Below are 56,335 nucleotides of genomic sequence, written 5' to 3' on the forward strand. Positions count from 1 at the left end.
CCCTTCTGCGACGGACGGTTGAGATCGCGCTCCGGCCGGCGCGCCGCGCACGGCGCGTTGCTGACCACTCTTCAAGTTTCCCACCGGGCACTGACAATCGATGGGTGCGCGAGGGCGCGGCCTATGAGCACACCGGGCCGGGGGTACGTAAGCTGTGCCACGTCAACAGGACCGGGCAGCGGGGATGAACATGGCGATGATGCGGCTCCGGCGCGAGGACCCGCGTGTCGTCGGCTCGTTCCGGCTCCACCGGCGCCTCGGCGCGGGTGGCATGGGTGTCGTCTACCTCGGCTCCGACCGGCGCGGCCAGCGGGTCGCGCTGAAGGTGATCCGGCCGGACCTCGCCGAGGACCAGGAGTTCCGCTCGCGCTTCGCCCGCGAGGTGTCGGCGGCCCGGCGCATCCGCGGCGGCTGCACGGCCCGGCTGGTGGCGGCCGATCTGGAGGCCGACCGCCCCTGGTTCGCGACGCAGTACGTGCCGGGCCCCTCGCTCCACGACAAGGTCGCCGAGGAGGGCCCGCTGGCCGCGGCCGAGGCCGCCGCGATCGGCGCCGCGCTCTCCGAGGGACTGGTGGCGGTCCACGAGGCCGGTGTGGTGCACCGGGACCTCAAGCCGTCCAACATCCTGCTCTCCCCCAAGGGCCCCCGGATCATCGACTTCGGCATCGCCTGGGCGACCGGCGCCTCCACGCTGACCCACGTCGGCACCGCGGTGGGCTCGCCCGGCTTCCTCGCGCCCGAGCAGGTGCGCGGCGCGGCGGTCACGCCCGCCACGGACGTCTTCTCGCTGGGCGCGACACTGGCGTACGCGGCGATGGGCGACTCGCCCTTCGGGCACGGCAGTTCGGAGGTCATGCTCTACCGCGTCGTGCACGAGGAGCCGCAGCTGCACGGGGTGCCGGACGCGCTGGCGCCGCTGGTGCGGGCCTGTCTGGCCAAGGACCCGGAGGAGCGCCCGAGCACGCTCCAGCTGTCGATGCGGCTCAAGGAGATCGCGGCGCGGGAGGCGCAGGGCGGCGGCCTCGACGCGCGCCCGCCCGCCCAGCGCGACCGCTCCGAGGCGGACCGCCCCACCGGGCGGCTCCCCGAGCGCACCGAGCGGTACGAGCACGACGAGCGCACCCAGCGCTACACGGACACCGGCCGGGGCACCGGCGCGGGCCAGCGGGAGCGGGCTCCGCGCCCGGCGGGGCCGCGCACCGGCGGCTCGCGCCCGCCCGCGCCCCGTGGCGCCGCCCGCTCCGGCAGCCGTACCAACGGCACCAACGGGAGCCGCCCCGGCACCCGTCCGGGCGCCCGCACCGGCACGGGCCGGCTGCGCCCCGCCAACCCGCGGCTGCTGCGCCAGCGGCTGATCGTGTTCTTCGTGGTGACGCTGATCGTGGCGCTGGGGATCGCGGCGGCGCAGCAGTTGTAGCGCGTGCTACGCGGGGCGGCCCGTCGCCACCGCGTAGAAGGCGACCGCCGCCGCCGCGCCCACGTTGAGCGAGTCGACGCCGTGGGCCATCGGGATGCGGACCCACTCGTCGGCCGCGACCAGGGCCTGGGTGGAGAGCCCGTCGCCCTCCGCGCCCAGCATCAGGGCCACCTTGTCCAGCCGGTGCGGCGCCGCCTCGTCGATGGCGGAGGCCTTCTCGTCCGGGGTGAGGGCGAGCAGCCGGAAGCCCGCCTCGCGCACGGTCGCCAGGCTCTTGGGCCAGGACTCCAGGCGCGCGTACGGGACGGAGAAGACCGCGCCCATGGAGACCTTCACCGAGCGGCGGTAGAGCGGGTCGGCGCAGTCCGGCGAGAGCAGCACCGCGTCCATGCCGAGGGCGGCGGCGCTGCGGAAGATCGCGCCGATGTTGGTGTGGTCGTTGACCGCTTCCATCACGGCGACCCGGCGGCTGGTCGCGAGGATCTCCTCGGCCGTCGGCAGCGGCTTGCGCTGCATCGAGGCGAGGGCGCCGCGGTGCACGTGGTAGCCGGTGACGCGCTCGGCGAGGTCGGGGCTGACCGCGTAGACCGGCGCCGGGAGCTCGTCGATGACGTCGCGCATGACGTCGACCCACTTGGCGGAGAGCAGCATGGACCGCATCTCGTAACCGGCGTCCTTGGCGCGTCTGATGACCTTCTCGCCCTCGGCGATGAACAGGCCCTCGGCGGGCTCGCGCTTGCGGCGCAGTTCGACGTCGGTCAGGCCCGTGTAGTCGCGCAGGCGCGGGTCGTCGGGGTCGTCGATGGTGATGAGATCAGCCACAGGGTGATACTGCCTTGTCCTGGGTGGAGTGCCAACGGCCCGGACCGAGATCCGTTACCGCGGGTTACGTCGTCGGGAGCGCGGGACCCACGGCGACCACGTCACCGATCACGATGACCGCCGGCGGCCGTACGTCCTGCGTGGTCACAGTCTCCCCCACCGTGGCGAGGGTCGCGTCGACCCGGCGCTGGGCGGCGGTGGTGCCCTCCTGGACTAGGGCCACGGGGGTGTCGGGGTTCTTGCCGTGGGCGATCAGCGTCCGGGCGATCGCGCCGATCTTGTCGACGCCCATCAGGATCACCAGCGTGCCGGTGAGCCGGGCGAGCGCTTCCCAGTCGACGAGCGAGCGCGCGTCGTCGGGCGCCACATGGCCGCTGACCACGGTGAACTCATGCGCCACGCCCCGGTGGGTGACCGGGATGCCGGCCGCGCCCGGCACCGAGATGGAGCTGGAGATGCCCGGGACGACCGTGCACGGGATGCCCGCGTCGGCGAGCGCCTGGAGCTCCTCCATGCCGCGGCCGAAGACGTACGGGTCGCCGCCCTTGAGCCGGACGACCGCCTTGCCCGCCTTGGCGTGCTCGATCAGCGCGTTGTTGATGGCCTCCTGGGCCATGAACCGGCCGTACGGGATCTTCGCCGCGTCGATCACCTCGACGTGCGGCGGGAGTTCGTCGAGCAGGTCGCGCGGGCCGAGCCGGTCGGCGATGACCACGTCGGCCTCGGCGAGGAGGCGGCGGCCGCGCACGGTGATCAGGTCCGGGTCGCCGGGGCCGCCGCCCACGAGGGCGACGCCGGGAGTGCGGGTGCGGTGGTGCGGGGCGACCAGGGTGCCGTCGCGCAGGCCCTCCACCACCGCGTCGCGGACGGCGGCGGTGCGGCGGGGGTCGGGGGCGCCACCGGTGAGCACGGCGACCGTGACGCCCTCGCTGCGGCCGGTGGCCGGGGTCCAGGCGGTGGCCCGGGACGCGTCGTCGGAGCGTACGCACCAGACGCGGTGGCGCTCGGCCTCGGCGGACGCCCGCTCGTTGGCGGCCGTGTCGCTGCTGGCGATCAGGGCGTACCAGGCGTCGGCGAGGTCGCCGTCCTCGTACACGCGGCGGTGCCAGGTGATCTCGCCGGTGTCCGCCATCGCCTCCACGGAGGGGGTGGCGGACGGGGAGACCAGGACGATGTCGGCGCCGGCCGCTATCAGGGCCGGCAGGCGGCGCTGGGCGACCTGGCCGCCGCCGATGACGACTACGCGGCGGCCGGTCAGGCGCAGGCCTACGGGGTACGCGGGGTGTTCTGCCATGGCGGGTGGCTCCTGGTGCGGCGTCGGCGGGCGTCGTCGGAGGACGGGGCGTCGCCCCGGACCCCATTGTCTGCGGACCGTCGCCCGGCGCGCCCCCCGTTCCGTACTGCGGAACGGGCGGGCACACCGGGTACGACAGTGGCTACTTCTCGGTAACTCCGGCCGAGTCGAAGGTCGCGACCTCGTGCATCGCACGCGCCGCGCTCTGCACCAGCGGCAGGGCGAGCAGCGCGCCGGTGCCCTCGCCCAGGCGCAGGTCCAGGTCGACCAGCGGGCGCAGGCCCAGCTTGTTCAGGGCCGCGACATGGCCGGGCTCCGCGCTGCGGTGGCCCGCGATGCACGCCGCCAGGGCCTCCGGAGCGATGGCCCGCGCGACCAGGGCGGCCGCGCCCGCGCTCACACCGTCCAGGATCACCGGCGTACGCAGCGAGGCGCCGCCGAGGATGAAGCCGACCATCGCCGCGTGCTCCAGGCCGCCGATCCCGGCGAGGACGCCGATCGGGTCGGCCGGGTCCGGGCTGTGCAGCTCCAGGGCGCGGCGGACCACGTCGACCTTGCGGGCGTGCGTCTCGTCGTTGATGCCGGTGCCGCGGCCGGTGACCTCGGCCGGGTCGACGCCCGTGTAGAGGGAGATCAGGGCGGCCGACACCGTGGTGTTGGCGATGCCCATCTCGCCCGTCAGGAGCGCCTTGTTGCCCGCCGCCACCAGGTCGCGGGCGGTCTCGATGCCCACCTCGACGGCGGCGACGACCTCCTCGCGGGTCATGGCGGGCCCGGTGGTCATGTCGCCGGTGCCGGGGCGCACCTTGCGGGGCAGCAGGCCCGGGGTGGCCGGGAGTTCGCCGGCCACGCCGACGTCGATGACGCAGACCTCGGCGCCGACCTGGTTGGCGAACGCGTTGCAGACCGCGCCGCCGCCCAGGAAGTTGGCCACCATCTGGCCGGTGACCTCCTGCGGCCAGGGGGTGACGCCCTGGGCGTGCACGCCGTGGTCGCCCGCGAAGATCGCCACGGCGGCGGGCTCCGGGATCGGCGGCGGGCACTTGCGCGACAGACCGCTGAGCTGTGCGGAGATGATCTCCAGCATGCCGAGCGCGCCGGCCGGCTTGGTCATCCGCTTCTGCCGCTCCCACGCCTCGCCGAGCGCCTTGGCGTCCAGCGGGCGGATGTTGGCGACGGTCTCCTGGAGCAGGTCGTGCGGCTCCTCGCCGGGCAGGGCACGGCGGCCGTACGTCTCCTCATGGACCACCCAGGACAGCGGGCGCCGCTTGGACCAGCCCGCCTGCATCAGCTCGGGCTCCTCCGGGAACTCGTCCACGTACCCCACGCAGAGGTAGGCGACGACCTCCAGGTGCTCGGGCAGACCGAGCGCGCGGACCATCTCGCGCTCGTCGAAGAAGGAGACCCAGCCGACGCCGAGGCCCTCGGCGCGGGCGGCGAGCCAGAGGTTCTCGACCGCGAGCGCCGAGGAGTACGGGGCCATTTGCGGCTGGGTGTAGCGGCCCAGGGTGTGGCGGCCGCCGCGCGTCGGGTCGGCGGTGACCACGATGTTCACCGGGGTGTCGAGGATGGCCTCGATCTTCAGTTCCTTGAACTGCTTGGCCCGGCCCTTGGGCAGCGACTTCGCGTACGCGTCGCGCTGGCGCTGGGCGAGCTCGTGCATGGTGCGGCGGGTCTCGGCGGACCGGATGACCACGAAGTCCCAGGGCTGCGAGTGGCCCACGCTGGGGGCGGTGTGCGCGGCCTCCAGGACGCGCAGCAGCACCTCGTGCGGGATGGGGTCGCCGCGGAAGCCGTTGCGGATGTCGCGCCGCTCGCGCATCACACGCAGCACGGCCTCGCGCTCGGCGTCGGCGTAGCCGGGGGCCGGGGCGCCCGGCTCGGCGAAGGCGTCCTCGCCGTCGGCGCCCTCGGTCTCCGGGGCGGCGTCGGCCGGGAGCGGCTCGGGCTGCTCGACGGTCTCCGCGGCGGGGGCGGCGAGCTCCTCGGCCGCGTCCTCGTCGTCCTCGATGATCACGGGTACGGGCGCGGCCTGCTCGGGCGCGGCCTCGGCGGGCAGGGGCTCGGCCTCGTCCGTGACGAGCAGGGGGGCCGGTGCCTCGGGGGCGGCCGGGACCGTCTCCGGCTGCGGCTCCGGGAGGGGCTCCTCCGAGCGGGGTACGGGCACGACCGGCGTCGCGGCGGCCGGGACGGGCGCGGGCTGCGGCTCGGCCGCGTCCGGCTCGACCTGGACCTGGACCTGGGCGTGGGTCTGCTCCTGGGCCTGCTCCTGGACCTCGGCCACGGGCTCGGCGGGCGCGGGGGCCGCCACGGGCTCCGCGGCCTCCGGGGCCACGGCGGCCGCTGCCTCGACGGCCACCGGCTCGGGGGCGGGCGCCACCGGCTCGGCCACGGCGTCCTCGGCCTCTTCCACGGCCACGGGGGCCACGGCGACCGGCGCCACGGGCTCGACGGCCGCCTCGGCCACCGGCTCCGCCTGCACGCCCTCGGGCTGGGAGGGCTGGGCGGGCTGCACCGGCTGCGGCTGAGCGGCCTGCGACGTCGGCTCCGCCGACGCGGCGGCCACGACCGGCCCGGCCACCGGTTCGGCGGCGGGCGCCGCGACGGGCTCGGGTACGGGCGCGTGCTCGGCCACGGGGACGGCCACCTGCTCAACCGGCTCCACCGGCGACGGCGCCAGATGCGGCCCGGTCGGGACCGAGCCCTCCACCGGCACGAACTGCCCGACGGCGGGCGGCTGTACGGCCGGTGCCGGCATCACGGGCGAGACCGGCGACACCGGTGCCATGACCGGCGACGGCTGCTCGGCGGCGACGGCCTGGGCGGGCACCCCGGCGGGCGCGAGCTCCTCCGGGACGACCGTTTCTGCGGGGCTGACCAGGTCGTTCGGTGACTGCTGGGGCTCCGGCTGCGCCAGGGACTGCTGGGGCTGAACGGCCTGCGGCGCGGCGGCCTCGGCCCGTACGGGCTCGGGCTGCCGGACCCGCTCGGCCGGCTGCGGCGCGGGCTGCGGGGCCGGGGCCAGGACGGCCTCGTGCGGCGCCATGGGCTCCCACGGCGTCGCGCCCTGCGGCGGGAGCTCGCTCAGCTGGGGGCCGGACGGCGGCGCGGCCGCCTCCTCGCGGGGCACGTCCAGGTACTCGGGGCCGGTGGTCGGCGGGCCGGGGGTGCGCACCGGGGCCGGGTTCGCCGGGGCGCCGGCGGCCGGGCCGCGGTCGGCGAGGGACCGTACGACACCGCCGGCGGCGTCGGGCACGGGCGGGCCCATGTGCAGCGGGCGGCGCGCGGGCTGGGGCGTCGCGGGCGCGGTGCGGACGGCGCCCAGGTCCACCGAGCCGGAGTCGCGGCCGCCGGCCTCGTGGGCGCCGGGCTCGGCGGGCTGCTCCGGGGCGGGGGCGGCGTGCGCCGGGGCCGGCATCGGGGCCGCGAGCGGGGCGGGCGCGGACTGCGGGTCGATCCAGGCGCCCTGGGCCCCCGGCATCAGCAGGAGGTCGTCGTCGTCCGCGCCGAGCGCCGAACCGTCGGAGGGGTCGAGGAAGGTGTACGCGCCGGGAGCGGGGACGCCCGGCTGCTCCACCATGCCTGCGTCCTCCGGCAGCCCCTCGCCCGGGACCTGGCCGGTGTCAGTCATGCGTACCCCTCGCCCATCTGTAGTGCTTCTTCGGCCTGCGCCCGGGACCGCCCACGCACGGCGCGCCCCGCACCCGTCGACAAGAACGAGCGGGCACGCCGCGCGGTGCGAACGGCCCGCGAACACAAAGCATTCTCGCGGGAGATCGCCGACCTGGCGCCCCGTCTCGGCCACGGAACGTGTGGGGTGCGCCACGTTGCGCTTCCCCGGGATCCGACGTACCGCGACAGGGCCCCAAACCGGTTCCCCATTCCGGACATTGACGAACGTAGCGCCGAACGGCCCGGTGCGGTACAACAGTCGGCCAGCCTACCCCGGACGACACGCCGGAGAGATCACGGGGACCTTTCCCGGCGCCTTCCGGAGAGCAGGAATGCGACCGAGCGTTCGCGTTCCGACCAGGCGCTCGTGTCCAGTTCGACGGACTGGAGGAGGGCGCACTCCACGTCGTACCCGCCGGCTTCGAGGGCGGCTCCGATCGCCTCGGCCCCGTCGCGGGTGGCGGCGTGCGCGACGATCCGCTCCGGGCGGCGGTCGGCGCAGGCGGAGACGACCTCCGCTCCCCCGCCGCCGACGCGGACGACGTCGGGCTCGGGCAGCGACTCCAGTACGTGCGGGGCGCGGCCCGCCCGCACCTGGATCTGGACGCCGAAGCGGCGGGCGGCGGCCTCGGTGCGGGCGCAGGCGTCCGGGTCCGCGTCGACGGCGATGACGGCGGCCCCGAACCGGGCGGCCTCGACGGCCAGCGCGCCGCTGCCGCAGCCGATGTCCCAGACCAGGTCGCCGGTGCGCGGGCCGAGCCGGGCCAGCTGGGCGGCGCGCAGCCCGGCGGACTCACCCGGGCCGAGGCCGTCCCCGTACTCCCGCGCGGGCAGCGCCCAGCCGCGCACCTGCTGCGGGTGGCCCGGGTCGCGTCCGGCGATCCAGCCGGATCCCGGTACGGCGCCGTGTCCGGCGCCGCCGATCACGATGACCAGGTTGGGGTCGCGCCAGGCGTGGTCGGCGACCTTGTCGGAGGTGAGGACGGTGACCTGTTCGCGCTCGCTGCCGAGCTCCTCGCAGATGACGAAGGTGCGGTGGACGCCTTCGAGGAGCAGGGCCAGCTCGGCGGGCCCGGCGCCCGGCGAGGTGAGGACGGCGACCTTGGTGTGCGCCCGGCACACGTTGACGGCCCGGCGCAGGGTGCGGCGGTGGGCGACGACGATCTGGGCGTCGTCCCAGGGCATCCCGGCCCGGGCGAAGGCGGCGGCCACGGCCGAGACCGCGGGCACCACTTCGACTTCCAGGCCGTGCTCGGGGGCGCGCAGGGTGCGGACGACGCCGAAGAACCCGGGGTCCCCGTCGGCGAGCACGACCGCGCTGCCGCGGTGTCCGGCGATACGGCGGGCGGCGAGGTCGACGCTGCCCAGGCGGATCCGCTCGGCGCGCGCGGGCACCTCGGGCAGCGCCAGGTGGTGGGCGGCGCCGGCCACCAGGGTGGCGGCGGACAGCGCGGACCTGGCCGCCGGGGTGAGCGGCGAGCCGTCCCAGCCGATCACCGTGACGCGGTCGGCCATCGTCGTCGAGTCTCCTGGAGTTGTCGCAGGTCGGGGGCCCCGGTGGGCCCGGCCACGGTGAGGGTACCTGGTGCCGCGGGAGTGCGGTCGGGCGAGCGGGGAGGGACCCGGCTCAGTTCCAGTCGGCGTACGAGGCGTATCCGGCGTCCGCGAGCTGGTCGGCGACGCCGTCCAGGTCCTCGGGGAGCAGGCTCCACACGATCAGGTCGGTGCGGATGTCCGCCCAGCCGCCGTCCTCCGTCTGCGTGCGCGCTATCCAGGCGTTGCGCAGCACGCCCTCGCTGATGCAGCCGATCTTCTGCGCGACCTGCTGGGAGGCGGTGTTGTCGGCGGCGGTGCGCAGCTCGACGCGCTCGAAGCGCTGGTCCCGGAAGAGCCACTGCGCGGCGGCGAGCACGGCCTCGGTGGCGTAGCCCTCGCCGCGCGCCCAGGGGGCGATGACGTAGCCGACCTCGGTGGCCAGGGTGCGCCAGTTGGTGTTCTGCAGGTGCACGACGCCGACCAGGCGCTGGGTGAGGAACTCGGTGACGGCGAAGACGATCCCGCGCCCCGAGGTGCGCTCGGCGGGGGCGTGCAGCCGGACGAACTCCAGGGCGTCGCGGGCCGTGTAGGGGTGGGGCACGGAGGTCCAGGCGATGACGTGCTCGTCGTTCATCATCTCGATGTGCGCCGGGATGTCGTCCTCGTCGAAGGCGCGCAGCACCAGCCGGTCGGTGCTGATGGAGATGTCCGGGAACACCGGGGTCGGGGTAGTCATGTGCCGCTCCATGCCGGGGGACGGTCGTCAGGCCGTAAAGGCACAGCATGCAGCATCGGCGCGGGGATGTGCATGGCCGGGGGGGCCTGGCCGGGAGGCGGAACACGCGCCGGGGCCCCGCGCACCGTGCGGTGTGCGGGGCCCCGGGGCGGTGGCCGGAACTGACCGGCGGGGTTCAGGACTTGACGGCGCCGAAGGCCGGGACGACCGAGCCCTGGTACTTGTCCTGGATGAACTTCTTGACCTCGTCGGAGTTGAGGAGCTGGGCCAGCTTCTGGATCCGCGGGTCGGCCTCGTTGCCCTTCTTGACGGCGAGGAAGTTGGCGTACGGGTTGCCGTCCGCCTTCTCCAGGACGAGCGAGTCCTTGGCCGGGCTGAGCTTGGCCTCGATGGCGTAGTTGCCGTTGATGACCGCGGCGTCGACGTCGTTCAGGGCGCGGGGCAGCGTGGCGGCCTCGATCTCCTTGAACTTCAGGCCCTTGCTGTCCTTGATGTCGGAGAGCTTGGCGGAGGTGCCGACGCCGTCCTTGAGGGTGATCAGGCCGTTGCCCGCGAGCAGCTGGAGCGCGCGGCCCTCGTTGGTGGTGTCGTTCGGGACGGCGATCGTCTGGCCGGAGGCGATCTCCTTCACCGACTTGACCTTCTTGGAGTAGAGGCCGAGCGGCTCCAGTTCGACGTTGACGACCGGCACGATGGTCGTCTTGTTCTTCTTGTTGAAGTCGTCGAGGTAGGGCTTGTGCTGGAAGAAGTTGGCGTCGACCTGGCCCTGCTGGGTGGCGGTGTTCGGCAGGACGTAGTCCGTGAACTCCTTGACCTCCAGCTTGAGTCCGGCCTTCTCCGCCAGGTTCTTCTTGACGAAGTTCAGGATGTCGGCGTGCGGGGTCGGGGACGCCGCGACGACGAGCGCCTTGGAGGTGTCGGCCGAGGCGCCCTTGGCGCTCGACGTCTTCGGGTCGGAGGAGGTGCCGCAGGCGGTGAGGCCGAGGGCGAGCGCGGCGGTGGCGGCGGCAGCAGCGGTGATCTTGATGTTGTTACGCACGAAAAGTGCCTCTTTCTGGTGGTGCGGGTGGTCGCCCGGACAAGGAGTGCGGGCTCTGCGGAGAGAAGTTCAGGAGGTACGGCCCCGGCGGGCCAGAAGCCGTACGGCGCCGTCGCCGATCAGCTGGATCACGGTGACGATGGCGATGAGCACACCGACGGTGATGAGCATGAACTGCGTCTCGAAGCGCTGGAATCCGTAGGTGATGGCCTTGGATCCGAGGCCCTCGCCACCGACCGCGCCGGCCATCGCCGAGTAGCTGACCAGCGTGATCACGGTGGTGGTGAGTCCGGCGATCAGCGAGGGCAGCGCCTGCGGGAGCAGGACCTTGCGGACGATGGTCGGGATGGAGCCGCCCATCGACTGGACGGCCTCGACCAGACCGTGGTCGACCTCGCGGATCGCGGTCTCGACGAGCCGGGCGAAGAACGGGATGGCGCCGACGGCGAGCGGCACGATCATCGCGGTGGGGCCGATGAAGGTGCCGACCACCCAGGTGGTGAAGGGGATCAGCGCGATCAGCAGGATGATGAACGGCATCGAGCGGCCGATGTTCACGATCACGCCGATGACCTTGTTCACCGGGCGGTTCTGGAGCAGTCCGCCCTTGTCGGTGAGTACGAGCAGCACGCCAAGCGGCAGTCCGCCCGCGACGGTGACCAGGCTGGACCAGAGCACCATGTAGAGGGTGTCGATGGTTCCCTGGGACAGCAGCGGCTGCATCTCGGACCAGCTCACTTGGCACCTTCCTTGACCGGGGCGGCGACGGCCTGCGCCGGGATTTCCACCGCGGTGTCGACCGCGTCGGCTTCGACGACGTCCACCTGGAGGCCCTGCTCGCGCAGGAAGCCGACCGGGACGACGTTCTCCTCGTACCGTCCGGGCAGCTCGATGCGCATCCGGCCGATCTGCCGGCCGCCGACGGTGTCCATCGCAGCGCCGAGGATCGAGATGTCGACGTTGTACGTGCGCGCCAGCTGCGAGATGACCGGCTGGGTGGCCGACTCGCCGTGGAAGGTCACGTCGACGACCGTGCGCTCGGGGCCGGTGGCCTCGCCGGTCACCGGGAACAGCTCGGCGGCGAGCTCGGAGCCGGGGGTGGCGAGGAGCTCGCCGACGGTGCCGGACTCGACGATCCGGCCCCGCTTCATCAGCGCGGCCGAGTCGCAGACCGTCTTGACGACGTCCATCTCGTGGGTGATCAGCAGCACGGTGAGGCCGAGCTGCTGGTTGAGGTCGCGCAGCAGCTGGAGGATGGAGCGGGTGGTCTCCGGGTCGAGCGCGCTGGTCGCCTCGTCGGAGAGCAGCACCTTGGGGTCGCCGGCCAGGGCGCGGGCGATGCCGACGCGCTGCTTCTGGCCGCCGGAGAGCTGGGCGGGGTAGGCCTTGGCCTTGTCGGCGAGGCCGACCAGGTCGAGGAGTTCGAGGGCCTTGCGGGAGCGCTCCTTGCCGGAGACGCCGAGGATCTCCAGCGGCAGCTCGATGTTGGCCTGCACGGTGCGCGCGGAGAGCAGGTTGAAGTGCTGGAAGACCATGCCGATGCGGCTGCGCGCCTGGCGCAGCTCCTTGCCGGCGCGGCGGCCGCGCCCGGCGAGCGCGGTGAGGTCGACGCCGTCGACGGTCACCGTGCCGGTGGTCGGCCGCTCCAGGAGATTGACGCAGCGGATGAGGGAGGACTTGCCGGCGCCGCTCTGGCCGATGACGCCGAAGACCTCGCCCTCGCGGACATGGAGGTCTACGCCGTCCAGGGCGGTGACCTCACGGCCGCGCGACTGGTAGACCTTGGTGAGGCCCGTAGTGGTGATCACAGGATTTCCGTCACTGTCGAGTGCGCGGCGCGGTGTCCGCCGGGCACGGGGCATTCGTGTTCGGGACGCGTCACAGCCACCATCGGTGGTAACCGGGAGAGGCATGGCGTGCGCGGGCATGGCTCATGGGTCTCGCTTCGGGGCGCGAGGCTCAGGCGGGGGCCCTCAGAAGGCGCACATTCGACACATACAACGAGCACCGGGCGCGTTCATCGCCTCGGTCGCAAGGGTGCGGCTGCTCGTCGTGGTCATGCATGAAGTAAAGCAGAAGGAGCGAAGAGCGGATCAATGCTGTCCGCATTCCGGACAAGCATGGACCGCCATACGGACGCGCACGGGACGGCCCCGGGACGGCGGAAACACCCCCGCCCACCCCCCGCTCCCCCGTCTGGCCTGCGCCGATACGGAGAGCGCCGCCCACCTGCCCACAGCGGCGCCGACACCCCGGCCGGTGGCGTCCTGTGGCCAAGGCCACGGCGGGCCGATCGCCCCGGCCGGTCCCGCCCGGGGCGGGCGCATCGGGCGCTTCGGGCCGTAATACGCTCGTTCTCATGCTTGACGCCCTGACGGTCGCGGTCGCCGCCGCCGCGCTCGCCCTCGCCGCCTGGTGCGGCTTCGCCGCCTACCGGGACCAGCCCACCAAGGACTGGCACTTCATCGGCATGGCCGTGGTCACCGTGCTCGCCCTGGCCCAGCTGGTGGTCGGCATCGTGCAGCTCGGGCGGGGCGAGCGGCCCGACCAGGGCATGGCGATCTTCATCGCCTATCTGGTGGGCTCGTTCGCGGCGGTCCCGGCGGCGGGTCTGCTGTCGCTGAGCGAGCGGACCAAGTGGGGCTCAGTGACGGTCTCGGCCGGCGCGGTGGTGCTCGCGGTGCTCGAAGTGCGTCTCTACGACATCTGGGGAGGGTGACCGTGGCCGAGTCCACCACCGAGTCCACCGGGCGGAACGAGTCCGAAGGCGGAAAGCTGGGCAGCGGCCCCGGCCGCGTGCTGGTCTGGTTCTACGGGGTGTTCACCGTCGCTGCCGCCTCCCGCTCGATCGTCCAGATGATCCAGGACTTCGGCAAGGCGCCGCTGGCGTACGTGCTGTCGGCGGTGGCGGCCGTGGTGTACGGCTTCATCACGTACTCGCTGGTGCGCGGTGGCGAGCGGCTGCGGCGCACGGCGCTGGTGTGTTGCGCGGCCGAGCTGGTCTTCGTCCTGACCGTGGGCACCTGGACGCTGGCGGACAAGTCCGCGTTCCCGGACGCCACGGTCTGGTCGGACTACGGCGCGGGCTATCTCCTCATCCCGGTGATCCTCCCGGTACTCGGCATGCTGTGGCTGCGCCGCAACCGGGCAGAGGCCTGAGCGCTTTGTCGATCCCGCGCCCCTCTCGATGGGTCCGAAGGGCCCTCCTAGGGGCGCGGGGAACTGCGCGACCAGCCACAGACGGCCCGCAGCCGAATGACCGCCCCCCGCGGAGCGCTACGCGCTGGCGACGAACTCCCGAGCAGACGCGTCCTTCTCCAGGGTGACCAGGGAAAGCCCGGGACTCAGCGCCTCCGTCGCGACGGGCGCGTACCCGTGCTTGCGGTACAGCCGCAGGTTGGACTCGCTGCGATGCCCCGTGAAGAGCCGGAACCGCTTGGCCGACAGCTGCCCGGCGAAGTGCTCCTCTATGGCGCTCAGCAGCCGGCCGCCCAGCCCGTGCCCCTGCATCCGCGGGTGCACGATCAGCTTGTCGATCCGGCCGGTGCCCGACGCGTCGACGCTGCCTCTGACCGAGGCGACCACCTCGTCGCCGAGCCGCGCCACCAGCGCGTACCCGCTCCCCAGCTCGTCCCGCAGGCCGTCCAGCGTCTGGGTGAGCGGCTCGATGGAGTAGTCGCCGTAGAGCTCCGCCTCGCTCTGGTAGCAGAGGTACTGAAGCTTGAGGATCTGCTCGCAGTCACCTTCACGCGCCGCAGAAATGGTCACGCTCATGCCCATGTGTGCATGCCTTCCGCTCACCTGTCCGCCGGTTGTCTAACGCTCCATTCCCCGCACGCCAGGAGCCGCAACCTCCGCCGCGAGCATTCTGCGCAGGCATCCCAGGCAACGGGAACGCATCGGCCCCAGACTCCCCTGTGAGATATCCAACTCCCCTGCGATTTCTCGGTAAGTGAGGTCGCTGGGCGAAAGAAGCGCAGACAGCAGACGCGGGCAGTTCCCCGGCGTCCTGGCCACGGCCGTACGCAGCGCACGGCTCAGCTCCTCGCTCAGAGCCCGGCGTTCCGGGCCTGTTTCGGGGTCGGCGGCCGGTTCCGCGGCGAACGGGAGTTCGCGCCGCGCCCGTCGGCGGGCCCGTCTCACTTCCGCCCGAACGGCCCAGCGCACCCAGGGGACGGGGTCCGCCGGACGGCTTTCGAGCAGACGCACCCAGACGTCCTGTTCGAGGTCGGCGGGGTCGACTCCGGCGCCCGGCGCCTCCGCGGCGGCCTCGGCGGCCAGCAGCGGGCTCAGCTCTTTGACGAGGTCCATGCCGGGCGGGACGCGACCGCCGCGTGAGGCGGTTTCGGCGGCGGCCGCATCTCACCCGTACGTGAAGACTCGTATACGAGAGCTACCGGTTCGGGGACTGGCGCTTCGCGCGGAAGTCTGCTGCCGCAAGGAGCGCGGTGTCCGCGTTGTCGGAGAAGACCGCGTCGATACCGGTCGCGAAGTACGCCTTGAAGGCCCCGAACGCGTCCCCGTACGCGTTGGGGTCGGTGCCACGCCGGAAGTCGGCGGGCAGGAAGGTGTTCTCGTTGCGCATCGTGTACGGGTGGAGGACCAGCCCCTGCGCGTGGGCGTCCGCGACCAGGGTGGTCGGCGTGGTGAGCCGGCCCGCCGCGTCCTTGGGGACGATCAGGTCCAGGGTGGGGCCGATGCCCTGCGCGTACGAGGCGATCCACTTCAGACCCGCCGGCTTGACCAGGTCGTCGGTGGTGCGCGGGTCGCCGCTCACCACGAAGTCCCAGGGCTTGCTGCCCTTGCCGGAGAGCAGCACGACGGACGGGGTGTCGACCAGTCGGCTGAGCCGCTGGATGCTGCTGGGCTCGAAGGACTGGAGGAACTGCGGGGAGTCGGCGCGGTGGCGCCCGTACCGGCGCAGCAGCCGCGCCACCCGGTCCTCCAGGGGAAGGCCGAGCCCCCGGAAGTAGGTGGGGTGCTTGGTCTCGGTGTGCAGCCAGACGCGACGGCCCAGGCGGCGGCCCTCGCGCTCGGCCCACTGGAGGACCTCCTCGAAGGTGGGCACGTCCCACCGGCCGTCGTAGAGCGTGTTGCGCTGGCGGACGGCGGGCAGCCGCTCCTTGGCACGCAGGGTCTTCAGCTCGGCGAGGGTGAAGTCCTCGGTGAACCAGCCGGTGACGGAGACGCCATCGACCGTCTTGGTGGCCTTGCGGGCGGCGAACTCGGGGTGGTCGGCGACGTCCGTGGTGGCGGTGATGTCGTTCTCGTGACGGCAGACCAGGTGCCCGTCCTTGGTGGGGACGAGGTCCTGCTCGATGACGTGGGCGCCGAGGTCCAGGGCGTGCTGGTAGGAGCCGAGGGTGTGCTCGGGGCGGTAGCCGGAGGTGCCGCGGTGGCCGATCACGTACGGGACCGGCAGGTCCTTGTACGTTCCGTGGCGGCGCGCCTCGCCGTGCTCCGGCCGGGGCTGCGCGCTCGCGGCCGCGGCGGGCAGCCCGGCGGCCGCCGTGCCCAGCACCGCCGCGCCGAGCACCGTGCGCCGCCCGGGGCTCATCCGCTCACCCTGTGTCATGAACGCTCCTTGGAAGTATGGCTGGTTCCACATGTCCCGCACCTGTCAACGGGAGGGGTCGAGCGTAGGCGTACACCCCTTAAGGAGGGGAGCCCCCGCGGCCAATGGGGGCCGAACGCGGCGCGAACACGCGTCAACATCGCGTATCCACTCCGTGAACCCGATGTGCGATCAGACGCGGGCCGCGAGTATCGTCCTCACCTGCGCGGACCTCGGTTCCGTGCGGACCCCTAAGCCCACGACACCGGAGGAAGCGTTGTCCCGACTCGCGCTCATCAAGGCAGTGCTCGGACCGATCATGCGCCTGATGTTCCGTCCGCAGGTGGAGGGCGCCGAGAACATCCCCGGGACGGGTCCGGTCATCCTCGCGGGCAACCACCTGACGTTCATCGACTCGATGATCATGCCGGTGTGTCTGGACCGTCCGGTGTACTTCATCGGCAAGGACGAGTACGTCACGGGCAAGGGTCTCAAGGGCCGGCTGATGGCGTGGTTCTTCAGCGGCGTCGGCATGATCCCGGTCAACCGCGACGGCGGGCACGGCGGGGTCGCGGCGCTGATGACGGGACGTCAGGTCCTGGAGGAGGGCAAGGTCTTCAGCATCTACCCGGAGGGCACCCGCTCCCCCGACGGCCGGCTGTACCGCGGCCGCACGGGCATCGCGCGGCTGACCCTGATGACGGGTGCGCCGGTCGTGCCGTTCGCGATGATCGGCACGGACAAGATCCAGCCGAGCGGGGCGGGGCTGCCGCGGCCCGGCAAGGTGACGGTGCGGTTCGGCGAGCCGATGGAGTTCTCGCGGTACGAGGGCATGGACCGGGACCGGTATGTGCTGCGGGCCGTCACGGATTCGGTGATGGCGGAGGTCATGCGGCTGTCCGGGCAGGAGTACGTCGACATGTACGCCACGAAGGCGAAGGCCGCGTAGCGGCGGCTTTTGGTTTTCAGGGGCGCGGGGAACTGCGCGCTCAGCCACGCACGGCCCGCGGCCGGAGGACTGTCCTTCGACTGCGGGCCGTCTGTGGCTGGTCGCGCAGTTCCCCGCGCCCCTAGGGGGTACGGCTTACGGGTGTTCCAGGCCCTCCTCCAGACGCTGGCCTCGCAGGAGGAACCACGCCGCCACCGCCGTCGCGAACAGCACCGCGCTGCCGACCGCCGCCGCCGTCTGGAAGCCGTCCGTGAACGCGTCCCGGGCCGCGGACAGCAGGGGGTCCGCCTGTTCGGCCGGGAGCCGCGCGGCCACCTCCACCGCGCCGCCGAGCGAGTCGTGGGCCTGGGCGGCGGCGCCCGCGGGCAGGTCCGCCGGGGCCGTGAAGCCGCGGTAGATTCCCGTGACCACGGAGCCCAGGAGCGCGATGCCGAGGGCCGCGCCCAGCTCGTACGCCGTCTCGGAGACCGCCGACGCCGACCCCGCCTGCTCCTTCGGCACGCTGGAGAGGATCACGTCGGCGGTGACGGTGAAGGCGAGACCGGCTCCCAGGCCGCCCACGAACAGCGCGATGCCGAGGGCCACCACGCCCGTGTCGGCCGATATGGCCATACAGGCCGCCAGGGCCGCGCCGACCGCCGCCAGCCCCACGGCGACCGCGCTGCGCACCGAGGCCCGGCGGGCCACGTAACCGGCAGCGAGCCCCGCGCCCACCGCGCCCACGGCCGCGGGCAGTTCGATGAGACCGGCCTCCAACGGCGAGCGCTCCTGGACCAGTTGGAGGAACTGGGAGAGGAAGAACACCAGGCCGGACAGGCCCAGGATGGTCAGCAGGTCGGCCAGGACCGCGCCGGAGAAGCCCCGGTGGTGGAAGAGCCGCATGTCGAGCAGCGGTGAGTCCAGGGTGAGCTGGCGGCGTACGAACCAGAGCAGGGCCAGCACGCCCACCAGCGCGACCCCGGCGATCTCCGGGCCGAACCCGTTGACCGCCGCCTCCTTCACCGCGTACACGAGCGCGACCATGCCGACCAGCGAGAGCAGCACGCTGCCCAGGTCCCACGGGCCGGGGTTCGGGTCGCGGGACTCGGGGAGCAGCTTGATGCCGACGAGGACGAGGACGGCCATCACCGGCAGGTTGATCAGGAAGACCGAGCCCCACCAGAAGTTCTCCAGGAGGAAGCCGCCGACGACCGGCCCGACGGCCGCGCCCGCCGAGGCCGCCGCGCCCCAGATGCCGACGGCGAGGCTGCGCTCGCGCGGGTCGTGGAAGATGTTCCGGATCAGCGCCAGCGTGGACGGCATCAGGGTCGCGCCCGCGACGCCGAGCAGTGCCCGCGCCAGGATCATCATCTCGGGGCTGGAGGCGTACGCGTTGAGCACCGAGACCGCGCCGAAGGCCACCGCGCCGCAGAGCAGCAGCCGCTTGCGGCCGATCCGGTCGCCGAGGCTGCCCATGGAGACGAGCAGGCCCGCGATGACGAACGAGTAGACGTCGCCGATCCACAGCAGCTGCGGGCCGGACGGCTTCAGGTCCTCGCTGAGGAACGGGGTGGCGAGGCCGAGGACGGTCGCGTCGACCGCGACGAGGAGAACGGCCAGGACGAGCACGGCGAGGGCGAGCCAGCGGCCCGGGTGGCGCGCGTCGGGCAGGGGCTCGGCCCGCCGGTCGGTACTGGTCATTTCTCCACGCTCCGTCGCGCTCCGCCGAGCAGCAACTCGACGATCATGTACTGGAAGTCGTTGGCGGCCACCCGGCCGACCTGGACGGCCCAGGCGCAGGTGCCGATCAGGCCGTAGAGGGCCTCGGTGAGCCAGGCCGGGGTGAGGTCGATGCGGAACTCGCCCTGCTCCTGGCCGCGCCGGAAGAGCGCGGAGACGCGGGCGTCGAGCCGGGCCCAGCCCTCGTTCATCTGGTCGCCCTCGAAGAGCTGGTTCTCGGTGACCAGGAAGGCGAGCAGCCCGGCCGCGGGCTCCACCTCGGCGATGAGGCGGCGCAGTGCGTCGGGGGCTGGTCCCTCGTCCAGCCGGGCCGCGTCCAGGGCGGCTTCGAACTGCTCGATGCCGAAGTTCTCCAGCGCCCTGACCAGCGCGTCGCGGCCGGCGAAGTGGCGGTGCAGGGTGGCGCGCCCGATCCCGGCGGCACGGGCCACCTCGTCCATCGTGGCGGTCGCTTTGCGGGAGAGCAGGGCGGCTGCCGTACGCAGCACCTGGTCGCGGTCCACAGTCATGAGACAACCATAGACCGAATGATACGTTGACGTCTCATTCGAAAGTCTATCGACTCGCCACCCCTTGATCACTAGCCTGGCGAGCGACCTCTCAACGCCCTCGAAGGGAACCCGAAGTGACCGACAACCGCGTGCCGCCGCCCCTCCTCGCCGGTGAACGCGAGACGCTGCGGGCCTTTCTGGACTACCACCGCGCGACACTCGCGATGAAGTGCGAGGGCCTGACCGACGACGAGCTGCGCACCAGGTCCATGCCGCCCTCGACGCTCTCGCTGCTCGGTCTCGTACGGCATATGGCCGAGGTGGAGCGCACCTGGTTCCGCAAGATCGTCAACGCCGAGGACATCTCGCTGGTCTACTCGGACGTGGACGACTACCAGGTGGCGTACGACGCGAGCGGCGCCAGCCGGACGGACGCGTTCGAACGGTGGCAGGCGGAGGTCGAGCACTCCCGCCGCATCGAGCGCGAGGCCGAGTCGCTCGACAAAGTCGTCCACGCCGCCCGCTGGGACACGGACGTCTCGCTACGCCTGGTGATGGTGCACGTGACGCTGGAGTACGCCCGCCACAACGGCCATGCCGACTTCCTGCGCGAGGGGATCGACGGGACGGTCGGGGCGTAGCCCGGACACGATGAAGGGCCGGACCGTCCGATCGGACGGTCCGGCCCTTCATCCGAGCATGTTCGCCTCAGCGGCCCGCGCTCAGCCGCCGGCGCCGGCGCAGCAGCACGATCGGGGCCGCGCCGAGCAGGCCGAGCGCGGCCGGGGCCGCCGTCGCGACCGTGCCGATGCCCGACTGGCCGAAGGTGCTCGGCACCGGAAGGTTGTCCCAGCGGTTGACCGGCCAGGCGATGACGAGCGCGCGCCCCACGACCTTGTCGACCGGCACCGAGCCGCCGCCCGGCTGCTCCTGGTGGTAGCGGGAGTCCGCCGAGTTCTGCCGGTGGTCGCCCATGACCCAGATGCGGCCCTTGGGCACCGTGACCTTGAACTGGCTCTCCGGGTCCGTGCTGCACGGGGTGTTCCCCGCGAAGACGTACGGCTCGTTCAGGGCCTTGCCGTTGACCTTCAGCGGGCCCGTGCCCTTGCACTCGACGGTGTCCCCGCCGACCGCCACGACCCGCTTGATCAGGTCCTTCTCCTCGGCGGACGGCATCAGCCCGACGAAGCTGAGCGCCTTCTGCACGGCGTTGGGCTGCGGCGTCGGCTCGCCCTGGAGCCAGTTGCCCGGGTCGTGGAAGACGACGACCTCGCCGCGCTCGGGCTCGGAGCCGAACCACGGCGTCAGCTTGTCCACCAGGACGCGGTCACCGCGCTGGAGCGTGTTCTGCATCGAGTCCGAGGGGATCGAGAACGCCTGCACCAGGAACGTCTTGATCAGCAGCGCGAGGATCAGCGCGATACCGATGAGCAGCGGCAGCTCCTTCCAGAAGGAGCGCTGCTTCTTGGGGCCGCCGACCGGCTCGCCGACCGGGCCGCCGACCAGCTCGCCGGGCTCGCCCGTCTCGTCCGGCGCCGCCTCGGGCGCCGTCTCCTCGGGCCCCCGGGGCCGCTCGGCCTCCCCGTGTCCTTCTTGCGCGCCGACCGCCACGTCCCCCACGTCCACTCCCTCACCGCCGAAGGGACCATGGTCGCACGAAACGGGTGCCGCTGATCGACATCGGCGGGCCACTCCATCCGTACGGGGCATGCGCGGCGCGCACACCCCGTACCGGTATCTCACTTCTTGGCGGTGGCCCAGGCGTGCTGGACGGTCAGATCGGCCTTGACCTCGGCGAGTTGGACGGCGACGGCCGAGGGGGCGGTGCCGCCGCGGCCGTCGCGGGAGGCGAGGGCGCCGGGGACGTTCAGGACGGTCCGCACCTCGGGCGTCAGATGCTCGGAGATCGTGGCGAACTGCTCGTCGGTGAGCTCGTCGAGCTCGATCCCCCGCGCCTCGCAGACCTTGACGCACTCCCCCGCGACCTCGTGCGCCACCCGGAACGGCACGCCCTGCCTGACGAGCCACTCCGCGATGTCGGTGGCGAGCGAGAAGCCCGCGGGCGCCAGCTCCTCCATGCGCTCCCGGTTGACCGTGAGGGTCGCCATCATCCCGGTGAACGCGGGCAGCAGCACCTCCAGTTGGTCGCAGGAGTCGAAGACCGGCTCCTTGTCCTCCTGGAGGTCCCGGTTGTACGCGAGCGGGAGCGCCTTCAGCGTCGCCAGCAGGCCGGTCAGATTGCCGATCAGACGGCCGGACTTGCCGCGCGCCAGCTCCGCGATGTCCGGGTTCTTCTTCTGCGGCATGATCGAGGAGCCGGTGGAGAAGGCGTCGTGGAGGGTGACGAAGGAGAACTCCTTCGTGTTCCAGATGATGACCTCCTCGGCGATCCGGGAGAGGTTCACGCCGATCATCGCCGTGATGAAGGCGAACTCCGCCACGAAGTCGCGGGAGGCCGTGCCGTCGATGGAGTTGGCGGCGGAGCCGTGCTCGAAGCCGAGGTCCCGCGCCACCGCCTCCGGGTCCAGGCCGAGGCTGCTGCCCGCGAGCGCGCCCGAGCCGTACGGCGAGACCGCCGTGCGCTCGTCCCACTGCCGCAGCCGCTCGGCGTCCCGCGACAGGGACTGGACGTGGGCCAGGACGTGGTGGGCGAAGAGCACCGGCTGGGCGTGCTGGAGGTGGGTGCGGCCGGGCATCGCCACGTCGGGGTGCGCCTCGGCGAGGCCCACCAGCGCGTCCTGGAGCTCGGCGATCAGGCCGCCGATGATGCGGGCGTGGTCGCGCAGGTACATCCGGAAGAGCGTGGCGACCTGGTCGTTGCGGGACCGGCCGGCCCGCAGCTTGCCGCCGAGGTCGGGGCCGAGCCGCTCCAGCAGGCCCCGCTCCAGGGCGGTGTGGACGTCCTCGTCGGCGATGGTGCCGGTGAAGGAGCCGTCGGCGACGTCCGCCTCCAGCCGGTCAAGGCCCGCGATCATCCGCTGGAGCTCGTCGGCCGTGAGCAGGCCCGCCTTGTGCAGCACGCGCGCGTGGGCGCGGGATCCGGCGATGTCGTACGGCGCGAGCCGCCAGTCGAAGTGGACCGACGCGGACAGCTTCGCCAGCGCCTCGGCCGGACCGTCGGCGAAGCGGCCGCCCCAGAGCCGGACGTCACCGTTGTTGCTGCTCACAGCTGTTGCTCCTCACAAGGGTGGATATGCGTCCGCCTCCCCGCCGCGGAGGTACGGGGAGGCGGCACGTACAACGAATCGTCGTTATGAGAGGTCGCGCTTGGCGGCGATCTTCGAGGAGAGGCCGAAGATCTCGATGAAGCCCTGCGCCTTGGACTGGTCGAAGGTGTCGCCCGAGTCGTAGGTGGCAAGGTTGAAGTCGTACAGCGACTCCTCGGACCTGCGGCCGGTGACCACGGCGCGGCCGCCGTGCAGGGTCATCCGGATGTCGCCGGTGACGTGCTGGTTGGCCTCGTTGATGAAGCCGTCCAGGGCGCGCTTGAGCGGGGAGAACCACAGGCCGTCGTAGACCATCTCGCCCCAGCGCTGCTCGACCTGCCGCTTGTAGCGGGCGAGCTCGCGCTCGACGGTGACGTTCTCCAGCTCCTGGTGGGCGGTGATCAGCGCGATCGCGCCGGGCGCCTCGTACACCTCGCGGGACTTGATGCCCACGAGCCGGTCCTCGACCATGTCGATCCGGCCGATGCCCTGGCCGCCCGCGCGCTCGTTGAGCTGCTGGATCGCCTGGAGCACGGTGACGGGCTTGCCGTCGATGGCGACCGGGACGCCCTCCTTGAAGGAGATGACGACCTCGTCGGCCTCGCGCTGCTCGGCCGGGTTCGAGGTGTACTCGTAGATGTCCTCGATCGGCGCGTTCCAGATGTCCTCCAGGAAGCCGGTCTCGACGGCCCGCCCGAAGACGTTCTGGTCGATCGAGTACGGCGACTTCTTGGTGGTGGCGATGGGGAGGTTCTTGGCCTCGCAGAAGGCGATCGCCTTGTCCCGGGTCATCGCGTAGTCCCGGACCGGGGCGATGCACTTCAGGTCGGGGCCGAGGGCGGCGATACCGGCCTCGAACCGCACCTGGTCGTTGCCCTTGCCGGTGCAGCCGTGGGCGACCGTGGTGGCGCCGTGCTTCTTGGCGGCGGCCACCAGGTGCTTGACGATGGTCGGCCGGGAGAGGGCGGAGACCAGCGGGTAACGGTCCATGTACAGGGCGTTGGCCTTGATCGCCGGGAGGCAGTACTCGTCGGCGAACTCGTCCTTCGCGTCCGCGACCTCGGCCTCGACGGCACCGCAGGCGAGCGCGCGCTTGCGGATGACGTCCAGGTCCTCGCCGCCCTGGCCGACGTCCACGGCAACGGCGATGACCTCGGCGCCCGTCTCCTCGGCGATCCAGCCGATGGCGACGGAGGTGTCCAGACCGCCCGAGTAGGCGAGTACGACGCGCTCGGTCACGGGTTTCTCCTTACGGTGCATTCGGTGATGGGTATAACTATGCAGTGCTCCGTATGTTTTGTCAACGAGAGGTCCCATGAGGGGGGCGAGGGGCGTCGGGAGGCGGCCGGGAGCCCGGCCGGGGTAACGGTTGGGTCCCCTGAGAGGACGTCAGCGGCCGGGCCGCGTACGGTCTCGGGCATGATGCGTACCGCTCTCGCGCTGGGCGCGGCCCTGCTCGCGCTCGCGACCCCGGCCGCCGCCGCGGACTCCTGCCCGTTCCACTCGCCGAACCTGCCCAACCGGATGGCCGACACCGGCGGCGGCACCCAGCTGATCACCGCCGAGGCCCCCTCCACCGGCTCCACCACGGGCACCGTGACCTGGTGGAACAAGCGCGGCCCGCTGTGGGTGGCGGCGGGCCGGGCCGCCGCCAGGTTCGGGTCCAACGGGCTGGTCGAGGGCACCGCCCGCAAACAGAGCACCAGCACCACCCCGACCGGCCTCTACGACCTGCCGTACGCCTTCGGCACCACGGCCGCCCCCGCCGGCACCCGGTTCTCCTACCGCCGCGCCACCGACAAGTCCTGGTGGTGCGAGGACACCGCCTCTCAGGCGTACAACCGCTGGGTGGAGGGGCTGCCCGCCGACTGCCGCGCGAGCGAGTCCGAGAAGATCACCGCCTTCCCGACGCAGTACGCCCGCGCCCTGGTGGTCGGGTTCAACTACGACCAGCCGGTGCGCGGGCGGGGTGCGGGGATCTTCCTGCACGTCAACGGGAAGGGGGCGACGGCCGGTTGCGTGTCCGTCCCGGCGGACGCGATGGCCCGCATCCTGGCCTGGGCGGACCCGGCCAAGCACCCCCACATCGCGATCGGCACGGCGTCCGGGCCGACCGCGATCACCCGCTACTGAACCGCCTCCCCCTCAGCGGTCGTTCTGCGCCAGGCGCAGCAGATGGTCGGCCAGCGCCTGGCCGCCCGCCGGGTCGCGGCTGATCAGCATCAGGGTGTCGTCACCCGCGATCGTGCCGAGGATGTCGTGCAGTTCGGCCTGGTCGATGGCCGAGGCGAGGAACTGGGCGGCGCCCGGCGGCGTACGGAGCACCACCAGGTTGGCGGAGGCCTCCGCGGAGATCAGCAGCTCCGCGGAGAGCCTGCGCATCCGCTCCTCCTTGGCCGACTCGCCGAGGGGGGCCTTGGGCGTGCGGAAACCGCCTTCACTGGGCACCGCGTAGATCAGCTCGCCGCCGGTGTTGCGGATCTTCACCGCGCCCAGCTCGTCGAGGTCGCGGGAGAGCGTCGCCTGGGTGACGCTCAGCCCGTCGTCCGCGAGCAGCTTGGCGAGCTGGCTCTGGGACCGCACCGGCTGCCGGTTGAGGATGTCCACGATCCGGCGGTGGCGGGCGGTGCGGGTCTGCGGTACGGCGGGGCCGCCGAGCTCTGGGTCCTGCGCCTCGTCGGTCATCGTCGTCGTCTCATTCTGATCGTCCGTCCCCGTTGGTCACTGCGTCGAGGACGCCGGGCAGCGACTGGAGGAACGCGTCCACCTCCGCGTCACCGATGATCAGCGGCGGCATGAGCCGTACGACATCGGGGGCGGGCGCGTTGACCAGGAAGCCGGCATCCTGGGCCGCGCGCTGCACCTGGGCGGCGACGGCCTCGGTGAGCACGATACCCAGCAGCAGGCCCGCGCCACGGACATGGGAGACCAGCGGGTGCGCCAGCGCCTCGATTCCGCCCCGCAGCCGCTCGCCGAGCCGCTTCACCCGGTCCAGGGCGCCGTCGGCGGCGAGGGTGTCCAGAACGGCGAGTCCGGCCGCGCACGCCACCGGGTTCCCGCCGAAGGTCGTGCCGTGCTGACCGGGCTTGAGGAGGTCGGCGGCCCGGCCGAAGGCGACGGTGGCGCCGATGGGCAGTCCGCCGCCGAGGCCCTTGGCGAGCGTGACGAGGTCCGGCTCGACGCCCTCGTGCCGCTGGTGCTCGAACCAGCTGCCGGTCCGGCCGATGCCGGTCTGCACCTCGTCCAGGACGAGCAGCGTGCCGGTGGCCGCGGTGATCTCGCGGGCCGCCCGCAGATAGCCCTTGGGCGGGACGACCACGCCGTTCTCGCCCTGGATGGGCTCGATGACGAGCAGCGCGGTCTCCTCGGTGACCGCGGCCCGCAGCGCCTCGACGTCCCCGTACGGCACATGGGTGACGTCGCCCGGCAGCGGCCGGAAGGGCTCCTGCTTCTTGGGCTGGCCGGTGAGGGAGAGCGCGCCCATCGTCCGGCCGTGGAAGCCGCCCTCGGTCGCGACCATGTGCCCGCGCCCGGTCAGCCGACCGATCTTGAAGGCGCCCTCGTTGGCCTCGGCGCCCGAGTTGCAGAAGAAGACCCGGCCGGGCCGCCCGAAGAGCTCGATCAGCCGCTCGGCGAGCGCCACCGGGGGCTCGGCAATGTACAGGTTGGAGACGTGGCCGAGCGAGGCGATCTGGCGGGACACCGCCTCGACGACGGCCGGGTGGCCGTGGCCGAGGGCGTTGACCGCGATGCCGCCGACGAAGTCGGTGTACTCGGTGCCGTCCGCGTCCCACACCTTGGCGCCCGCGCCGCGCACCAGCGCGAGCCGCGGGGTGCCGTAGTTGTCCGCCATGACCCGCTGCCACCGCTGGGCGAGGCCGCTCATGATTCCCCCTGTCCGTCCGGCACGACCATCGTGCCGATGCCTTCGTCGGTGAAGATCTCCAGCAGGATCGAGTGCTGGACGCGGCCGTCGATCACGCGCGCGGTGGTGACGCCGTTGCGCACGGCGAACAGACAGCCCTCCATCTTGGGGACCATGCCGCTGGAGAGGTCGGGCAGCAGCTTCTCCAGCTGGCTCGCGGTGAGCCTGCTGATGACCTCGTCGCTGTGCGGCCAGTCCTCGTACAGGCCCTCGACGTCAGTGAGGACCATCAGGGTCTCGGCGCCCAGCGCAGCCGCAAGAGCCGCAGCCGCCGTATCAGCATTGACGTTGTAGACATGTCCGTCGTCCTGGGAGCGGGCGATCGAGGAGATGACCGGGATCCGGCCGTCGGCGAGCAGCGCCTCGATGGCGCCGGTGTCGATCGCGGTGATCTCACCGACCCGGCCGATGTCGACGAGCTCACCGTCGATCTCGGGCCGGTGCTGGGTGGCGGTGATGGTGTGGGCGTCCTCGCCGGTCATGCCGACGGCGAGCGGGCCGTGCTGGTTGAGCAGCCCGACGAGCTCGCGCTGGACCTGCCCGGCGAGCACCATCCGTACGACGTCCATGGCCTCCGGCGTGGTGACGCGCAGGCCCGCCTTGAACTCGCTGACCAGGCCGTGCCGGTCGAGCTGGGCGCTGATCTGGGGGCCGCCGCCGTGCACCACGACGGGCTTGAGGCCGGCGTGCCGCAGGAAGACGACGTCCTGGGCGAAGGCGGCCTTGAGGGCCTCGTCGACCATGGCGTTGCCGCCGAACTTGATGACGACGGTCTTGCCGTGGTGGCGGGTCAGCCACGGCAGCGCCTCGATGAGGATCTGCGCCTTCGGGAGCGCGGTGTGCTTACGGGTACTCATGAGCTGTACGCGCTGTTCTCGTGGACGTAGTCGGCGGTGAGGTCGTTGGCCCAGATGACGACGGGCTCGGCGGATCCGGCGGCGAGGTCGGCGGTGATCCGGACCTCCCGGTAGCGCATGTCGACGAGGTCGCGGTCCTCGCCGACCGAACCGTTCTTGCAGACCCATACGCCGTTGATGGCGACGTTGAGCCGGTCCGGGTCGAAGGCCGCCCTGGTGGTGCCGATGGCGGAGAGCACCCGGCCCCAGTTGGGGTCCTCGCCGTGGATGGCGCACTTGAGGAGGTTGTTGCGGGCGATGGAGCGGCCGACCTCGACGGCGTCGTCCTCGCTCGCCGCGTTCACCACCTCGATGCGGATGTCCTTGCTGGCGCCCTCGGCGTCGCGGATCAGCTGCTGCCCGAGGTCGTCGCAGACGGCCCGGACGGCCTCCGCGAACTCCGCGTACTCCGGGGAGACTTCGGCGGCGCCGGAGGCGAGCAGCAGCACGGTGTCGTTGGTGGACATGCAGCCGTCGGAGTCGACCCGGTCGAAGGTGGTCCGGGTGGCGGCGCGCAGGGCCTTGTCGAGGGTGGCCGCGTCCAGGTCGGCGTCGGTGGTGAGGACGACGAGCATGGTGGCGAGGCCGGGGGCGAGCATGCCCGCGCCCTTGGCCATCCCGCCGACACTCCAGCCGTCCTTGGTGACGACGGACGTCTTGTGGACGGTGTCGGTGGTCTTGATGGCGATGGCGGCCTTCTCGCCGCCGTGCGCGGAGAGCTCGGCGGCGGCCGTCTCGATGCCGGGCAGCAGCTTGTCCATCGGCAGGGTCACGCCGATCAGTCCCGTGGACGCGACGGCGACCTCGCCCGCGCTGTGGCCCTCCAGCACCTCGGCCACCTTCTCGGCGGTGGCATGGGTGTCCTGGAAGCCCTTGGGGCCCGTACAGGCGTTGGCGCCACCGGAGTTGAGGACGACGGCGGTGACCGCCCCGCCCTTGAGGACCTGCTCGGACCAGAGCACCGGCGCGGCCTTGACGCGGTTGGAGGTGAACACGCCGGCGGCGGCTCGGCGGGGCCCGGTGTTGACCACGAGGGCCAGGTCCGGGTTGCCGTTCTCCTTGATCCCGGCGGCGATGCCCGCCGCCGTGAACCCCTTGGCTGCCGTCACGCTCACGGCGCAACTCCGATCGTGGTAAGGCCCGTGGTCTCGTCCAGCCCCAGGGCGATGTTCATGCTCTGCACCGCGGCGCCCGCAGTGCCCTTGGTCAGGTTGTCGATCGCGGCGACCACCACGATCCGGTGGGCGCTCTCGTCGTAGGCGACCTGGATCTGCACGGCGTTGGAGCCGTACACGGACGCGGTCGCGGGCCACTGCCCCTCGGGGAGCAGATGGACGAACGGCTCGTCGGCGAACGCCTTCTGGTACGCCGCCCGTACGGTCTCGGCGCCCACCCCCGGCTTCGCCTTGGCGGAGCAGGTGGCGAGGATGCCGCGCGCCATCGGGGCGAGGGTCGGCGTGAAGGAGACGGTGACGGGCTCCCCGGCGGCCGCGCTGAGGTTCTGGATCATCTCGGGGGTGTGCCGGTGGCCCCCGCCGACGCCGTACGGCGACATGGACCCCATGACCTCGCTGCCCAGCAGGTGCGCCTTGGGCGCCTTGCCCGCACCGGAGGTGCCGGAGGCCGCCACGATGACGGCTTCGGGTTCGGCGATGCCGCTCTCGTACGCGGGGAAGAGCGCGAGCGAGACGGCGGTGGGGTAGCAACCGGGGACCGCGATGCGCCTGGACCCCTCCAGCGCGGCGCGGCCGCCCGGCAGTTCGGGCAGCCCGTAGGGCCAGGTCCCGGCGTGCGGCGAGCCGTAGAACCTCTCCCAGTCGCCGGCGTCCTTCAGCCGGAAGTCGGCGCCCATGTCCACGACCAGCACCTCGTCGCCGAGCTGCTCGGCGACGGCGGCGGACTGCCCGTGCGGCAGCGCCAGGAACACGACGTCGTGGTCGCGGGCGAGCACCTCGACGGTGGTCGGCTCCAGCACCCGCCCGGCCAGCGGCAGCAGGTGCGGCTGGAGCGCGCCGAGCCGCTGCCCGGCGTTGGTGTTCCCGGTCAGGGCGCCGATCTCGACGCCGGGGTGCGCGATGAGCAGCCGCAGCAGCTCCCCGCCCGCATATCCGCTCGCCCCGGCCACTGCCGCTCGTACCGCCATCGAAGCCTCCTCGTCGATGGCATGACTATACGCAGCTATGCAGTTTTATGCAAAGGTCCTCATGCCTGATACCGCGCCCGGTTCAGTACCCCGCCGGCCGCACCAGCCCGCTCTCGTACGCGAACACCGCCGCCTGGGTGCGGTCGCGGAGGGCGAGCTTCACCAGGATGCGGCTGACGTGGGTCTTCACCGTCTGCTCGGCCACGACCAGTGCGGTGGCGATCTCCGCGTTGGACAGGCCCTGGGCGATCAGGGACAGGACCTCCGTCTCGCGTTCGGTCAGGGTGGCCACGCGGTCCCTGAGCGGCGCGCGGGGAGCGCCCGCCGTGCGGGAGAACTCGGCTATCAGGCGCTTGGTGACGCCCGGCGCGAGCAGGGCGTCGCCCGCCGCCACCACCCGTACCGCATGCGCCAGTTCGGCGGCGGAGGCGTCCTTCAGGAGGAAGCCGGAGGCGCCCGCGCGCAGGGCCTCGTACACGTACTCGTCCAGGTCGAAGGTGGTCAGGATGAGGACCTTGACCGTGGCGTCGGCCGGGCCGGTGACGCGGCGGGTGGCCTCGATGCCGCCGACCCCGGGCATCCGGACGTCCATCAGGACGACGTCGGGGGCGAGTTCGGCGACCTTGGCCACGGCGTCGAGGCCGTCGACCGCCTGGCCGACCACCTCGATGCCCGGTTCGGCGTTGAGCAGCACCGTCAGGCCCTGCCGCACCATCATCTGGTCGTCGGCGATCAGGACGCGGATGGCGGTGGTCGTCATGGGGTGTCCTCGGCGGTGTTCGTGGCGGCGGTGCGGTCCGTGGGCAGGAGCGCCGTGATCTCGTAACCGCCCTCCGGGGTCGCGCCGGTGGCCAGTTCGCCTCCCAGCATCGCAGCCCGCTCCCGCATCCCGAGCAGGCCGTGGCCGGTGCCCGGCGAGGGCGGGGCGGACCTGGTGGGCCGGGAGTTGGTGACGCGGACGGTGAGCGTGGCCGGGTGGTAGCCGATCGCCACCCGCACCCGCGCCCCGGGCGCGTGCCGCATCGCGTTGCTCAGCGCCTCCTGGACGATGCGGTACGCCGAGAGCCCGACGCCCGGGGCGAGCGGGCGCGGGGTGCCCGCGGTCTCGGTGGCCACCTCCAGACCGGCGGCCCGCACATTGGCGACCAGTTCGCCGAGCCGGTCGAGGGTGGGCTGCGGGGCGTGCCGGGCGCCCTCCGGGTCCGCCGAGCGCAGCACGCCCAGGACCCGGCGCAGTTCGGTGAGCGCCTGGACGGCGTTCTCGCGGATGCCCGCCAGGTTCTCGGTGAGCTCCGGGGGCGGGTCGGCCACCAGGTGCGGGGCGACCTGGGCCTGGATGGAGATCACCGACATGTGGTGGGCGACCACGTCGTGCAGCTCGCGGGCGATGCGGCCGCGCTCCTCCAGGAGGGTGCGCCGGGCCCGTTCGTCGGCGGTGAGCACCTCCTGCTCGACCAGCCGGGAGCGGGCCACCCGGCTGGCGCGCAGCGACGCCCCGACCACCACGGCGGTCCCGAAGGCGATGGCGGCCCGGGTGACGTCCTGGTTGTGGCCGCGGTCCGAGAGGGCCAGGCCGAGCAGCCCCGACCCGACGGTGATCACCAGGGCGGTGGCCGCGACCCGGGGCCGCACCCGCAGCGACAGCAGGAGCAGCACCGCGGTGTGCAGCGCGATCCCGGAGACGCTCCACGGCCACACCCGGCCCCCGGGGACGGTGGCGGCCACCGACTCCGCCGACACGGACATCGCGGCCGTGGAGAGCCACCAGGCGGCCACCGGACGGGAGAGCGCGACGACGACGGCACCGGCCTGCGCCACCGCGCACACCGCGAAGAAGACCTTGGCCGGTCCCTCCGCGTACTTGTACTCCACCCAGTTGGCGATCCCGAGGACCAGCGCGAACAGCACCACATGGACGTGCGGCAGCCAGCCCAGCATCCCCTGGCGCGGCAGCGGGTCGCGCCGCGCCGTCAACAGCTCCTCGCACATCCCGCGCGCCCCCGCCCGTACGGCTTCCACCAGCCGTTTCCCGTCCACCCGCAAGCCCCCCTCGCCGACACCGCCCACACCAGGCACGATAGGGATCACGGCCCGTCGCCCGCGTCCGACCGGGGAGGGCATCGTCCGCGTAGCTCCCAAGTACTACGGGTACGGGCCGGGGCGCCGAACTGCCGGGGCCCGGCGGTGAGATCCTTCGTCACGAGGACGAGGAGGAGCTCCCGTGGGTGAGAACAAGCGGCTCATGCTGGCCGGTGAGTGGTACCTGCCCGACGACCCCGAGCTGGGCGCCGACACCGAGCGCCGGATCGCGCGGTGCGCCGCCTACAACGTGGCGGGCGGCGCCCCTTCCGCCGAACGGCACAAACTGCTGGCCGAGTTGCTGGGCGAGGTCGACGAGAGCGTACGGGTGCGGCCGCCGTTCCACTGCGACTTCGGCTACAACATCAGCATCGGCGCCGGTACGTTCGTGAACTTCGGGGCGGTGTTCCTGGACACCGGCCGGATCACCGTCGGCAGGGACGTCCAGATCGGGCCGAACGTCCAACTCCTCACTCCCACGCACGAGTTGGATGCCGAGCGGCGGCGCCAGGGGTGGGAGAAGGCCGAGCCGGTGACGATCGGGGACAACGTGTGGCTCGGCGGCGGGGTGATCGTCTGCCCCGGGGTGAGCATCGGCGCCAACACGGTGGTCGGCGCCGGATCGGTGGTCACCAGGGACCTGCCCGCGGGGGTACTGGCCGTGGGCAACCCGGCGCGGGTGATCCGCGAGCTCGGCTGAGCGGGTTCGGGGCTGCTCCCCCGGATCCCTAGCCCGCGGCCAGGCTCATCAGGCTCAGCTGCCAGCCGTGGGCGCCGCCGGTGAGCGTCACCGTCGACAGGGGCCGGACGTCGACGTTCCAGTACGTCGACGGCGGCGCCTTCAGGGCGTACACCAGCGCCGCCCGTACGACCGCGGGTTCGGCCACCGCGACCATCGCGCCGTCCTCGGCGGGGCGGGTGTCCAGCCAGCCCCCTATCCGGGCGATGAAGCCGAGCAGCGGCTCACCGCCGTGCGGGGCCGCACGCGGGTCCGCGAGCCAGGCGTCGACGGCCTCGGGCTCGCGGGCCGCGACCTCGGCCAGGGTGTAGCCGCGCCAGCGGCCCATGTCGCAGTCGCGCAGCGCGGGCTGGGCCATCGGCGCGTACCCGAGGGCCTCTCCGGTGGCGCGGCTGCGCGCGGTCGGCGAGCAGTAGCGCAGCTCGGCCGCGCCCAGCGGCACCAGGGCGTGCGCGGCGAGCGCGACCTCGTGCCAGCCCGCCCCGTCGAGCGGGCGGTCGTCGTCGAAGCGTTCCGCCGGCAGCGCCGAGCAGCGCGCCGCCGCGACCAGCGTCAGCCGGACAGTCATGGCCGAGATCGTGCGGCCGAACGCCCGGCTGGTCAAGAGTCCGCGGCCGCGAGCGGCCTCGTCAGGCCGCTCCCCGGGCTCCCACCTCGTCGTATGCCGTACGCAACCGTCGTACGCCCTCCTCGATCTCGGCCCGGCCCGCCACGCCCGCGAAGCACAGCCGCAGATGCGCGGCGGGGGGCTCGGCGCTGAAGTAGGGGCGGCCGGGGGCGACGGCGACGCCGGAGCGCAGGGCCGCGGCGGCGACCGCGTCCTCGGGCGTGCCGTCCGGCAGCCGCAGCCAGAGGTGGTAGCCGCCGAAGGGCAGGTGCGGCATCTCCAGGTCGGGGAGGTGGCGGGCCAGGGCGGTCGCCATGGCCTGTCTGCGGTCGCCCAGCTCCTGGGACACGGCCCGCAGATGGCGGGGCCAGGCCGGGGAGCCGACCAGCTCAAGGGCGGTCTCCTGGAGCGGGCGCGGCACGAAGAAGCTGTCGACGACCTGGATCGCGCGCAGCCGCTCCAGGACCGGGCCGCGGGCGGCGAGCGCGCCGACGCGCAGACTGGGCGAGGCGACCTTGGTGAGCGAGCGGACGTGGACGACCACGCCGTCCGGGTCGTCGGCGGCGAGCGGCGCGGGCAGCGGGCCCGCGTCCGCGTGGACGAGCAGCCGCGCGAAGTCGTCCTCGATGACGAACGCGCCGAACTCCCGTGCCACCCCGAGCACTTCGGCCCGCCGGGCCGGGGAGAGCACCGCGCCCGTCGGGTTCTGGAAGAGCGGCTGGCTGACCAGGACACGGGCCCCGGTGGCCCGGAAGGCGGCCGCGAGCAGATCGGGGCGCACCCCGTCGGTGTCGACCGGGACCGGCACCGGCCGCAGCCCCGAGGCGCGGGCCACCGCGAGCATGCCGGGGTAGGTGGGCGACTCCACCAGGACCGGCGCGCCCGGCGCCGCGAGCGCCCGCAGCGCCGTGGTGAGCGCGGACTGGCCACCGGCGCAGATCAGCACCTCGGCGGCGGTGACCGTGCCGCCGATCTCGCGGGCGAACCAGTCGCGCAGCTCGGGCAGCCCGTCGGTGGGCGGGCGCCCCCAGGCACCGGGGCGGCGGCCCGCGCGGGCGAGGGCGGCGGCCATCGCCCGCTCCGGCTGGAGGGCGGGGGCGAGGTAGCCGCCGTTGAACTCGATCACCCCGGGCGGGGGCGCGGCGAGGGTGGCCAGGACCCCGGACGCGTCGACCGCGCGCGGCACCGCGTCGGTGGCACCGTCGGCGCTGAGCGAGACCTCCTGCCAGGAGGTGTCGCCGGGGCGGGAGGCGGGGGTGCGGGGCTCGGCGCGGAAGACCCCGGCGCCGGGGCGGGTCACGACGAGGCCCTCGGAGGCGAGCCGGGCCAGGGCCCGCGAGACGGTCACCGGCGAGACCCGGTACTTCTCGACCAGCGCCCTGCTCGACGGCAGCTTTCCACCTACGGAGTAGCGGTCGAGGTCCTCTTTCAGGATGTTCGCCAGCTCGGCCACACTGCTACGCTCTTGCATGACAGCACAGGATAGCGCTACTGCCCGGACATCGATAGCGGTCGACGAGCCCCGGACCACTCCCGTGGCCGCGGAACCGGCCGCGCCCGCCGCGGCCTCGCGCCAGGGCGCGCTGCTCGCCGGGCTCGGCGTCGTCGCCTTCTCGCTGACCTTCCCGGCGACCGCCTGGGGCCTGGAGAGCTTCGGCCCGTGGTCGCTCGTCGCCGTCCGCAGCCTGCTCGCCGGACTGATCGCGGGCGCGTTCCTGCTGGCGGGCCGGGTGGCGCTGCCCGAGCGGCGGCACTGGGCCGGGCTCGCGGTGGTCGCGGCCGGGACCGTGGTCGGCTTCCCCCTCCTCACCACGCTCGCCCTCCAGACGTCGACGACCTCGCACGCGGCGGTCGTGGTGGGCCTGCTGCCGCTGACCACGGCCGCGCTCTCGGCGCTGCGGACCGGCCGCCGCCCCTCCCGCGCCTTCTGGGCCGCGGCGCTGGCCGGGGCCGGGGTGGTGGTCGCCTTCACCGTCCAGCAGAGCGGCGGCGCCCTCTCCACCGGCGACCTCTACCTCTTCGGGGCGCTGCTGATCTGCGCCGCCGGGTACACCGAGGGCGGGCGGCTGGCCCGGGAGATGCCGGGCTGGCAGGTGATCGGCTGGGCGCTGATCCTCACACTGCCGGTGGCCGTCCTCGGTTCGGCGGTGGCCCTCGCCGCCGAACCGGTCCATCTCAACGCCCACGGCGTCCTCGGGGTGCTGTGGGTGGCCGCCGGGTCGCAGTTCTTCGGGCTGTACGTCTGGTACCGGGGCATGGCCGCCATCGGCGTGCCCCGGGCCAGTCAGCTCCAGCTGGCGCAGCCGCTGCTCACGCTGGTCTGGGCGGTCCTGCTGCTCGGCGAGCACCTCTCCCCCGCCGCTCCGCTGGCCGCGGCGGGGGTGCTGGTGTGCATCGCCGTGACCCAGCGCGCGGCGGCCTGAAACCGCCCGGCCGGTGCCACTCGTGGCCCATCCGCACGGGCTCAACTCGGGCCTGCCGCCCTAGAATGGGCACATGCGAGCGAGCGTGGGCGACCGGCTGCTGGTCCATGGCAGAACCGTCGGACAGCACGACCGGAGCGCGGAAGTCATCGAGGTACTGGGCCCCGACGGGTCCCCGCCCTACCGGGTGCGTTTCGAGGACGGGCACGAGACCCTGATGTCCCCGGGGCCCGACACCGTCGTGCGGCACCCGGCCGAGGAGTAGGCGGCGCGGTCACGGCCGCACCCGTCCCCGGTAGTGGTCCGCGACCACGCGTGCCATGGCGCCGATCGGGTCCAGCGCCACGTCCTTCGCCGAGAAGAAGCAGTGGCCCCGCACGGAGGCGTACTTCCGCGCGAACGTGAGGTGCCGGGACAGCTCCGCCGGGTCCTGCCAGGCGGGCGGCTGCGCCGGGTTCCCCGCCTTGTACAGCGCCTCCCCGATGATCAGCTGGGTGCCGCTGCCCCGGGCCACCGCGTCCCACCAGGGCACGAGCTTAGCGTAGTCGGCGGCCTGGAAGCCGATGTTCCAGTACACCTGCGGGCAGATGTAGTCGATCCAGTGCTCGCGCACCCACTTGCGGGTGTCGGCGTGCAGGTCGTCGTAGGTCTGCACACCGGCCGTGGTGGGCGAGCCCAGCGGGTCGGTCGCCGCGTTGCGCCAGACCGCGAAGGGGCTGATCCCGAACTTCACGCGCCGGCGGATCTGCTTGATCCGGGCGGCCGTCTCCCGTACCAGCCGGTCGATGTTGTCGCGCCGCCAGGCCGCCCGGTCCGGGAAGCCCGCCCCGTACCGGGCGTAGGCGTCGTCGTCGTCGAACCTCTGTCCGGCCACCGGGTACGGATAGAAGTAGTCGTCCCAGTGCACCGCGTCCACGTCGTAGCGCGCGACCGCGTCCAGCATCGCGTCTTGCACGAACCGGCGGACCTCGGGCAGCCCCGGGTTGTAGTAGAGCTTTCCGCCGTACGCCACGACCCAGTCGGGGTGCACCCGCGCGGGGTGGGTGGGGACGAGCCGGGACGGGTCGGTGTGGTTGGCCACCCGGTACGGGTTGAACCAGGCGTGCAGCTCCAGACGGCGCCGGTGGGCCTCGCGGACGGCCGTGCCGAGCGGGTCCCAGCCGGGGTCGCGGCCCTGGGTGCCGCTGAGGTACTGCGTCCACGGCTCGTACGGCGAGGGCCACAGGGCGTCGGCGGTGGGGCGCACCTGGAGCGCCACCACGTTGAGTCTTCGCGCCTCGGCCCGGTCGAGGTGGGCGAGGAGCTCGGCCTCCTGCCGCTCCGGGGGCAGACCCGGTTGTGAGGGCCAGTCGAGGTTGGACACCGTGGCCAGCCACATACCGCGGAACTCCAGCGGCCGCGGCGGGTGCCAGGGGCGGGCCGGGCCGGGGGCCGCCAGGACCCCGGGCGCACCCTCCGCGGCACTGGCCGCACCCACTGTGACCAGCCCGTTCATCGCGCCCGCCGTTCCGGCCGCGAGGGTTGCCGCCAGCAGTCCCCGCCGAGTGATCCGTCCCACTTCATGACCCCCTCGTCGCTACGAATGTCCGGTGTTGCGCACAGCATGCCCGCCCCACCCCGTGATCCACACGCAGGCGCGGAGTAACGTCGTGGGGTCGGGACGGGCGCCGGAATCACACGGGGGACCCGCCGGGACTTTTTCTGTCAGAAGCGAAAGGCAGCGATGTGACGGACCCTACGGGAGATATTGCACGCGTCGGAGTGGTGGGCTGCGGCCAGATGGGGGCCGGCATCGCGGAGGTCTGCGCCCGCAGCGGCCTGGACGTGAAGGTCGCCGAGACCACCGGCGAAGCCCTGGAGATCGGCCGTACCCGGCTGCACAACTCCCTTTCGAAGGCCGCCGAGCGTGGCAAGATCACCGAGGAGGAGCGCGACGCGACGCTCGCCCGGCTGAGCTTCACCACCGACCTCGGCGAGTTCGCCGACCGCGATCTCGTCATCGAGGCCGTGGTCGAGAACGAGCAGGTCAAGACCGAGATCTTCCAGGTGCTCGACCAGGTGGTGACCCGCCCGGACGCGATCCTGGCCTCCAACACCTCCTCCATCCCGCTGGTGAAGCTGGCGGTCGCGACCTCGCGGCCCGACCAGGTCATCGGCATCCACTTCTTCAACCCGGCCCCGGTGCAGAAGCTCGTCGAGCTGATCCCGGCCCTCACCACCTCCGAGGGCACCCTCAGCCGGGCCCAGGCCATGGTGGAGAAGGTCCTCGGCAAGCACGCGATCCGCGCCCAGGACCGCTCGGGCTTCGTGGTCAACGCCCTGCTCATCCCGTATCTGCTCTCCGCGATCCGGATGTTCGAGTCGGGCATCGCCAGCCGCGAGGACATCGACAACGGCATGGAGCTCGGCTGCGCCCACCCGATGGGCCCGCTCAAGCTGTCCGACCTCATCGGCCTGGACACCGTCGCCTCGGTGGCGGACTCGATGTACCAGGAGTACAAGGAGCCGCTGTACGCGGCGCCGCCGCTGCTCCAGCGCATGGTGGACGCGGGACGCCTGGGCCGCAAGACCGGCTCCGGGTTCTACACGTACGCCTGAGTACATCCGCGCACGTCAGAGGCGTCTGTCGCCGGGCCCGGCTCCTCTGCGTGAGGACCGGGCCCCACCGCGTTCACACCGGGTGTGCGGCGCGAGCTCGCATATGCTCTTCGCACACTCTCCCGCCCCTGGAGCAGGGCGAGTTGACTCCTTGCCGAAAAGTCAATGGCGATCCGCCACAACGACGAAGGAGCCTCGCCGTGCCGAGCGACCCCGGCCTACCGATGGCCGTCGACGAACTGTTCGAGTTACGCCGTTCCCTGGAAGTGGGCCTGGCCCGCATCGACGGGCAGCTGACGCTGCTCGCCCACCGCGACGACCAGAGCGAACGTGAACTGACCGAGCTGGGCGTGCGGGTGGCGTCCCTGGAACACACGAGGTGGCCACTGCCCGCGCTCACGGTGCTCACCGCCCTCGGCGCGCTGACCGTGGCGGTGTGGCAGGCGCTGGGGCGGTGAGCGGGTGACGGCCGATCAGCCGTCGCCGAGCCGCATATGGTGCAGGAGCAGGAGTCCGGCCGCCATATTGGCGGCCGGGACCTCGCCGCGGGCGATCATGTCGGGTACCAGCTTGAGCGGTATCCACTCGCGCCGCGACGACTCGAAGTCGTCCTCGGGGTGGCCGATGTACTCGGCCGACTCCGACCAGTAGAGGTGGTGCCGCGCGTCGATGAGCCCGTTGGCGGGCTCGACGGTGAGGAGATGGCGCAGCGGGCCCGGCCGCCACCCGGTCTCCTCCTCCATCTCGCGGGCGGCCGCGGCCGCGATGTCCTCGCCGTCCTCGACGACGCCGGCGGCCAGCTCCCAGCCCCAGCTGTCGGTGATGAACCGGTGCCGCCACAGCAGCAGCACCTCGTTGGCCTCGTTGACGGCGGTCGCCACGGCGACCGGGCGGAGCCGGATCACGAAGTGGTCCAGGTGCCGCCCGTCCGGGAGGGCGACGTCGGCGAGGTTGACCCGGAACCAGCGGTTCTCATACACAGTTTGTTCACTCAGGTTCGTCCACTGCACGTTTTTGCCACCTTCCGACAAGTAGATGGCAATATCGCAGCAGGCGCACGCTCACAGGGGAACGCGCAATGCCCCGTCGATCAGCTCGGCGGCTTCGTCGGCGCCGGCGCAACCGCTCTCGACCAGGTGCTCGCGTACGACGCGCAACCGGTCGCGCAACCGCTGCGACTCCATCCCCCGGGCCCGCTCGGCCATCTCGACCGCCGTCGCGACGGCCCGGTCCACCTCGCCCTGCCGGAGCTCGATCTGCGCGAGCATCGCCAGGCGGTGCACCCTGCCCCGGTCGTGCGAGGGGGCGTGCGCCGCCAGTCCCGCCTGCTCGCGCGCGGCCGGCAGATCGCCCAGCCGCAGCAGGGCCTCCGCCACCTGGACGTTGACCAGGCCCGGCTGGACGTAGCCGGTCTCGGCGGGTTCGTTCTTCGGCCGGATCCGCTCGGCCGCCCGCTCGGCGCCCCGGATCGCGCCGAGCGCGCTGCTCCCGTCGCCGAGGTGCGCGTACGCCTTGGCCTGCATCGCGTGCAGATCCGCGGCCAGCGCCGGGGTGAGCTGGTGGCCCGCCGCCCGCAGCGCCGCCTCCGCGAAGGCGACGGCCTGGCGGTAGTCGCGCATGAACAGCGACTGGTTGACGAGCAGGGCGATCACATACGCGCCGAGCCCCCGGTCCCCGCTCGCCTTCGCGAGGCGCAGCGCCTGGTGGAAGTAGCGCTGCGCCAGGCCCTGGGCGTTGGAGTCGTACGCGCAGATCCCGGCGATCGCGACCAGGCCGCCGGTCGCCCGGTGCAGCTGGCGGCCGGTCGCGTCGGTGTAGCAGCCGCGCAGCAGCGGCGCGGTCTCGGAGTTGAGGAAGCCCACGATCCGCGAGCGGGTGGCGATGCCCCCGGCCTTGCGGTACATCAGCTCGTAGTGCGCGCGGGCCGCCCGCAGCATCTCGATGTCGCCCTCGCTCACCGCGGTCTGGCCGTGCCGCGACACATCGGTGTCCTCCGGCGGGTTCTCCCACTCCCACACCGGCATCACGGCCGGGGTGCCGGTGACCGCGGGCGCACCCAGTATGTGCGGGCGCTGCTGCTCGTCGGAGCGCCACAGGGCGGTGGCGCGCTCCACGAACCCGGCCAGCGGCGAGCCCACTTGCGCGGCCGGCTCGCCCGGCACGCCGAGCCCGATGTCGTCGAGGGTGACCGGCCGGTGCAGCCGGGCCGCGAGCACCTCGCAGATCAGGTCGGGCACCTGGCCGCGCGGCCGCTGGCCCTTCAACCACCTGGCCACCGCGGTGTGTTCGTACTTCAGCGCCAGACCTCTGGCACGGCCGGCCTGGTTCACATGGGCCGCGAGCCCGGCGTTCGAGATGCCGGCCTCGTCGACCAGCGCGTCGAGCAGGGTATTGGGCTGCATCAGGCCCTCCGTTGGCTCGGTGGACCCAGCGTAAACGAGGCGCGTTCACACGGGGTGTGAAGGGAGTACTCGCATTTATGCGCCGCGCACTCTGCCGCGGCGGGGCGGCGGCCGATTGACTGAACTGCCTCTCCACAGAGGCGTGCCGGGCCGCCGGCTCCCCCTCGTACAGTGCGGCGGCCCGCTCCCGGCGCCGCCGGTCCTGCCGAACTGCCCGTCACTCCGCGGCAGGGCCGACGGCGCACGCGCCACCGCCTCAGCGCCGCGCCTGCGCGGTCCGGACGGCTCCGGGCTGCGCGGGCACACGCACCCGGTCGTTGCGCAGCACCATCAGCGCCACGTCGTCGGCCAGTTGTCCGCCGGTGTGCCGCAGCAGCTCCCGCTGTACGCAGTGGACCACCGCGGCGGGTGACAGCGGGGTGTCCAGGGCCGCCCGGGCGAGTACTTCCTGCAGCCGGAAGAACCGCCCGGCGCGGTCCCGGGCATCCTCGGCGCCGTCCGTGTGCAGACACAGGGCCTCCCCGGGCAGCAGCCGGGTGCAGCGGTGCAGCGGCAGTTCGGCGGGCAGCGGGAAGGAGCCGAGCGGCGGCAGCGGGTCGCCCGGCACCAGCGGCTCGGCGCCGCCGCACAGCCGGTAGGGCCATGGATGGCCGCAGTTGAGGGCGAGCACCAGGCCGTCGGCGCGGATCTCCAGGAGCAGTACGGTCACGAACTCCTCGGCGAGCGGGCTGTCCGGCGCGCCCGCGCAGCTCGCCGGGTGCTCGGCGCGGGCCCGTTCGCGCAAGTGCCGTTGCAGCGCCCGCTCCAGCCGCCGCAGCACGCCCGCCAGGTCCGGCTCGTCGTGCGCGGCCTCGCGGAAGCTGCCGAGCACCGCCGCGACCGCCGCCAGCGAGCCGAGGCCGTGTCCGCGTACGTCGCCCATGACGACCCGCACCCCGTACGGCGTGGCCATCGCCTCGTACAGATCGCCGCCGACCACCGCGCCCCGGCTCGCGCAGAGCTGTCCGGCGGCCACGGTGAGCCCGTCGAGGCGGGGCGGCGGGGGCCGCAGCAGCACCCGCTGGGCGGCGTCGGCGACCTCCTGCACGAGCCGCAACTCCCGTGCCGCGCCCAGCCGTACGCCGTGCACCAGACAGACCACCGCGATCAGGAAGGCCGCGCAGGTGGCGATCCGCAGGCCCATGGACTCGTCGGTGACCAGCGGGCAGGTCAGCTGCCAGACGACGACCAGGACCAGCCACAGGACGGGCAGCGACAGGGCGAGCCCCCGGCCCGTACCGAGGGCGCTCGCGCAGGACGCCGTCCAACTTCTGGTACGGATCATGCCGTCGGCCCCCCTGGCCTCTGCACCGTTCACCCCTGTACCGGCCACCACCGGCCGCCCCGGCCCTCACGACCGGATTGATTCTGTCGACGGTGCGCCCCCTTTTGCGTACATCGCTCCCTCTTCTCACCCGAACGAGTGAGAAGGCGTGCGGACATGCGCGAAGGGCGCATCCGGTGGTCCGGATGCGCCCTTCGAGGGTCCTGCCTGGGGGTTACGCCCCGCGGAGCACCGCGCCCGTGCGCTCGGCGGCCAGGGCCACCGCCGCGTCGCGGGCGGCCGAGGCCTCCTCGACGGTCAGCGTGCGGTCGGCGGCGCGGAAGCGCAGGGCGTACGCCAGCGACTTCTTGCCCTCGCCGATCTGCTCGCCGGTGTAGACGTCGAACAGCCGGATGGACTCCAGGAGTTCACCGGCGCCGCCGCGCAGGAAGTACTCGACGACGGCCGAGGGGACCTCCGTGTCGACGACCAGCGCCACGTCCTGGGTGGCCACCGGGAAGGTGGAGATCCGCGGCGCCTGGAGGGCGCCCTCTCCGGCCTTCGCCAGCAGGTCCAGGTCGAGCTCCATGGCGCAGGTGCGCTCGGGCAGGCTCAGCGCCTTGAGCACGCGCGGGTGCAGCTCGCCCGCGTGGCCGATCACCACGATCTCGCTGTCGATGACGACGGCGAGCTCGGCGCAGCGGCCCGGGTGCCACGGCCCGTACTGGCCCTGCTGGACGATGAGTTCGGCGCCCGCCTCGGCGGCCAGGGTCCGGGCGGCCTCGACCGCGTCGGCCCAGTCCGCCGGGCGGCCCTTGCCCCACCAGCCGGCCTGCTCGCGCGCACCGGCGAGGACGACGGCCGCGTGCCGGGGCTGCGCGGGCAGCACGGCGTCGAGCGCGGCGATCTCCTCGTCGGTGGGGCGGCGGTCGACGGGCAGCTGGACGGCGACGCCCTGCTGCCCGTCGACCGGCTGGAAGACCAGACCGGTCTCGAAGAGCGCCAGGTCGTGGCTGCCGCGGCCGTCGTTGCGGCGCAGCGCGGTGAGCAGCCCCGGCAGCAGCATGGTGCGCAGCGCCGGCTCCTCGTCGTTGAGCGGGTTGACCAGCTTCACGACACGGCGGGCCGGGTCGCCGGCCTCCAGGCCCAGCTGGTCGAAGACCTGCTCGGAGACGAACGGGTAGTTCAGCGCCTCGACGTAACCGGCGCCCGCCAGCGCGCGGCCCGCGCGGCGGTGCAGCCGCTGCCGCTCGGTGAGCCCGCGCCCGGCCGGGGGCCTGGGCAGCGTGGAGGGCAGGTTCTCGTACCCCTCCAGGCGGATGACCTCCTCGGCGAGGTCGTTCGGCTCGGTGAGGTCGGGGCGCCACGAGGGCACGGTGACGACGAGCTCGTCCTGCCCGTAGACGTCGCAGCCGATCTCCTGGAGGCGGCGCACGACGGTCTCGCGGCCGTAGTCGACGCCCGCCACCTTGTCCGGGTGGTCGGCGGCGACGGAGATGGTGCGCGGCGCGGAGGGCGCGATGACCTCGGTGACACCGGCCTCGGCGGTGCCGCCCGCGAGCAGCACCAGCAGGTCGACGGTCCGCTGGGCGGCCGCGGAGGCCGCCTGCGGGTCGACGCCGCGCTCGAAGCGCTTGGACGCCTCGGAGGACAGCTTGTGGCGGCGCGCGGTGCGGGCGATGGCGACCGGGTCGAAGTGCGCGGCCTCGATGACCACCTCGGTGGTGCCCTTGACCTGTCCGGTCTCCGGGTCGGTGACCGAGTCGGCGATCTCCGTGTTGGCGCCGCCCATCACACCGGCCAGGCCGATCGGGCCCCGGTTGTCGGTGATGACCAGGTCGGCGGCGTCCAGCTTGCGCTTGGCGCCGTCGAGGGTGGTGAGCACCTCGCCGGGCTCGGCGCGGCGGACCCCGATGGGGCCGTCGACCCGCGTGCGGTCGTAGGCGTGCAGCGGCTGGCCGAGCTCGATCATCACGTAGTTGGTGACGTCGACGGCGAGCGAGATCGGCCGCATGCCGGCCTTCTGGAGGCGGCGCTGGAGCCAGATCGGGGAGCGGGCCTCGGGGTCGAGGCCGCCCACGGTGCGCGCGGTGAAGCGGTCGCAGCCGATCGGGTCGGAGATCTTGACCGGGTAGCCGTACGAGTTGGGCGCGGGCACGTCGAGCAGCGCCGGGTCGCGCAGCGGCAGGCCGTACGCGATGGCGGTCTCGCGGGCCACGCCGCGCATGGAGAGGCAGTCGCCGCGGTTGGCGGTGACGGCGATGTCCAGGACCTCGTCGACGAGCTCCAGGAGCTCGATGGCGTCGGTGCCGGCCTCGTGCTCGGGCGGCAGGACGATGATGCCGCCGCTGCCGTCGTCGCCCATGCCCAGCTCGTCGCCGGAGCAGATCATGCCGTGCGAGGTCTTGCCGTACGTCTGGCGCGCGGCGATGGCGAAGTCGCCGGGCAGCACGGCGCCGGGGAGCACCACGACGACCTTGTCGCCGACCTGGAAGTTGCGCGCGCCGCAGACGATCTCCTGCGGCTCACCGGTGCCGTTGGCCGTGCCGACGTCGACCGTGCAGAAGCGGATGGGCTTCTTGAAGCCCTCCAGCTCCTCGATGGTCAGCACCTGGCCGACGACGAGGGGGCCCTTGAGGCCGGCGCCGAGCTGCTCGACGGTCTCGACCTCGAGGCCGGCGGAAACGAGCTTGGCCTGGACGTCACGGCCGGTCTCCGTCGCCGGCAGGTCGACGTACTCCCGCAGCCAAGAAAGCGGGACCCGCATCAGATCTCCATCCCGAACGGCCGGGTGAACCGGACGTCACCCTCGACCATGTCTCGCATGTCTTCGACGTTGTGGCGGAACATCAGCAGGCGTTCGATGCCGAAGCCGAAGGCGAATCCGCTGTACTTCTCAGGGTCGACGCCGCAGGCGACGAGCACCTTGGGGTTGACCATGCCGCAGCCGCCGAGCTCGATCCAGCCCTCGCTGGAGCAGGTGCGGCAGGGGCGGTCGGGGTTGCCGACGGACTCGCCACGGCACACGTAGCAGACCATGTCCATCTCGGCGGACGGCTCGGTGAACGGGAAGAAGTTCGGCCGCAGCCGGGTCTTCATGTCCTGGCCGAAGAGCGACTGGACCATGTGGTCCAGGGTGCCCTTGAGGTCCGCCATGGTCAGGCCCTCGTCCACGGCGAGCAGCTCGACCTGGTTGAAGACCGGGGTGTGCGTGGCGTCCAGCTCGTCCGTGCGGTAGACCCGGCCGGGGCAGATCACATAGACCGGCGGCTCGCGGTCGAGCAGCGAGCGGATCTGCACCGGGGAGGTGTGCGTGCGCAGCACCGTGCCGGAGTTCGCCGTGCCGTCGGCGGCCTGGACGAAGAAGGTGTCCGCCTCGCCGCGGGCCGGGTGGTCCGGGCCGATGTTGAGCGCGTCGAAGTTGAACCACTCGGCCTCGACCTGCGGGCCCTCGGCGACCTCGTAGCCCATGGCCACGAAGATGTCCTCGATGCGCTCGGAGAGCGTGGTCAGCGGGTGGCGGGCGCCGACCGGTACGCGGTCGTACGGCAGCGAGACGTCCACCGCCTCCTCGACCAGCACGCGTGCGTCGCGCTCGGCCTCCAGCTCGGCCTGGCGGGCGGCCAGCGCCTTGTTCACCGCGCCGCGGGCCATGCCCACGAGCTTGCCCGCCGCGGCCTTGGCCTGCGGCGGCAGGGCGCCGATCTCGCGGTTGGCGAGCGACAGGGGCGAGGTGCCACCGGCGTGCGCGGTCTTCGCGTGTGCGAGCGCTTCGAGGTCACCGGCCGCGGCGAAGGCGGCGAGCGCCTCGTCCCGCATGCGCTCGATCTCTTCCGGTTTCAGTGCCTCGACCTCAACAGGGTCGTACGACTTATTGGGTGCCGACATCTCTTCCCGTACTTCCGATTGGCTTGGCTGGGGGTCCGCCACCGCGACAGCGACTCGACCGCGCGAGCGCGACGACACGGACACAAACGCGCCAAAGGTCGAGTCTAACGGGGTGCGGGTACGCACATGCGCCCGTGGGCTGCCCGGCGGTCCTTACTGGAGGTAGGCCGGGGCGCCGACGGGCAGGATAAATCGGAACTCGGCGCCGCCGCCGGAGCCGCGGCCCACGGTGATGGTGCCGCCGTGCGCCTCCACGATGCCCTTGACGATGTAGAGGCCGAGGCCGGTGCCGCCGCGTTTGCTGCCCCGCCAGAAGCGGGTGAAGACACGGCCCATCGACTCCTCGGGGATGCCGGGGCCTTCGTCGCTCACGGTGACGGCCGTTCCCTTCTCGTCGTGCTCGTCGATGCGGACGGGCGCGGGTGCCACCTCGATGGTGACGGTTCCCTCGCCGTGGCGCACCGCGTTTTCCAGCAGGTTGCCCAGGACCTGGTCGATCTTGTCCGGATCCGCCCACAGATCGGGCAGCGGGCGCTGGATGCGGACGAGGAAGCGGTCGGGGGCCTGCCCGGAGGCGACATGGGCCTGGATGTGGCGGCCGACGGCGGCCGCTATGTCCACCGGCTGGCGGCGCACCTCCAGACGGCCGGAGTCGATCCGCGAGATGTCGAGCAGCTCGGCGATCAGCCGGGTGACGCGGTTGGCGTCGGCGTCGACGGTCTCCAGCATCAGCCGCTTCTGGTCGTCGGTGAACCGCTCCCACTTGGCGAGCAGCGTGGCGGTGAAGCCCTTGACCGAGGTCAGCGGCGAGCGCAGCTCATGGGCGACGGTGGCGATCAGCTCGGCGTGGCTGCGCTCGGTGCGCCGCCGGGCCTCGGTCGAGCGCAGGCTCACCACGACCCGGCGCACCGGGCCCATGGGGTGCTCGCGCACGTACCGCGCGGAGACCAGTACCTCGCGCCCGCCCGGCAGCAGCAGATTGCGCTCGGGCTGGCCGACACGGATGGCGAGGCCGCCGTACGGGTCGGTCAGCTGCCACCAGCGGCGGCCCTTGAGGTCCTCCAGCGGCAGGGCGCGCTCCAGCTCCACGCCGAGCGCGTCGCGCTTGGAGACGGCGGTGATCCGGGCGGCGGCCGCGTTGAAGCAGATGACCCGGCCCTTCTCGTCGGCGACGACGAGACCGTCGGGCAGGTCCTCGGGGTCTATCCCCAGGGCGCCCGGGCCACCGGAAGCGCGCACCAGGGCATTGTCACCGATGGTCCTCACGCCGACAGCCATCCCCGTATCCCACCTCTCCGAAGCGCACAGTGGGCCCCCGAGCCCGTCACACTACTAGCTGGAGGTGACGGTGCGGACCCCCTCAGCGAGGAGTACGGGTGCGCTGGGCCCGCGCCGAGGCGTACAGGCACACCGCGGCGGCGGTCGCCAGGTTGAGGCTCTCGGCCTTGCCGTGGATAGGGACGCGCACCACGGCGTCCGCGAGCGCCCGGGTCTCCTCCGGCAGGCCCCAGGCCTCGTTGCCGAAGATCCAGGCGGTGGGGCCGCCCATGGTGCCCGCGTCGAGCTCGTCGTCGAGGTCGTCCTCGCCCGCCCCGTCGGCGGCGAGGATGCGTACCCCGGCGTCCCGCAGCCCCTGCACGGCCTGCTCGACGGGTACGCCGACGGCGACCGGCAGATGGAAGAGCGAACCGACCGAGGCGCGCACGGACTTGGGGTTGTACAGGTCGACGGAGGCGTCGGTCAGGACGACCGCGTCGGCGCCGGCGGCGTCCGCGCAGCGCAGTACGGTGCCGGCGTTGCCGGGGTCGCGGACGTGCGCGAGCACGGCGACCAGCTTGGGCCGCGCCTTGAGGATCTCCTCGAACGGCGAGTCCAGGAACCGGCAGACCCCGACGAGCCCCTGCGGGGTGACGGTCTGCGAGACCTCGGCGAGCACCTCGTCGTCCGCGTAGTGCACCCGGGCCCCGGCGTCGCGGGCGGCGGCCACGATGTCCGCGTACCGCTCCGCGGCCTCGACGGTGGTGAACAGCTCGACGAGCGTGCCCTCCCCGCCGACCCGGTGCTCCACGGCCTCCCGCACGGCCTGCGGCCCCTCGGCGATGAACCGCCGCTCCTTCCCCCGGAAGTTGCGCCGCGCGAGCCGCTTGGCGGCGGCGACGCGGGGGGAGCGGGGGGAGATCAGCTCGGGGGTGGGCATGTGCGGTCTCTCTACGAGGGGGCGGGGGGCTTCTGGACCCGGTGTTCGTCTGCGGACCGTGGTGGGTTGCTCGCGCAGTTCCCCGCGCCCCTGAAGCGCCCCTGCGGGGCGCCCAGGGAGATGCCGCGCAGCGGCATTTTCAGGGGCGCGGGGAACTGCGCGACCAGTTGGGGACGGCCCGCAGACGAACGGAAGTCCGGGTCCGAACGCACCCGGACCCGCAGGCCGATGGCCTGCGGGTCCGGTCCGGCTCAACAAGCCGTCAGGCGCTTACGCGGCCTTCGGGGCGTTGACGTCGCTCGGCAGCGCCTTCTGCGCGACCTCGACGAGCGCGGCGAACGCGTTGGCGTCGTTGACCGCGAGCTCGGCCAGGATCTTGCGGTCCACCTCGATGTTGGCGGCCTTCAGACCCTGGATGAGGCGGTTGTACGTCATGCCGTTCTGGCGGGCAGCGGCGTTGATGCGCTGGATCCACAGCTGACGGAAGTCGCCCTTGCGCTTCTTGCGGTCGTTGTAGTTGTAGACCAGCGAGTGGGTAACCTGCTCCTTGGCCTTGCGGTACAGGCGCGAACGCTGACCGCGGTAGCCGGAGGCCGCCTCGAGGATCGCCCGGCGCTTCTTGTGGGCGTTGACTGCCCGCTTGACGCGTGCCACTTGTTAACTCCTTGTAGCGGGGCCGTGGTGCGTATTCACACGGCCCGAATTCGAATAGGTCCCGGTCTCGACGTCCCGCCCCCGGTCACCGGGGGCGGAGGAACGTCACTTGCCGAGAAGCTTCTTGATCTTCTTGGCGTCGCCCGGGGCCATCTCGGCGTTGCCGGTGAGGCGACGCGTCAGCTTGGACGACTTGTGCTCGAGCAGGTGGCGCTTGCCGGCACGCTCACGGAGCACCTTGCCGGAGCCGGTGATCTTGAAGCGCTTGCTGGCACCGCTGTGCGACTTGTTCTTCGGCATAGCGCCGTTATCTCCTCGTCAGTGGCGCTCCCAGCCGGTCCGGGGACCGGCGCGCGGGAGCGTCATATGTATCGGTTGTCCTGGGCCGGCGGCCCGGGAATCAGGCCTCGGCAGGTTCCTCGGCCGACGCCTCGACGACGGGCTCCTCGACGGAACCGTCCTCGTCGGCGACGGGCTGACCCTGGCGCTCCGCCTTGCGGGCGGCCTGCGCCTCGCGGGCTTCGGCCATTGCCTCGGTCTTCTTCTTGTGCGGACCGAGGACCATGATCATGTTCCGGCCGTCCTGCTTCGGGCTGGACTCGACGAAGCCGAGGTCCTCCACATCCGAAGCGAGACGCTGGAGCAGTCGGTAGCCGAGCTCCGGCCGGGACTGCTCACGACCACGGAACATGATCGTGATCTTGACCTTGTCGCCCTGCTTGAGGAACCGGACGACGTGACCCTTCTTGGTGTCATAGTCGTGCGGGTCGATCTTCGGCCGGAGCTTCATCTCCTTGATGACCGTGTGCGCCTGGTTCTTGCGCGCCTCACGGGCCTTCATGGCCGACTCGTACTTGAACTTCCCGTAGTCCATGAGCTTGCACACGGGCGGACGGGCGTTCGCCGCGACCTCGACCAGGTCCAGGTCGTACTCCTGTGCGAGCTCCAGGGCCTTGGCAAGCGGAACAATCCCGACCTGCTCGCCGCTGGGACCGACAAGTCGCACTTCGGGAACGCGAATCCGGTCGTTGATGCGGGGCTCGGCGCTGATGGATCCTCCTCGGTAGCACCACACGTCTGCCCGGTGGACAGCCGCGTATGTCTTCACTCGGACCAACCGCCGCGGCAAATGAAAAATGCCCCGGACGGGACACAGGCGGGGCTCCAAGAACAACCGGAGCACCGCCGCGGTCAACCGCGGGGCGCACATCGGACGGCTCCATCGTCCGTACGGAACGATGGCGGCCGTCTGACCGGATGACCCGCCGCCCCGGAGGGCAGTCAGGTGGGAGATCGGAGCCTCCACTTGTGGGCCGGGCACATGGGAGTGCCTGGCCGGTCGTTACACAAGGTTAGCAGCACACCGGCACGGGGGCCAATCGTGTGCACACCGCCGCAGCGCCTATCGTGTGAGGCATGAGTGAGACCTCCCCCCAGTCCTCCGGGACCACCGACTTCGACACCATGACCCGCGACATCGCGGAGGTCCCGGCCGTCGAGGTGATCGTCACGGTCGCCGTGAACCTGATGAGCGCCGCCGCGGTGAAGCTCGGACTGACGGAGGAGGGCGACGAGCACAAGGACCTGGACGAGGCCCGCAAGCTCGTGCACGCGCTGGCCGGTCTGCTCGACGCCAGCACCACCGAGATCAGCTCGTTCCACGCCGCCCCGCTGCGCGACGGCCTGAAGTCGCTCCAGCTCGCCTTCCGCGAGGCGTCGATCGTCCCGGACGAGCCGGGCCAGGGCCCGGGCGAGAAGTACACGGGCCCGGTGTACGGCTAGTCGCCGGTCCTCCACCCGTACGAAGCGAAGCGCCTCCGGTCGAACCGGAGGCGCTTCTTCATGTCTGCCGCCCGTCCGGGCTCAGCGCGTGAACAGGGGCTCGTTGGGCTGCGGGGCCGCGGCCGGGAGCAGGGCCAGGTCGAGGCCCTGGACGAGCCGGGCGCGCAGCACCTCGTCGGCGGCGAGCAGCTCGACGACCCGGCGCGCGGCGTCGGCCGCCACCGTACCCTCGGCGAGGACCAGGGCGAGGGTGCCGTCGGCGCTGCCGGGGCCGAGGTGGGCGCGCAGGACGGCCGGCTCGGCGGCGACCGCCGTGCGCACGGCCTCGATGACCGCCGGGTCGTCGAGCGGGTCGGCGCTGGTGCGCCCCTCGGCGAGGGCGAGCAGCGCGCCGCCCTTCAGTTCGTACGCGACGGGCCCCGCCAGATCGAGGACGACCGTGTCGGCGCGCTCGTGCGCGGCGGCCTGGAGCGCCTGCTGCAGCGGTACGGCGACGGGCCGGGCCTCGGGGTCCCACAGCGCGAGCGAGGCGAGCGAGGTGAAGGCGGGCAGCGCCTTGCGGTCGCCCGCGGTGAGCGTGGGCACCGCCATGTCGCTGGTCTTCTCGCGGCGCAGCCCGTTCTCATCGGTCTCCACCTCCCCGAGCACGGCGACGACGGGGACGAGCAGCCGGGCGCCCTTGAGCGCGGCCAGGACGCGCGACTGGGCCGCGCCGCTCCCCCGGTCCTCGGCCCAGGCGGCGAGCGCCGCCGTGAGTTCGGGGTCGGCGGTGCCGTCGTCGTCGGAGAAACCGGGGTCCGGGATGTTCTTGAGCGCCACGCCACGAGCCTAACGGGGGCCCGCCCCGGCCCCTGCACCAGGGGAATGGCCGGCCAGGGCGCGAGACTGGTGCGCATGGATCCGAACGCGGTGGTGTCGGCGGCCGTGGCCCCGGTGGCCGAGCGGGCCGGGGGTTCGCTGTCGCTGGGGGTGTACGACCTGGTCGGCGGCGGGGAAGCGGTGTACGGGGGCGCGGGGCGTACGTACGACTCGGCGAGCGTCGTCAAGGTGGACATCCTCGCGGCCCTGCTGCTGCGGGCCCAGGACGAGGGCCGCGGGCTGACCGGGCAGGAGCGGGCGTACGCGGCCGACATGATCGAGCGCAGCGACAACGACGCGGCGACCGCGCTGTGGCAGGTGATCGGCGGCCCGGCCGGGCTCGACGGGGCCAACGCGCGGCTCGGCCTGACGGAAACGGCGGGCGCGGCGGCGTGGGGGCTGACGCAGACCACGGCCCGGGACCGGCTGGCGCTGCTGAGGGCGGTGTTCGGGGCGGATTCGGCGCTGGACGCGCGGGCGCGGGGCTATGTGGGGGCGCTGATGGGCCGTACGGTCCTGGGCCAGGACTGGGGCGTGTCGGCGGCGGGCACCGGCTGGGCCCTGAAGAACGGCTGGCTGCCGCGCAGCACGACGGGGCTGTGGGTGGTGAACAGCATCGGCCGCGTCACGACGGCCGACGGCCACGGCTGGCTGGTGGCGGTCCTGTCGGACGGGCACACGTCGCTGGAGGCGGGGGTGTCGGCGGTGGAGGAGGCGGCCCGGGCGGCGGTGCGGGCGGTGGGGGCCGGGTGGTGAGAGCCGCGTGCCGGGCGTCGAGGCGCGGACGGGGGTTCGGCAACACACTCTCAGGCGTTCCCGGGGGCCGCCCCGGATCGTACGGTCTCAGGCGCCCGCGTGTTCGGCCGTGCGGCTGCCGCGCCACAGGGTCAGGGACGCGGTGAGCAGCAGGGCGCCCGCGACGGCCGCGAGCGCGGCGAGCCAGTCGCCGCGGTGGTCGTCGTCCTTCTCCTTGTCGGGGCCCGCGCCGAAGTACGTGCCGGCGTGGCCGGTCGCCGTGTTCGTCCGTACGTCGGGCTTGAGGCGGGCGCCCTCGGCCAGCGCGGCGGCCGGGTCGACGCTGCCGTAGCCGCGCGCGTCGTCGCGCCCGCCCTTGGGCGCGTTGCGGGCGGTGTCCGCGAGCAGGGTCTTGATCTGGGCCGGGGAGAGGCCGGGGTGGGCCGCGCGGACGAGGGCGACGGCGCCGGAGACGAAGGCGGAGGCGGCGCTGGTGCCCCAGCCTTCGTAGTACTTGCGGTCCGGGTCCGCTATCACCACGTCCACACCGGGCGCGGAGACGGTGGCGTACCAGCGGCGGGTGGAGAAGGCGGCGTGCGTGCCGTAGCGGTCGACGGCGGCGACGGCGATGACGCCCGGGTAGGCGGCGGGGTAGGAGACGTGGTCGCCCTGTTCGCCGCCGTTGCCCGCGGAGGCGACGACGACGGCGCCCCGGGCGAGGGCGTACTGGATGGCGGCGTCCTCGGACGGCTCGGGGTGCGCGGAGGCGCTGTCGTCGCCGAGGGAGAGGTTGATGACGTCGGCGCCTTGGTCGGCGGCCCAGCGGATGCCCTCGGCGAGTGCGCCGCCGCGTGACTCGCGGGCCTTCTTGCGCGCCGGGTCGGTGGATTCGAGGATCACCCGGACCGGCAGGATCCTGGCCTCGGGGGCGATGCCGAGGACGCCGTCCCCCCGGCCCGGCCCGTGTCCGTGGCCCGCGATGATCCCGGCCATGGCGGTGCCGTGCCGGGCCCAGTCGCGGCTGCCCCGGCCGGCCCCGAAGCCGACGAGGTCCTTGCCGGTGAGGACCTGTCCGGCGAGGTCGGGGTGGGTGGCGTCGACCCCGGTGTCGAGCACGGCGACGGTGATGCCCTTGCCCTTGGTCGTCCGCCACGCCTGCTGCGTGTGCATGGCGGCGAGCTCCCACTGGCGGTCCCGGATGACGTCCGCGTGCGCGGGGGCGGCGGGCAGGAGGAGCGCGAAGGAGGCCGCGGCGGCGAGGGCGGCGGCACGCCGGGGCGTACGGCGGGGCGAGGTCATGACGGCTTCTTCGTTCCGGTGGCGGCGGTCTTGCGCAGGGCCCGTTCCACGCGGTCCGCGATGCCCTTGGCGTCGTAGGTGAGCCCCGCCTCGACGGGGGCCTCCGTCGCGCCCTCGTCCAGGGCGCGGTCGGCGGGCTGCGGAGCGGTGACGGTACGGGCGTCGGCGAAGCCGGTGACGGAGTAGACGACGACGGGGGCGTCGGTGAGGACGCGTACGGTCCAGCTCGCCCGCTGCTTGTCGCCGAACCGGGCGGCGGGGGTGCCCTCGACGGCGTACGGGCGCGGCATCAGGTCGTCGCGGTCGCCGAGGGACTCGTCGCTGAACCGGGTGCGCAGCGCGCGCATCGCGTCGGCGTCGGCCTCGGTGAAGACGAGCCCGACGGTGGTGACGGCGGAGGAGGTGGCGTCGGTGTACGTGGCCCGCAACAGCCGGGCGCAGCCGACGGGTTGGAGCGCCTTGAGCAGCAGCGGGTCGAGCGCTCCGGCGCACCCCGCGTCGGGCGCGACCCCGACGCGGGTCCACACGCGGTCGGCGCCGCCCGGCCCGGCGCCGCTGCCGTTGAGGGTCGGCGGGAAGAGGGTGTCCACGGGGGTGCTGTGCCACATCTCCCGGGCGGCGGTGTACCCGCCCCGGGCGTCCGCTCCCCCGGCCCCCCGCTCAGCCAGCTCCCGGCGGCGGCGCCGCCGACCAGCCCGATCCCCAGCACCAGACAGACGGCGGCCGCGACGGCCCGGCCCCTGCGCCGGGCCGGGGGCGCGGCGAGGGGTATGGGCGGCACGGGGTGCGGAACGGTCCCGGGGAACGGCGGCGCGGCGGGCCGGGGCGCGGGCACGGTGGGCTGCGGCGGGACGGCGGCGGACCGCGACGCGGCGACGGGTGCGGGCCCCGCGGGCGGGGCGGCGTCGGCGGGGCCGGGGGGCGCGTCGGGGTGGGGTGCGGCGGGAAGGGCGGGCGCGCGGGCGGCGGGGACGTACGCGTCGGCGCGGCCGCGCGCACCGCGTCCGCCGCCGGAGCCGTCGGGGGCTTGGCGGGTATGGGAGCGCGGGGCGGCAGCGCCGCGTCCAGAAGGTCGATGGCCGAGCGCGGCGGCGCGGCGGCGGACGGCGGCCTGCCGGGTGCTTCGTCCATGGGCCGGCGGGGGCTCGGCGCGCCCCTCCGCGGGACGGCGGGCTCGCCCGAGGCGGGGAGCGGCGTGGGTCCGGCCACGGCGTCGCGGTCCGGCTCGTCCTGCGCGGGGCGGCGCGCCGCGGCCGGGGGGCGTTGTGCGTCCGTGGTCAATGGCCCCCCTCGTACCCCTGGTGCGTGCGCTGCGGATCGGCTTGGCCGGCAGGGCCGTTCGTCGCCGCGTGGGCGCTACTTTACGGGCTGGGGCGAGGCGGCAGGGCGGCGGTCCGTGGTCGGGGCATCTGCACCGACTCGTCCCCCTACCCCCGGGTAAGCCGTTCTGGCAGGCTCTGCGCATGACTCCCCGCGCCGCAGACCGGGCCCGGTACGACCGGGCCACCGCCCATCTCGACGCCCCGCTCGCGCTCGTGGACCTGGAGGCGTTCGACGCCAACGCCGACGACCTGGTCCGGCGCGCGCAGGGCAAGCCGATCCGGGTCGCCAGCAAGTCCGTGCGCTGCCGGGCCCTGCTCGAACGGGTGCTGGCCAGGGACGGGTTCGCCGGGATCATGTCGTTCACGCTGGCGGAGTCGGTCTGGCTGGCCCGGGCCGGGTTCGAGGACGTCCTCCTCGCCTATCCGTCCGCCGACCGGGCCCGCTTCGCGGAGCTCGCCGCCGATCCCAAGCTGGCGGCCGCCATCACGGTGATGGTCGACGACCCGGCCCAGCTCGACCTCATCGACCGGGCCCGGGACCGGGACGACCTTCCCGTACGGATCTGTCTGGAACTGGACACCTCGCTCCAGCTGTTCGGCGGGCGCGTGCGGGTCGGTGCCCGCCGCTCCCCGCTGCGCGAGCCCGCGCAACTGGCCGAGCTCGCCCGTGCCGTCGCGCGGCGTCCGGGCTTCCGCCTGGTCGGGCTGATGGCGTACGAGGGTCACGTCGCCGGGGTGGGGGACGACATCGCGGGGCGGCCGGTGCGCTCGCGCGCGATCCGGCTGATGCAGACCGCCGCGCGCAGGGAGCTCGCGGCCCGCCGGGCCGAGGTGGTGCGGGCGGTCCGGGCCGTCGCGCCCGACCTGGAGTTCGTCAACGGCGGCGGGACCGGCAGCGTCCAGCACACCGCGGCCGAGGACGCCGTCACGGAGATCGCCGCCGGGTCAGGGCTCTATGTGCCGCGGCTCTTCGACAACTACACGTCGTTCACCGGGCGCCCCGCCGCGCTCTTCGCCCAGCCCGTGGTGCGCCGCCCGGGCGTGGGCGTCGTCACCGTGCTCGGCGGCGGCTACCCCGCGTCCGGGGCGGCGGGCGTGGACCGGCTGCCCGTCCCGTACCTCCCCGAGGGGCTGCGCTACGACCCGCAGGAGGGCGCCGGGGAGGTGCAGACTCCGCTGCTCGGCACGGCCGCCGACGATCTGCTGATCGGGGACAAGGTGTGGTTCCGGCACGCCAAGGCCGGTGAACTGTGCGAGCGGTTCGACGAGTTGCAGCTGGTGGAGGGCGACCGCGTCACCGCGACCGTCCCCACGTACCGGGGCGAGGGGCGCACGTTCCTCTGAGGGCGCGGGCCTCGCGGCCGTTCACGGGGCCGGTGGCGCCAGGCTGCTGCCGACCCCGCCGCTCTCCTGGCCGCCGAGGGCCCGGATCCCCGAGGTGATACGGTCGAGGACGGTGAGCGGCGGGGCGCCTCTCCCCGCGTCGAAGGCGAAGCGGATGAGGACCATCGACTCGCTGCCGACGCTCGACGGGAAGGCCAGCGACTGCACCTGACCGCCGGGCCCCGCCCCCGTCCTCACGCTCCAGCGCACCAGGTATCCGGTGCGCCCGGCGACCACCACGGCCCCGGACTTCACCTCGCGGTGCGAGACGATCCCGCCGTACCGCCGCCGGCCGACGGCGTCGTCCCCGAACGCGGCGTCGGCCGCGTCCGCGATGTCGTGCTTGGCCAGTGCCTCGGCGGTCCTGAGGTCGGTGCGGCTCGGCGTACGGGTGTTGACCCAGGCGTGGTGGCAGAACGCGCCCGAGTCGCCCGGGCAGTCGTAGGTCTCCTTGGTCTGCATGGTGGGCAGGCCGTCGATCCTGGACTCGGCCTTCTCCCAGCCCGGCAGGACCGGCAGGGTGATGCCGTTGAGCTGATCGACCAGGAGGTTCGGGTCGTCGCCGGCCGAGGGCGGCGGCGCGGGGGCCGTGCTCTGCGCCCGCGAGGCGGTCGGCGTGGCCGTCGCGGAGCCGGGTGCCGCGTCGGCCTTCGCCTCCCCGTCGTCC

Annotated in this window: 54 protein-coding genes (1 of these 54 running past the window's edge); 14 read left to right on the forward strand and 40 right to left on the reverse strand. The window is 73.1% G+C overall.

Going from position 1 to position 56,335, the window contains the following annotated elements; all coding sequences use genetic code 11:
* Positions 1-190: 190 nt before the first annotated feature.
* A complete protein-coding gene (locus BX283_RS10950) occupies positions 191-1,417 on the forward strand; it encodes a serine/threonine-protein kinase (protein WP_180357435.1) in 1,227 nt (408 codons plus the stop codon).
* 6 nt (positions 1,418-1,423) lie between these two features.
* Here BX283_RS10950 and BX283_RS10955 read toward each other — a convergent pair whose 3' ends face one another.
* The 8 genes from BX283_RS10955 to BX283_RS10990 form a co-directional block, all read right to left on the reverse strand.
* The gene (locus tag BX283_RS10955; RefSeq protein ID WP_101387430.1) at positions 1,424-2,239 is read right to left on the reverse strand and encodes an RNA methyltransferase; all 816 of its coding nucleotides are present in this window, start codon (positions 2,237-2,239) and stop codon (positions 1,424-1,426) included.
* Between the two features lie 64 nt (positions 2,240-2,303).
* Complete coding sequence (gene cobA, locus BX283_RS10960) at positions 2,304-3,533, reverse strand: uroporphyrinogen-III C-methyltransferase (protein WP_101387431.1); 1,230 nt, start codon at positions 3,531-3,533, stop codon at positions 2,304-2,306.
* Positions 3,534-3,675: 142 nt separating this feature from the next.
* On the reverse strand, positions 3,676-7,164 hold the full coding sequence (gene cobT, locus BX283_RS10965) for a nicotinate-nucleotide--dimethylbenzimidazole phosphoribosyltransferase (protein ID WP_101387432.1): 3,489 nt from the start codon (positions 7,162-7,164) through the stop codon (positions 3,676-3,678).
* Positions 7,165-7,499: 335 nt separating this feature from the next.
* Positions 7,500-8,720 (reverse strand): precorrin-6y C5,15-methyltransferase (decarboxylating) subunit CbiE, encoded by a 1,221-nt coding sequence (cbiE, locus tag BX283_RS10970; protein ID WP_101387433.1) that lies wholly within the window; start codon positions 8,718-8,720, stop codon positions 7,500-7,502.
* A 112-nt stretch (positions 8,721-8,832) separates the two neighbouring features.
* A complete protein-coding gene (locus BX283_RS10975; protein ID WP_101387434.1) occupies positions 8,833-9,489 on the reverse strand; it encodes a GNAT family N-acetyltransferase in 657 nt (218 codons plus the stop codon).
* Positions 9,490-9,652: 163 nt separating this feature from the next.
* Positions 9,653-10,516, reverse strand: a complete 864-nt coding sequence (locus tag BX283_RS10980; protein WP_101387435.1) for a MetQ/NlpA family ABC transporter substrate-binding protein — start codon at positions 10,514-10,516, stop codon at positions 9,653-9,655.
* A gap of 69 nt (positions 10,517-10,585) precedes the next feature.
* Complete coding sequence (locus BX283_RS10985) at positions 10,586-11,254, reverse strand: methionine ABC transporter permease (protein ID WP_101387436.1); 669 nt, start codon at positions 11,252-11,254, stop codon at positions 10,586-10,588.
* Positions 11,251-12,324: a methionine ABC transporter ATP-binding protein gene (locus tag BX283_RS10990; protein ID WP_101387437.1), complete on the reverse strand. Its 1,074-nt coding sequence runs from the start codon at positions 12,322-12,324 to the stop codon at positions 11,251-11,253. The genes BX283_RS10985 and BX283_RS10990 overlap by 4 nt, the downstream gene beginning before the upstream one ends.
* 551 nt (positions 12,325-12,875) lie before the next feature.
* Here BX283_RS10990 and BX283_RS10995 point away from each other — a divergent pair.
* Positions 12,876-13,235, forward strand: a complete 360-nt coding sequence (locus tag BX283_RS10995) for a hypothetical protein (protein WP_101387438.1) — start codon at positions 12,876-12,878, stop codon at positions 13,233-13,235.
* Between the two features lie 2 nt (positions 13,236-13,237).
* Positions 13,238-13,675, forward strand: a complete 438-nt coding sequence (locus BX283_RS11000; protein ID WP_101387439.1) for a hypothetical protein — start codon at positions 13,238-13,240, stop codon at positions 13,673-13,675.
* 117 nt (positions 13,676-13,792) lie between these two features.
* On the opposite strand, the gene BX283_RS11005 is transcribed toward BX283_RS11000, so the two are convergent.
* The 3 genes from BX283_RS11005 to BX283_RS11015 form a co-directional block, all read right to left on the reverse strand.
* Positions 13,793-14,296 (reverse strand): GNAT family N-acetyltransferase, encoded by a 504-nt coding sequence (locus BX283_RS11005; RefSeq protein ID WP_101387440.1) that lies wholly within the window; start codon positions 14,294-14,296, stop codon positions 13,793-13,795.
* Positions 14,297-14,332: 36 nt separating this feature from the next.
* On the reverse strand, positions 14,333-14,827 hold the full coding sequence (locus BX283_RS41530) for an RNA polymerase sigma factor (RefSeq protein WP_101387441.1): 495 nt from the start codon (positions 14,825-14,827) through the stop codon (positions 14,333-14,335).
* A gap of 82 nt (positions 14,828-14,909) precedes the next feature.
* Positions 14,910-16,091, reverse strand: a complete 1,182-nt coding sequence (locus BX283_RS11015) for a glycerophosphodiester phosphodiesterase (RefSeq protein WP_101387442.1) — start codon at positions 16,089-16,091, stop codon at positions 14,910-14,912.
* 256 nt (positions 16,092-16,347) lie between these two features.
* On the opposite strand from BX283_RS11015, the gene BX283_RS11020 reads away from it, so the two are divergent.
* Entirely contained in the window at positions 16,348-17,019 is a 672-nt protein-coding gene (locus BX283_RS11020) for a 1-acyl-sn-glycerol-3-phosphate acyltransferase (RefSeq protein ID WP_101387443.1), read from the forward strand.
* A gap of 135 nt (positions 17,020-17,154) precedes the next feature.
* Here BX283_RS11020 and BX283_RS11025 read toward each other — a convergent pair whose 3' ends face one another.
* Both BX283_RS11025 and BX283_RS11030 read right to left on the reverse strand, forming a co-directional pair.
* Positions 17,155-18,699 (reverse strand): MFS transporter, encoded by a 1,545-nt coding sequence (locus tag BX283_RS11025; protein ID WP_101387444.1) that lies wholly within the window; start codon positions 18,697-18,699, stop codon positions 17,155-17,157.
* Positions 18,696-19,247, reverse strand: coding sequence for a TetR/AcrR family transcriptional regulator (locus tag BX283_RS11030; protein WP_101387445.1), 552 nt, complete (start codon positions 19,245-19,247; stop codon positions 18,696-18,698). The genes BX283_RS11025 and BX283_RS11030 overlap by 4 nt, the downstream gene beginning before the upstream one ends.
* Positions 19,248-19,363: 116 nt before the next feature.
* Between BX283_RS11030 and BX283_RS11035 the strand changes: the two genes are divergently transcribed.
* Positions 19,364-19,870, forward strand: coding sequence for a DinB family protein (locus BX283_RS11035; protein ID WP_101387446.1), 507 nt, complete (start codon positions 19,364-19,366; stop codon positions 19,868-19,870).
* A 67-nt stretch (positions 19,871-19,937) separates the two neighbouring features.
* Here the strand turns inward: BX283_RS11035 and lepB are convergent, their stop codons facing one another.
* The 3 genes from lepB to BX283_RS11050 form a co-directional block, all read right to left on the reverse strand.
* Positions 19,938-20,849 carry a signal peptidase I gene (lepB, locus tag BX283_RS11040; RefSeq protein WP_101387447.1) on the reverse strand — a complete coding sequence of 304 codons (912 nt, stop codon included), beginning with the start codon at positions 20,847-20,849 and terminating at the stop codon, positions 19,938-19,940.
* A gap of 119 nt (positions 20,850-20,968) precedes the next feature.
* A complete protein-coding gene (gene argH, locus BX283_RS11045; protein ID WP_101387448.1) occupies positions 20,969-22,396 on the reverse strand; it encodes an argininosuccinate lyase in 1,428 nt (475 codons plus the stop codon).
* Between the two features lie 84 nt (positions 22,397-22,480).
* Complete coding sequence (locus BX283_RS11050; protein ID WP_101387449.1) at positions 22,481-23,674, reverse strand: argininosuccinate synthase; 1,194 nt, start codon at positions 23,672-23,674, stop codon at positions 22,481-22,483.
* A 183-nt stretch (positions 23,675-23,857) separates the two neighbouring features.
* On the opposite strand from BX283_RS11050, the gene BX283_RS11055 reads away from it, so the two are divergent.
* On the forward strand, positions 23,858-24,568 hold the full coding sequence (locus BX283_RS11055) for a L,D-transpeptidase family protein (RefSeq protein ID WP_101392274.1): 711 nt from the start codon (positions 23,858-23,860) through the stop codon (positions 24,566-24,568).
* 12 nt (positions 24,569-24,580) lie between these two features.
* On the opposite strand, the gene BX283_RS11060 is transcribed toward BX283_RS11055, so the two are convergent.
* The 7 genes from BX283_RS11060 to BX283_RS11090 form a co-directional block, all read right to left on the reverse strand.
* Positions 24,581-25,120 (reverse strand): arginine repressor, encoded by a 540-nt coding sequence (locus BX283_RS11060; RefSeq protein WP_101387450.1) that lies wholly within the window; start codon positions 25,118-25,120, stop codon positions 24,581-24,583.
* Positions 25,121-25,130: 10 nt separating this feature from the next.
* Positions 25,131-26,321 carry an acetylornithine transaminase gene (locus tag BX283_RS11065; RefSeq protein WP_101387451.1) on the reverse strand — a complete coding sequence of 397 codons (1,191 nt, stop codon included), beginning with the start codon at positions 26,319-26,321 and terminating at the stop codon, positions 25,131-25,133.
* Positions 26,318-27,217 carry an acetylglutamate kinase gene (gene argB / locus BX283_RS11070; protein WP_101387452.1) on the reverse strand — a complete coding sequence of 300 codons (900 nt, stop codon included), beginning with the start codon at positions 27,215-27,217 and terminating at the stop codon, positions 26,318-26,320. Before argB ends, BX283_RS11065 begins: the two co-directional genes overlap by 4 nt.
* A complete protein-coding gene (gene argJ, locus BX283_RS11075) occupies positions 27,214-28,371 on the reverse strand; it encodes a bifunctional glutamate N-acetyltransferase/amino-acid acetyltransferase ArgJ (RefSeq protein WP_101387453.1) in 1,158 nt (385 codons plus the stop codon). Before argJ ends, argB begins: the two co-directional genes overlap by 4 nt.
* Complete coding sequence (argC, locus tag BX283_RS11080; protein WP_101387454.1) at positions 28,368-29,399, reverse strand: N-acetyl-gamma-glutamyl-phosphate reductase; 1,032 nt, start codon at positions 29,397-29,399, stop codon at positions 28,368-28,370. The genes argJ and argC overlap by 4 nt, the downstream gene beginning before the upstream one ends.
* 82 nt (positions 29,400-29,481) lie before the next feature.
* The gene (locus BX283_RS11085; RefSeq protein WP_101387455.1) at positions 29,482-30,159 is read right to left on the reverse strand and encodes a response regulator transcription factor; all 678 of its coding nucleotides are present in this window, start codon (positions 30,157-30,159) and stop codon (positions 29,482-29,484) included.
* Positions 30,156-31,436 (reverse strand): sensor histidine kinase, encoded by a 1,281-nt coding sequence (locus BX283_RS11090; protein WP_373979158.1) that lies wholly within the window; start codon positions 31,434-31,436, stop codon positions 30,156-30,158. Before BX283_RS11090 ends, BX283_RS11085 begins: the two co-directional genes overlap by 4 nt.
* 184 nt (positions 31,437-31,620) lie before the next feature.
* Between BX283_RS11090 and BX283_RS11095 the strand changes: the two genes are divergently transcribed.
* Positions 31,621-32,178, forward strand: coding sequence for a sugar O-acetyltransferase (locus tag BX283_RS11095; RefSeq protein WP_101387457.1), 558 nt, complete (start codon positions 31,621-31,623; stop codon positions 32,176-32,178).
* A gap of 28 nt (positions 32,179-32,206) precedes the next feature.
* Here BX283_RS11095 and BX283_RS11100 read toward each other — a convergent pair whose 3' ends face one another.
* Together BX283_RS11100 and BX283_RS11105 are read right to left on the reverse strand one after the other, a co-directional pair.
* Positions 32,207-32,785: a histidine phosphatase family protein gene (locus BX283_RS11100; RefSeq protein ID WP_101392275.1), complete on the reverse strand. Its 579-nt coding sequence runs from the start codon at positions 32,783-32,785 to the stop codon at positions 32,207-32,209.
* A gap of 61 nt (positions 32,786-32,846) precedes the next feature.
* Positions 32,847-34,295 carry a PLP-dependent aminotransferase family protein gene (locus BX283_RS11105; protein WP_101387458.1) on the reverse strand — a complete coding sequence of 483 codons (1,449 nt, stop codon included), beginning with the start codon at positions 34,293-34,295 and terminating at the stop codon, positions 32,847-32,849.
* Between BX283_RS11105 and BX283_RS11110 the strand changes: the two genes are divergently transcribed.
* Together BX283_RS11110 and BX283_RS11115 are read left to right on the forward strand one after the other, a co-directional pair.
* The gene (locus BX283_RS11110; RefSeq protein ID WP_101387459.1) at positions 34,294-35,247 is read left to right on the forward strand and encodes a DMT family transporter; all 954 of its coding nucleotides are present in this window, start codon (positions 34,294-34,296) and stop codon (positions 35,245-35,247) included. The two genes, BX283_RS11105 and BX283_RS11110, sit on opposite strands and share 2 nt — an antisense overlap.
* A 73-nt stretch (positions 35,248-35,320) precedes the next feature.
* The gene (locus BX283_RS11115) at positions 35,321-35,512 is read left to right on the forward strand and encodes a DUF1918 domain-containing protein (RefSeq protein ID WP_101387460.1); all 192 of its coding nucleotides are present in this window, start codon (positions 35,321-35,323) and stop codon (positions 35,510-35,512) included.
* Positions 35,513-35,521: 9 nt separating this feature from the next.
* Here BX283_RS11115 and BX283_RS11120 read toward each other — a convergent pair whose 3' ends face one another.
* A complete protein-coding gene (locus BX283_RS11120; protein ID WP_257582533.1) occupies positions 35,522-36,805 on the reverse strand; it encodes a glycoside hydrolase family 10 protein in 1,284 nt (427 codons plus the stop codon).
* A gap of 167 nt (positions 36,806-36,972) precedes the next feature.
* Between BX283_RS11120 and BX283_RS11125 the strand changes: the two genes are divergently transcribed.
* Positions 36,973-37,845: a 3-hydroxybutyryl-CoA dehydrogenase gene (locus tag BX283_RS11125; protein ID WP_101387462.1), complete on the forward strand. Its 873-nt coding sequence runs from the start codon at positions 36,973-36,975 to the stop codon at positions 37,843-37,845.
* Positions 37,846-38,045: 200 nt separating this feature from the next.
* Positions 38,046-38,303: a hypothetical protein gene (locus tag BX283_RS11130; RefSeq protein ID WP_257582534.1), complete on the forward strand. Its 258-nt coding sequence runs from the start codon at positions 38,046-38,048 to the stop codon at positions 38,301-38,303.
* A 15-nt stretch (positions 38,304-38,318) separates the two neighbouring features.
* Here the strand turns inward: BX283_RS11130 and BX283_RS11135 are convergent, their stop codons facing one another.
* The 10 genes from BX283_RS11135 to infC form a co-directional block, all read right to left on the reverse strand.
* Positions 38,319-38,855 carry an NUDIX domain-containing protein gene (locus tag BX283_RS11135; RefSeq protein WP_101387464.1) on the reverse strand — a complete coding sequence of 179 codons (537 nt, stop codon included), beginning with the start codon at positions 38,853-38,855 and terminating at the stop codon, positions 38,319-38,321.
* Positions 38,856-38,906: 51 nt separating this feature from the next.
* Positions 38,907-40,247, reverse strand: coding sequence for a transcriptional regulator (locus BX283_RS11140; RefSeq protein ID WP_101387465.1), 1,341 nt, complete (start codon positions 40,245-40,247; stop codon positions 38,907-38,909).
* A gap of 256 nt (positions 40,248-40,503) precedes the next feature.
* A complete protein-coding gene (locus BX283_RS11145) occupies positions 40,504-41,571 on the reverse strand; it encodes a PP2C family protein-serine/threonine phosphatase (protein WP_101387466.1) in 1,068 nt (355 codons plus the stop codon).
* 214 nt (positions 41,572-41,785) lie between these two features.
* Positions 41,786-44,317 carry a phenylalanine--tRNA ligase subunit beta gene (pheT, locus tag BX283_RS11150; RefSeq protein ID WP_101387467.1) on the reverse strand — a complete coding sequence of 844 codons (2,532 nt, stop codon included), beginning with the start codon at positions 44,315-44,317 and terminating at the stop codon, positions 41,786-41,788.
* Positions 44,317-45,438: a phenylalanine--tRNA ligase subunit alpha gene (gene pheS, locus BX283_RS11155; RefSeq protein WP_101387468.1), complete on the reverse strand. Its 1,122-nt coding sequence runs from the start codon at positions 45,436-45,438 to the stop codon at positions 44,317-44,319. Before pheS ends, pheT begins: the two co-directional genes overlap by 1 nt.
* 153 nt (positions 45,439-45,591) lie before the next feature.
* A complete protein-coding gene (locus BX283_RS11160; protein ID WP_101387469.1) occupies positions 45,592-46,716 on the reverse strand; it encodes an ATP-binding protein in 1,125 nt (374 codons plus the stop codon).
* An 82-nt stretch (positions 46,717-46,798) separates the two neighbouring features.
* On the reverse strand, positions 46,799-47,635 hold the full coding sequence (locus BX283_RS11165; RefSeq protein WP_101387470.1) for an RNA methyltransferase: 837 nt from the start codon (positions 47,633-47,635) through the stop codon (positions 46,799-46,801).
* A 270-nt stretch (positions 47,636-47,905) separates the two neighbouring features.
* On the reverse strand, positions 47,906-48,289 hold the full coding sequence (gene rplT / locus BX283_RS11170; RefSeq protein ID WP_003970214.1) for a 50S ribosomal protein L20: 384 nt from the start codon (positions 48,287-48,289) through the stop codon (positions 47,906-47,908).
* Positions 48,290-48,394: 105 nt separating this feature from the next.
* Positions 48,395-48,589: a 50S ribosomal protein L35 gene (gene rpmI, locus BX283_RS11175; protein ID WP_030754426.1), complete on the reverse strand. Its 195-nt coding sequence runs from the start codon at positions 48,587-48,589 to the stop codon at positions 48,395-48,397.
* A gap of 100 nt (positions 48,590-48,689) precedes the next feature.
* Positions 48,690-49,364, reverse strand: a complete 675-nt coding sequence (infC, locus tag BX283_RS11180) for a translation initiation factor IF-3 (RefSeq protein WP_101387471.1) — start codon at positions 49,362-49,364, stop codon at positions 48,690-48,692.
* A 341-nt stretch (positions 49,365-49,705) separates the two neighbouring features.
* On the opposite strand from infC, the gene BX283_RS11190 reads away from it, so the two are divergent.
* Entirely contained in the window at positions 49,706-50,071 is a 366-nt protein-coding gene (locus BX283_RS11190; RefSeq protein ID WP_101387473.1) for a DUF1844 domain-containing protein, read from the forward strand.
* An 81-nt stretch (positions 50,072-50,152) separates the two neighbouring features.
* Here BX283_RS11190 and BX283_RS11195 read toward each other — a convergent pair whose 3' ends face one another.
* Positions 50,153-50,890 carry an SseB family protein gene (locus tag BX283_RS11195; protein WP_101387474.1) on the reverse strand — a complete coding sequence of 246 codons (738 nt, stop codon included), beginning with the start codon at positions 50,888-50,890 and terminating at the stop codon, positions 50,153-50,155.
* A 75-nt stretch (positions 50,891-50,965) separates the two neighbouring features.
* On the opposite strand from BX283_RS11195, the gene BX283_RS11200 reads away from it, so the two are divergent.
* The gene (locus tag BX283_RS11200) at positions 50,966-51,685 is read left to right on the forward strand and encodes a serine hydrolase (RefSeq protein WP_257582540.1); all 720 of its coding nucleotides are present in this window, start codon (positions 50,966-50,968) and stop codon (positions 51,683-51,685) included.
* 87 nt (positions 51,686-51,772) lie between these two features.
* Here BX283_RS11200 and mycP read toward each other — a convergent pair whose 3' ends face one another.
* Positions 51,773-52,963, reverse strand: coding sequence for a type VII secretion-associated serine protease mycosin (gene mycP, locus BX283_RS11205; RefSeq protein ID WP_101387476.1), 1,191 nt, complete (start codon positions 52,961-52,963; stop codon positions 51,773-51,775).
* Positions 52,960-53,553: a hypothetical protein gene (locus BX283_RS11210; protein ID WP_257582542.1), complete on the reverse strand. Its 594-nt coding sequence runs from the start codon at positions 53,551-53,553 to the stop codon at positions 52,960-52,962. The genes mycP and BX283_RS11210 overlap by 4 nt, the downstream gene beginning before the upstream one ends.
* Positions 53,554-54,426: 873 nt before the next feature.
* Here BX283_RS11210 and BX283_RS11215 point away from each other — a divergent pair.
* Entirely contained in the window at positions 54,427-55,629 is a 1,203-nt protein-coding gene (locus tag BX283_RS11215) for an amino acid deaminase/aldolase (protein ID WP_101387477.1), read from the forward strand.
* Positions 55,630-55,650: 21 nt separating this feature from the next.
* Here BX283_RS11215 and BX283_RS11220 read toward each other — a convergent pair whose 3' ends face one another.
* Positions 55,651-56,335, reverse strand: the 3' portion of a protein-coding gene (locus BX283_RS11220; RefSeq protein ID WP_101387478.1) for a DUF2510 domain-containing protein. It continues 257 nt past the right edge of the window; only the last 685 of its 942 coding nucleotides appear in the window; the start codon falls outside the window, past its right edge; its stop codon occupies positions 55,651-55,653.

This window comes from Streptomyces sp. TLI_146 (assembly GCF_002846415.1).
Lineage (GTDB): Bacteria > Actinomycetota > Actinomycetes > Streptomycetales > Streptomycetaceae > Streptomyces.

Bases quoted from the DNA above. Each gene is read 5' to 3' on its own strand.
- pheS (WP_101387468.1), bottom strand. From the start codon at position 45,438: ATGTCGGCACCCAATAAGTCGTACGACCCTGTTGAGGTCGAGGCACTG.
- BX283_RS11015 (WP_101387442.1), bottom strand. From the start codon at position 16,091: ATGACACAGGGTGAGCGGATGAGCCCCGGGCGGCGCACGGTGCTCGGC.
- BX283_RS11115 (WP_101387460.1), top strand. From the start codon at position 35,321: ATGCGAGCGAGCGTGGGCGACCGGCTGCTGGTCCATGGCAGAACCGTC.
- BX283_RS11065 (WP_101387451.1), bottom strand. From the start codon at position 26,321: ATGAGCGGCCTCGCCCAGCGGTGGCAGCGGGTCATGGCGGACAACTAC.
- BX283_RS11030 (WP_101387445.1), bottom strand. From the start codon at position 19,247: ATGACTGTGGACCGCGACCAGGTGCTGCGTACGGCAGCCGCCCTGCTC.
- argB (WP_101387452.1), bottom strand. From the start codon at position 27,217: ATGAGTACCCGTAAGCACACCGCGCTCCCGAAGGCGCAGATCCTCATC.
- BX283_RS11145 (WP_101387466.1), bottom strand. From the start codon at position 41,571: ATGATCCGTACCAGAAGTTGGACGGCGTCCTGCGCGAGCGCCCTCGGT.
- BX283_RS11100 (WP_101392275.1), bottom strand. From the start codon at position 32,785: ATGACTGTCCGGCTGACGCTGGTCGCGGCGGCGCGCTGCTCGGCGCTG.
- rpmI (WP_030754426.1), bottom strand. From the start codon at position 48,589: ATGCCGAAGAACAAGTCGCACAGCGGTGCCAGCAAGCGCTTCAAGATC.
- BX283_RS11060 (WP_101387450.1), bottom strand. From the start codon at position 25,120: ATGACCGACGAGGCGCAGGACCCAGAGCTCGGCGGCCCCGCCGTACCG.
- BX283_RS11200 (WP_257582540.1), top strand. From the start codon at position 50,966: ATGGATCCGAACGCGGTGGTGTCGGCGGCCGTGGCCCCGGTGGCCGAG.
- BX283_RS11085 (WP_101387455.1), bottom strand. From the start codon at position 30,159: ATGACGACCACCGCCATCCGCGTCCTGATCGCCGACGACCAGATGATG.
- BX283_RS11105 (WP_101387458.1), bottom strand. From the start codon at position 34,295: ATGCAAGAGCGTAGCAGTGTGGCCGAGCTGGCGAACATCCTGAAAGAG.
- BX283_RS11215 (WP_101387477.1), top strand. From the start codon at position 54,427: ATGACTCCCCGCGCCGCAGACCGGGCCCGGTACGACCGGGCCACCGCC.
- BX283_RS11165 (WP_101387470.1), bottom strand. From the start codon at position 47,635: ATGCCCACCCCCGAGCTGATCTCCCCCCGCTCCCCCCGCGTCGCCGCC.
- BX283_RS11005 (WP_101387440.1), bottom strand. From the start codon at position 14,296: ATGGGCATGAGCGTGACCATTTCTGCGGCGCGTGAAGGTGACTGCGAG.
- BX283_RS11025 (WP_101387444.1), bottom strand. From the start codon at position 18,699: ATGACCAGTACCGACCGGCGGGCCGAGCCCCTGCCCGACGCGCGCCAC.
- BX283_RS11160 (WP_101387469.1), bottom strand. From the start codon at position 46,716: ATGGCTGTCGGCGTGAGGACCATCGGTGACAATGCCCTGGTGCGCGCT.
- argC (WP_101387454.1), bottom strand. From the start codon at position 29,399: ATGGCGGTACGAGCGGCAGTGGCCGGGGCGAGCGGATATGCGGGCGGG.
- pheT (WP_101387467.1), bottom strand. From the start codon at position 44,317: ATGCGGGTCCCGCTTTCTTGGCTGCGGGAGTACGTCGACCTGCCGGCG.
- cobA (WP_101387431.1), bottom strand. From the start codon at position 3,533: ATGGCAGAACACCCCGCGTACCCCGTAGGCCTGCGCCTGACCGGCCGC.
- BX283_RS10975 (WP_101387434.1), bottom strand. From the start codon at position 9,489: ATGGAGCGGCACATGACTACCCCGACCCCGGTGTTCCCGGACATCTCC.
- cbiE (WP_101387433.1), bottom strand. From the start codon at position 8,720: ATGGCCGACCGCGTCACGGTGATCGGCTGGGACGGCTCGCCGCTCACC.
- BX283_RS11055 (WP_101392274.1), top strand. From the start codon at position 23,858: ATGCGTACCGCTCTCGCGCTGGGCGCGGCCCTGCTCGCGCTCGCGACC.
- BX283_RS41530 (WP_101387441.1), bottom strand. From the start codon at position 14,827: ATGGACCTCGTCAAAGAGCTGAGCCCGCTGCTGGCCGCCGAGGCCGCC.
- cobT (WP_101387432.1), bottom strand. From the start codon at position 7,164: ATGACTGACACCGGCCAGGTCCCGGGCGAGGGGCTGCCGGAGGACGCA.
- BX283_RS10950 (WP_180357435.1), top strand. From the start codon at position 191: ATGGCGATGATGCGGCTCCGGCGCGAGGACCCGCGTGTCGTCGGCTCG.
- BX283_RS11140 (WP_101387465.1), bottom strand. From the start codon at position 40,247: ATGCAGCCCAATACCCTGCTCGACGCGCTGGTCGACGAGGCCGGCATC.
- BX283_RS11190 (WP_101387473.1), top strand. From the start codon at position 49,706: ATGAGTGAGACCTCCCCCCAGTCCTCCGGGACCACCGACTTCGACACC.
- mycP (WP_101387476.1), bottom strand. From the start codon at position 52,963: ATGACCTCGCCCCGCCGTACGCCCCGGCGTGCCGCCGCCCTCGCCGCC.
- BX283_RS11110 (WP_101387459.1), top strand. From the start codon at position 34,294: ATGACAGCACAGGATAGCGCTACTGCCCGGACATCGATAGCGGTCGAC.
- BX283_RS10995 (WP_101387438.1), top strand. From the start codon at position 12,876: ATGCTTGACGCCCTGACGGTCGCGGTCGCCGCCGCCGCGCTCGCCCTC.